A 43,408-nucleotide genomic window follows, 5' to 3' on the forward strand; every position below is an offset into this window, starting at 1 on the left:
GGTCGACGCGTCCCGGCTGACCGGGTTGTGGAAGGACAAGATCAGCGAGACGTACTACCGGTACGAGAACACGCATGCAGTCGACCGGTTCGGCAATCCGAAGTGCTGGATCGCGAACGACACGGATTGGAACGACGACTATTCGTGGGCCGTGCAGTTCGCGCTGGCGGCGTACGCGGTGACCGGCGACCGGCACCTGCTCGATCAGGCCAAGTGGCACACGGACTTCTTCTACAGCGACTTCTACGACGATGCGTACGGCGGCGGGTTCTGGCGCGAGCGGGGGACGAAGGACCAGAAGGACGTGCCATCGAACGGGTTCGCCGTCGCTGCGGCGGGGCTGGCGCGGTACTACCCGACCGAGAAGGTGCACAACAATCCGCTGAGTACCGACAAGACGTACCTGCAGATCGGCCAGGACACCTACGACTGGCTGAAGGCGAGCTTCCTTCGTCCCGACGGTGGGTTGGAGAACTCGTTCTCGGGGCGCGAGTGGGACGGCAACCTCTACACGTACAACGCCGGGGTGTTCCTCGAGTTGGCGGCGAATCTGTACGACCTGACGAAGGACAGTTCGTACCTCGTCGACGGTGTGCGGGTGGCGGACTTCGCGAAGGCGCACTTCACGACCGGGCCGACGCAGGTCATCGTGTACGAGGACGACGTCACTCGGTCCGGCAGGTACCGGCCGGACCCGGTGGAGAGCTACGAGATTGTCTTCAAGGGGATCTTCCTGCGGGGGCTGTCGCGGTTCATCACGATCGGCGGACGGACGCAGTACGTCGATTGGCTCTACGACAACGCGCAGGCGAGCTACGACCATCGGACCAACGACCTGCCATCAGCTGCCTTCGACGAGACCCTGACCAACGCCCGCGGAACCGGCGTCGCGACAGGGCTAGCGGCGATGACCTACGCGCTCTCGACCCGACCGCCCGACTGAACACGCACTGCCGCCGTTCGGTCCGGGATGTCGACGCCCTTATGTAGCGGCCGTGTACCCCAGCGCAGGTGCGTCACCGGAACTCTGCTCCTACGGATCCTCCACGGCAGTCGGAAAGCCCTCGCACGCCTGACGCGCGAGAAACTCCACTGCTGATGACGAGATCCCGACACCCGCTCCCTCGATCGGTCGGGGGAGCGGGTGTGGTGTTCACGGGTTCAGACGGTGGAGAGCTCGCCGCCGTCGACAACGAGGGTCGTTCCCGTGACCCACTGGGCGCGGTCGGAGGCGAGGTAGGCGACCGCTTCGGCGACGTCGCGCGGGTCTCCCGGCCGGCCGAGAGGGATGGCTGACGTCGTGGCCTCCAGGGGGACGCCCAGAGCGTCGGCGAAGGTCTGACGGATGGCATCGGCGCCCGGCGTGAGAACGTTGCCAGGTGTGACGGTGGCAACGCGGATGCCGGCCGGGGCGAGCTCGGAGGCGAGTGCCTTGCTGTAGGCGTTGAGGGCCGCCTTCGCGGCGCCGTAGTGGGCCAGCGGTGCCGCGAGCTCGACGGCTGCCCCGGAGGAGATGTTGACGACGACGCTGCCGGCACCGGATTCGCGCAGAGCGGGCAGGAACGTGCCCGTGACCCGCACGGCAGACAGGTAGTTGAGGGCAAGGGCGTCGACCCACTCCTCGTCGGGGATCGAGCCGATACCGCCGAGGTGGGTACGCGCGGCGCCGGCGTTGTTGACGACGATGTCGACACCGCCGAGTACCTCGAGGGCGGCAGCGGCCAAGGTCCGCACGCCTTCCGGCGTACTGACGTCGCCCGGAATGAAGACCGCGGCCTGCGGCGTCTCGTCAGTCGCCTTCCGCGCGGAGGCGACAACGGTCGCACCGCCGTCGAGGAACCGCTGGACGATCGCCGCTCCGATGCCACGGGAGCCGCCGGTGACGACGACCCGCTTGCCGGCGAACTCAGCGGGGTCGGAAGCTGGAAGAGTTTTGAACATGCGGTCCAGAATACAAGTTCTGGACCGATTGTCCAGAACGACGTAGGCTGGATGCATGGCCAGGCCGCGGAAGTTCGATGAAGCCGAAGTACTGGATGCTGCGCGGCAACAGTTCACCGAGACCGGCTATCACGGCACCTCCGTCGACGACCTGTCGCGCGCGACCGGACTGAGCAAGGGCAGCCTGTACGGAGCGTTCGGTGACAAGGAGACGCTCTTCCAGCGAGTGTTCGACGACTACTGCGCCGGATCGGACGCGATGGCTGCCGCCTTGATCGACGGACCTGAGGATGAAGCGCTCATCCGGCTCCAGGCATGGCTGCACGCACCGGAGACGACCGACCGGTTCGGCTGTCTGCTTGCGAGGGGCACCGCGGAGCTCGCGTCCGAGAACGACGCAGTCGCCGCGCGCTCGCTGGCGGCGTACGAGACGCTGCTGGACACCTGTCGCCAGCTCGTCGAGCTGGCCCAGCGCGCCGGCCTCGTCGACGCAGACGCGGACGCCGAGGCGCTCGGCGGCGTGGTCGTCGCCACCCATCGCGGCCTGGAGGCACTCGCAAAGGCCGGCGTCGACCCGACGACCCGCAACCGCATCGCCGACGCGGCGATCGCCAGCATCTCCCAGAAGACCGCGTCGGTGTGAACACTCCAAGGGGAGTTGACACAGCTGCTGACCTCCAGCAAATGCACGACCACCGGACTCCGCGGATCGTGGGTCGGGCCAACGACCAGTAGGTCAAGATCGCGAAGCTTCTTGGTCAGCTGCCCGCCTGCGCTCTCGAATCATGACTGATGGGGTCAGGGTTCGGGGCTGAGGCCGTTGATGGCGAGTTGGAGGAGTCTGTTGGCCTGGGCGGAGGGTGCTGGGTAGTGCTCGGTGGCCAGGGCCAACCCGACTGCGAGTGTGATGAGGTCTTCGACGGTGACATCGGCGGAGACAGCGCCGTCTTGCGCTGCGCGCAGCAAGAGGGGAGCGGCTGCGTGTTCGAGGGCTCTGGAGCAGCTGTTGTTGTGGGTGTCGCCGTCGTACGAGAGCGCCTCGGCGAGGCCGCGGGCGGAGACGCAGTAGTCGACGACATCGCTCAGCCAGTCCAGGAGTGCGGTACGGCTGTCGTCGCTCGTGGACAGATCCCCGGCCCTTGTGCAGAGGGCTGCGATGCGCTGATGTGACACCGCCTCCAGGAGTGCCCGGCGGGTGGGGAAGTGGCGGCGCACGGTGGCTGAGCCGACGCCGGCGATCCGGGCGATCTGTTCCAGGGAGGCGTTCGGGCCGTGGGCGGCGACTTCCTGCTCGGCCACGCTGAGGACCCGTGCGTAGTTGCGGCGCGCGTCCGCACGCTGCTCGACCATGCGGTCACCTCCGGGTTGCTAAGTGGCGGGGTCCGCCATATCGTAGCCGATCATAAGTGGCGGCCCCCGCCATTTATGTCCGATCGAGGGAGTGAGCGATGTCGAACGACTCCGCGCCGGTACTCGTGACCGGTGCCACCGGGAGGCAAGGCGGTGCGACTGCCCGGGCCTTGCTGGCTGCAGGTGTTCCGGTACGGGCGCTGGTCCGCGATACCGGGTCCGAGCGCGCCGAGGCGGTCGAGGCGCTGGGCGCCGAACTGGTGCGGGGCGATCTGCATGATCGCGATTCGGTGGTGAAGGCGGCGGCCGGTGCCCGGGCCGTCTTCTCGGTGCAGATGCCGGCTTTCGAGGCCGACGGGATCGACTTCGCCGGTGAGGTTGCCCAGGGCATCAATCTCGTCGAGGGTGCGCTGGCTGCCGGTGTGCAGCAGTTCGTGCACACGTCGGTGTCGGGCGCCGGCCAGCACGTCGATGCGTCAGGCTGGGCCGAGGGTCGTTGGACCACGATGGAGCCGACCCTGGGAGCGAAGGCCGCCATCCAGGATCACGTCCGTACCGCGGGATTCCCGGCCTGGACGCTGCTGAAGCCGGCATTCTTCATGGAGAACTTCCTGCCATCCATGGCGTTTCTGTTCCCGCGGGGGATCGAGGGCGGCCTGGTCAGCGTCGTGAAACCCACAACCCGGCTGTCACTCGTCGCGGTGAACGACGTCGGCGCTGCGGCTGCCGCGGCGATCGCCGATCCGGAGCGATTCGACCGGGTGGAACTCGAGATGGCCGGAGACTTCCTGTCGATGGCCGAAGTCGCCGCCGCGCTGTCGAAGGCTGTCGGGGTCGAGCTCGCTCCTCCTGAGATGACCGAAGCCGAGGCGCTCGCCGCTGGGATGCCGCCCATGGGCGCCTCGCACGAGTGGCTGAACGCAGTCGGCCAGCCGGCGCGCCCGCAGTACGCGAGAGAACTCGGACTCCCGCTGACAACCTTCGACACCTGGCTCCACGACAACCTGAGTCCGTAACCGGCCGAAGCGAGCAGCGGAAGCGCGCTTGCAGGCTCCGAGCGAGGAAGGCCTGAGTCGGGAAGAGCTGGAGAGGCACATCGCTCGGCTGGGCAATGTCGCGAAGGCGCTCGATACCGCGGAGCCAGAAGAACTTGCTGAGCTCTACGAGGCGTTGCGCCTGTCGCTGACGTACCACCACCACGATCAGATTGTGGAGGTGGAGGTCGACCCGTTGGCCGACCGTGTGGATAAGTCGCGTGTCCGAGGAGGAACACGCACCTTAACCACACGCCTTGACCTCGACCCCGATGTCGTCGACAGAACCCCTTGATCACCGTGTGAGGCGTATGCTGAGGGTAGTCGAGCTGGGACCAGCAGTGACGCACTGGGGGCGAGTATGGGATGGGTGCATTGCGACGCTTGCTGCTTGCGTGTGACGGTGACCAAAGCAGGTGCGCTGCCGAAGCACTACATCGAGGTGACTGAGGGCTTCATACGTCATGGGGCACAGCGGGAGTGCAAGGCGTCGGGAACCAGTCGGTACACCGCGCAGGACGAGTTTCGCTGGACTTGCCGGCGACCGCGCAGCGGACGGGTTTGCCCATGCTGTGGACGGACGCGAATGACGCTGAACAAGAACGGCAAGTTCCCTAAGCACGTGGCCCCGGGCGGCGGTCGGTGTGCGATGTCTGAAGCCAACTAGCCGATGCCAGCCGTTCAGCCGGCGCCGGTCGGCGATCTGGGGTCGGTCGATGGCGGCTATTCCGGGAGTACGCTGTTCGGATCCTGGCGCGGAATGGAGCAGTCCATCCCTCTAACGCCGTGCTGTTCGGGCGCTCGTTCGGCAGTGAGTCATCGATGCGTTCGGCTCGGCGGGCGGGTTGACATCTGGCCCGGGCCAGGCGGAGTTCGGCATGGCGTGGACCGTCAGTCGCGTATGAAGTCGAGGTGTAACGGAGAGCCACCAGTTGCGATAAGTCAGCGGGGGACGCCGAGCGTCCGTGGCACCGAGAGTGCTGTTGTTGGGGTTGCATCCGGGGGAGGCACGCGTGTCGGATATCGCTACCCAAGGCATTGGGAAGAACGAACTCTGGTGGCTCAGCAGTGGACCAGGTGCGTGGGAATCGCAGCCGATCCTCGCGGAGACGGCTGAACTGAGCCTTCGTGGGAACTTCGTCTTCGCGGAGGAGACGGACACGGAGCCTGGGCTGCGCACGCCGCAACTGGGAGCCCTGCACGCCATTCTCGCTCACAGGTCCACTGAAGACACTGAGCCGATCACGATCGTCATGCCGACTGGGACCGGAAAGACTGAGACGATGCTGGCGGCGTACTGCCACACCCCGGCTCGCACGCTCGTCATGGTTCCGTCCGACGCGCTGAGAACCCAGACAGCGACCAAATTCGCGTCTCTCGGTGTCCTGCCAAAGGTCGGTGCGGTCGTGGGTGACTTCAAGTGTCCGGCGGTCCTCGTCCTGTCGAGCGCGCCGATGACCGAGGGCGAGGTTGATGAACTCATCGCACCTGCGAACGTCGTCGTTGCCACCGCTCAGGTATTGGCTACGTGCTCTGCGGCCGTGCGGCAGCGTCTCGTGGCCGCTTGTTCGAGATTCTTTGTCGATGAAGCGCACCACGTGGCGGCTCGCACATGGCGGGTCGTGGTTGACGAGTTCGCCGGCAAAGAAGTCGTGCAGTTCACGGCGACGCCGTACAGAGAAGATGGCAGGCACCTGAGCGGCAGGATTGCCTACGCCTACCCGTTGAGGCTTGCGCAAAAGAACGGATACTTCGCACGCATCGCGTACCAGTCTGTCGTCGAGTTCGGCGATGCCGACAGGGCAGTTGCTGTCGCTGCAGTTCAGCGGCTGCGCGACGACCTGCAGGTTGGGCTAGATCACCTGCTGATGGCCCGGGTCAGCTCGATCGCCCGAGCAAAGGACGTGCACAAGATCTATCAGGAGATCGCTGGAGATCTGTCGCCGATCCGGCTCGACACCGCTGTCGGACCGTCGACCAGAGCTAGGCGACGGAGTGCCCTGCTTGAGCGTTCTAGCCGCATCGTTGTCTGCGTCAACATGCTCGGCGAGGGATTCGATCTTCCGGAGCTAAAGATCGCCGCGATCCATGACCCCCAGAAGAGTCTGGCGGTAACACTGCAGTTCATTGGCCGATTCACTCGCACCGGCAAGGAGACCTTGGGCGAGGCATCGGCCTTCGTGCCCCTCCAGATAGCCGGCATCGATGAGCGACTGCGCAGACTCTATGGTGAGGACGCCGACTGGAATGAGATCATCCAAGACCTCACCGAGCACGGTGTCGGCAGAGAAAAGGAGCGGTCGGAGTTCGAGCAGGGCTTCGGCTCGCTGCCGCGTGAGATCGCTATGCGTAGCATCCACCCAAAGATGAGTACGGTGGCCTACGACTCACCGACACCACTCAACTGGACGCCAGAGCGCATCTACGACCTGTTCGAAGACCGCCTGCTGACCTCACGTCTGGGAATCAACAACGCCCGCTCGGTCGTCTGGTGGGTGTCCCGGGAGGCGATGCCAGTGCGCTGGGGTGACTTCTCCAGCTTCAACGAGTTGGTGCATCACCTCTACGTCGTACACCTGGACGAAGAGAATGGATTCCTCTACATCAACAGCACCAACAACGGCTCGCTCCATGAGGAAATCGCTCAAGCGGTCGGCGGCGCGAATGTCTCGCTCATCAAGGGCGAAACGCTCTACCGTATCCTCGCCAAGGTACAACGTCGTATCCCAACGAATGTCGGGCTGCTCGACTCCGTGAGCCGCAACCGACGCTTCTCGATGTATGTCGGGCAGGACGTCTTGGCCGCTTGGCAGGGCGAGGGCGCGACCAAGATGAAGACGAACATCTTTGCCCACGGGTTCCACGAGGGCCAGGCGGTCAGCTTCGGTGCGTCGCGCAAAGGGAAGGTGTGGAGCCATGAGCAGGCCCGGGATATCCATGACTGGGTGAAGTGGGTCCGCCAAGTAGGGCCAGCCATCACCGACGAGTCTGTGTCCCTCGAATCTGTCATGGCAGGATTCCTCCTCCCTCACCCAGCGATCAAGCGTCCCGCGCATGTGCCACTGGCTGTCGAGTGGCCATACCAAATCACTGCGACGATGAGCGAGACGCGCGCAGTCAGCTATCTTTCGCAGAGATTCTCGCTGCTCGAAACCGAGCTGCGGCTCACCGATCACACGGAGACAGGACCGCTGCGGTTTCAGGTGGTCACGGCTGCTTGGCAGCTTGAGTTTGAGTTCGTCTTCCAGCAGGACAGCCCGCCGCTCATCGTTCCGCTCGCCGACGATGGGGAGATCACGACACCGGCTGGAACCGTCAGTCTGTCCGCATTCCTGACCCAGCATGGGCTGCTCGTCACGTTCGCCGACGAGGTGGTCCTGGTGGAACAGGGATTCCTGCTCAAGCCGGAGCGAGAGAGATACCTCTATCCTCGGGATGAGATCGAGACACCGACTTGGCCAAACATCAACCTCAAGCACGAGTCACAGGGTGACGAAAAGGATCCGACCAGCATCCAGTTCCGGGCTGTGGAGTTGCTCTCCGCTGAGGCTGATTGGGACGTCATCGTGGACGACGACGGGAACGGGGAGTTGGCCGACATCGTGTGCCTCCGGAGCTACAGCGACAAACTGTACGTAATGCTTGCTCATTGCAAGTACTCGTCGGAGGAGGTGCCAGGCGCTCGAATCAACGATCTCTACGACGTTTGTGGCCAAGCGATGAAGATGAACCGGGCCAAGTCAATTCCCGAGCAGCTCGTGAAACGTCTCCTCCGACGCGAACGCAAGCGGCAGGCCCAAGGCAGAAACCGAATGCTCAAGGGCGACCTCACCGCTCTCGCATCGATCGTTAACGAGGCTAGGTTCCGTGATCTGGACGTCACGGTAGCGATCGTCCAGCCAGGAATGTCCGCGGCCAAGGCTAGCGAGGACATGCTGGCTCTCCTCGGCGCAACCGACCGATTCCTGACTGAGACCTACCAGATGAAGTTTCGTGTCGTTGCGAGTTCCTGAGCGCGACGGGAAGACCAACCCGGCGTGCAGGCGCCTGGCCGTCCTCGCGCCGAGTCTATGTTTCACGTCGGGCACACCGCCGGCCGGTGGCTCGGGCCCACGTCGCGACCATGGCCTCACGGACAACCAATTGTGGTGCCTCCGCGGACTCGTGGGATCAACGCGTGGAGGTTCCCAGCAACGGGGGGAAGTAGCATCGGGTCGGTTCTGGCCGGTTTGGGGATAGGGCGACCACAATGACCTCGTTCGATGTTGGCGGTGTCGGCCTTCGGGAGCTCATGGCAGCTACGGTGCGTGCGGCCATGGACAGCCTCGCTGCCCGGCATACTGAGCCGGTATTTGATGTGCAGTTCGACCCGACTTCGTGGAAGCGGCACGGGGAGGAGAGCTTCGCCGTGGGGCGGCACTCGGTCTGGCGTCAGCCGCCCGAAACCTATTCGAGCGACTGGATCGAGAGTTTCGATGCGATGCAATCGCTTCGAAAGGCCGTGCTTGCTGACGACGAGTTGTCGCAGCGCCTCGACGTCATGGTCGGCACTGAGTTCTGGCGGACGAGGCGCGTGCTCGCGGACGTGGTGATGTACCGTCTGTTGGCGCCGATGGTCCTCAGCACTCGGACGTACAGGTTCGACTGTGACAGGTTCGACGAGTTGTATTGCGTGCTCGAGCCCGCATTGCTTTCGTCCCGGGTTCGCTGGCTCGATTTCGTACCTATCAACGGTCTCGTGCTCGCTGCGGGCCTGGCGGTTCAGCTATCGGGTGGTTTGGTGCTGCGGGAAATGAGCGACGCGGAGATCGCCGCTGCCCTGCGCGTGATGGCGGTCCCTGTGGAACGTCATGACAGCCCAACGAGCATCACGATCTCACGCCTCAATCAAGTTGCACTGGTCCTTGAGCACGCCCATCCGTTCGTTGCCGAGCGCGACATGCCCGAACGTCCGGCAACCCCAGCGGTTACCGAGGTCGATCAAGCCGCGTCGCTGTTGATCACCGCCCTGCGTATTGTGTGTGGCGGTTCAACAGCTGCCAGTCGACTTCTCCGCCTGCTTCATCCCGACGAGCTGGAGTCGAATGGCTCCGCTCAAGCCCAGCTGACCCAGCTCGGCACGGTTGACCCCAATCGGCGAGTAGTCCTGTTCGCTGAGCAGACGGTCGACTTGGTCCAGGTGTTCCATCTTCTGACTGCACCGGTCGGAGGAGCGCTCGGCGTCGCGATCCGGCGACTTGGCTTGACGAGCGGACGCACGCACGCCGCCGACCGTCTCGTCGATCTGATCATCTGCGCTGAGGCGCTGTTCATCCATCACATCGGTATCCGCGGCAGATCGCAATCTGACGCTATCGCGCGTGGCGCGGCAGGGCTTCTGGGTTCCGATCCAGTGCTCGGCGCATCAGCGGATGCGATCGACAGCTTCATGCGAGCCGCGTACCGCCGCCGCAACGGCGAGGTACATGGGGATCCTTCACCAGGAGCGCTACTGCTTGGCCTGGATGGCGGGCGTGTGACTGACCTGGGTTTCATGGTCGAAGATCTGGACCGCATCATGCGGCGTGCATGTTGGCTAGCTCTGGATCAGGTCAGGGACGATTCGTAAGGGATGGTGATACCGCAGCTCGGGCAGATCTGGTCGGAGAATACGACCCCCGAGGACGCGCCTCGAGATCCACACCAGATCGTGTCGGCCGGACGGCTGATTTGCATCCGTCGTGCCAGAGATGACGAGCGTGGGCACCAGGGCATCGACAGTCGGTCGCTGGAGTGCTGCCGTGACGATGTAGGTTCGTCAGTTGGCCGGTGAGCAATCAATAGATACTGACGGCGTCAACGATGATGGCGGGGCCGCTGATGTATGCGTGGACGTCGTCGACCGGTAGGTCGAGGTCCAGGTCGTCGACCAATTGCTTGACGACATCGACTACGGTCGGCATGAGCTTGCGGCGGATCAGGTGCTCGTAGCCGTCGAGCAGCCACTCCTCGGCGCTGAGATAGCCGTCCTTGGTGCCGTCGATCAGGTTTCGTACCGAGCCGAGTACTCGGATTTCGCGCTCCACGCGGTCCGCCGACGCTGCGTCGACGAATTGGCTCGGGCGCACGGTCACGTAGACCTTCTGCGGAAGAGTTGTGCCGGTCAGCTCGAGCAGGACAGGGATCGGTAGGAGTTCGTTCTGGAGGTACACCTGCTTGAGTTGTTCCATCACCTCCGGGCCTTCGGCGCTGATCGACGAGATGTCGGAGGTGTCGCCGACGCCGTCCAGAATGCGGCGGATGATGTGGAACATCTTGCCCGCGAGGCTCGCGGCGGTGATTCTGGCCATCCCCTCGAGTTGGACGAGATCGTCCTTGCTGAGCGCGATGTCCTGCCCAGGGTCGACACGCACGACGTCAGTCTCGATAAGGGCGTCGATCACTTTGTTGACGGTAGCCTTCAGGCTGGGGGTCAGGGTGTACGTCGACTGGTACTCGACATCGCGGCCGAGTGCCCCGCCGGCTGCTCCGATGCCCGGAATCGACGCGTTGCCGCTCGCGGATCGCTTTCGTGTCGTCTTCTCAACGATCTCGGCTTGCTGGGGCACGTTGACGTCGTTGTACTCTGCTTGGGCCAGCAGCGTCTCGGTGTCCAGGTAGATCGGGGTGCGAAGTGCCATAGCTCCATTCTCGCTGGCTACACCGACAGTTCCGAGCGGGCGTTCGTTCCGCCTGGCCGACGGCACGGAATGTCGGCTCGACGGCGGTTCTGCTTGTCGGGGTTGAGCAGGTGGAGCATGCGGACGATCAACCCGGGCAGGGTCGAGGACGAGGTCGGGAGACCTGTCGGACGATCGGATGGGTTGGCGCGGTCGGCGTGGTGTGAGCCCACGCGGGTCACCAGTGTTTCGTCGGCGTATACCTCCGCCCACGGGTGATCCGGCTGCGGTGTGCGGAGTCCCCAGGCGAACGGATAGCTGTCGGGGATCGGCTCCCACCACCTCGGCACCAGTTGGTGCCGAGGTGTGGAGCTGACCGAGTCGTGCCACTCCGGTGCGGCCGCGGTTATCTCGTCGGCGAGCGTGCGAGCGGCGTCGGTCCAGTCAGTCACGGAGTCAATCGTTCTTTCCTTGGAGAGCGTCGGCCATTGCCTCGATCATCGGTACGCCGGCCTTGACCGCGAGCCAGTGCCATTGGCCGTTCGGGTTCACTTCGAAGAACACCCATCGGCCGTCCGGGGTAACGGCGAAGTCGAGCGCACCGAAGTGCAGGCCCAGTTCGTCCATGAGCAACCGGACGCCCTTCTGCACTTGATCCGGAAGCTCGATCGGACCGTAGGTGAGGGACGGATAGTCCGTTCTCCAGTCCAGTCTGGCAGCCGCGCTCCCGGGATGGATCGCGACGGGGAACATCCGCTGCCCGATCACGGTGAGGCGTACTTCGCATTGCTTGGGCACTCGCTCTTGAACAGATGCGCAGTGCCAGCAACGCTCGCACCGATCTCATCCGCGCGGAGCACAGTGGTCGGCAGGTATCGATGACGCCGCTCCGCGGTGAGCACGCCGCCGCTGAGACCTTTGTAGATGACCTCGTCGGCGCCGATGAACTCACGGGCATGATCCGGATCCGAGGTGATGATCGTCCGCGGTACGTCGAGACCTGCGCGGGCTGCTACAGCAAGCTGAACCGGCTTGTAGTTCGCGGCCGAGTCCTTCGCCGGATGATTGATCCATCGCACCGGAAGCGACCCCAGTACGCCGAGGACTCCGACGCGTGCCTCCGACAGTGCGAACGCCCGCGCCTCGTCCGGCCAGGCGCTCGGCACACTGAACTCAGCGGGCCGACGCCACCACACGGCGCTGACCGCTGTGAGGTCGACTGACCGCTCACCGGTCAGGTGCCCCTCCCAGCCCTGCGCCCCGAGGGTGGCAGCTACACGGGACGATTGCGGGAAGTCGGAGGTGTCGTACCGGACGACTGATGCGTTCCGCCGGGTCAGTTCGTCGATGACGGCGTCGGCCGTCAGGTCGTCGCGACCGGTCAGCACCAGAACGGTGCCCATGGTCAGTAGTTGTCGGTCGAAGTGTCAGATCCTGGCCGCTGGCCGTCGGGGATGGGGGTCTCGGTGTTCGTTTCCGGCAGCGCCGCGGCGATGGCGTGGTAGGGGTTGCCGGTCGCGGACACGTTCAACTGGAGGTTGGCGCTGTAGGTCATCGGCAGCTCCATCGGCGCCTTGTCCGGCCCGGAAGCCAGGTGACGGACGCCGAACGGCACTGCACTCGTCTCGTTGCTCATGGTGAATCTCCTATGTCGGTGAGGGTTTGGAACGGCCGGCCCAGGACGGACTCGCTATCTCGTCCCGCGCCGGCCGGCTTCTGGGCTGCGACGTCGGTGATTCGCTGACAGCGCAGGTATCGGCCCGGTAGGCCGTGGATCCGAAGGGTGATGACGTGCGCCCACTGCTCTGCGAGGGCAGTCGGGGCGATGTGCTCCTCGATCAAGTACTCGCCGAGCCACAGCTGCACGCTCCACAGTTCCTGCTCGGGCATCGAACTGACTGGTCGCTCAGGCCGGGCGGTGGGGGTCAAGCCACCGAACGACGGTGGATCCGTTGTGGCCATGTACTGCGAGGAGGGCCTCGAGGCCGTAATCCCAGACGACGGTGGTGGCCCACTTTCCGCGCCATCGCAGCGCCACGGTTCCATCCGACCACTCGACTCCTTCCGCCACGTCGCCGGTGCCGCTGACTCCGCTGACATCGACAGCGCGACGGAGTACGAACCGGCGTGGATCCGCGACGCTTCTGGCCGGGTGTTCGAGCTGTGCATCGAGGTCCATTGGAGTTCCCCTTCGAGGTCCTTGATCTCCATCCAAGGACCTCCGACTGCGGAACGTAAGGAAGAAGTTGCTGCCTGTCGCTCAACGCGAACCGGAAATTTCCGGGCAGAACGCTGTCGGCCGGTGACTCGCCGTACATATCGTTGGGGCGTGGAGGGAAACCTGGCCCTGAAGACGCGCATGGCCGAGTTCGGCCTGACCCAGGCCGAACTGGCCGAGGCGGTCAACGCCGATCTCCGGCGCGCGGGCTACGGGGGCACGGTCAGCGATCGAACGGTGCGGAACTGGCTGACCGGGAAGACTCGCTGGCCACACCACCGCCAGCGCGATGCGCTCTCCGCCGTCTTCGGCTGTCCGATCACGGATCTCGGATTCGTCGCTCCGGCCGAGCCGGAGCCCGTCCCGCGGCGCCGGTTCATCGGCACGTCCGCGGCGACCGTCATTGTCGCCGCTGGGGCAGCGACGCAGCGCGCTGCCCAATCTCGGGTCGGTGCTGGTGACGTCGAGCGGCTGCTCTCCAAATTCGCGCTGATCGTCGCGAGCGATCATCAGTACGGCGGAAAGCTCACCATCGAAACGCAAGCATCCGCGCTCGCCGGTGAAGCTCTCGCTCTGCAGGCACGGGGGAGCGCGAGTCAGCGCATTCGGAGCGCGCTCTACGGGTGTGCGGCGTCGTTCACGTCGAGTGCGATGTGGGCCGCCATCGACGGCCGCCGGTTCGATACCGCGCAACGACACTTCGATCGCGCAGCAGGCCTGGCCACCATGTCCGGCGATCCGGCGATCCAATTCAGGATCTGGTCCCACGCCGGCAGCCTTTACCGCCACATGGCCAGGCCCGTCGACGCGTTGGCCGCCAACGACGTCGCACGCAGGTTGCCGATTGCGAGACGAGACCCGATGTTCGCGTCCCTCGGCCACGCGAGACATGCCGCGATCCTCGGGCAGACCGGCGATCACCGCGCCGTACGTCAGGCCGTTGCCCATGCCGAAGACGCCCTCGTCAGATCTGAACCCAGCGACGAGCGGCCACTATGGCTGAACGCGTTCTACGACCAGGCAGAGTTGGAGAATCTCGCTCTGGCCGGGTACCTGGCGCTCGGCGACTACGAAGTGGCCGAGGGCCACGCTCATCGAAGCCTCGCCCTTCTGCGGCCCGGCATGCGGCGCACCCGATCGATCACCACCGCGCGACTGGCCAAAGCACAACTCGGCCAAGGCGATCTGGAGGAAGCGGTTGCAACCGCGATGTCGATCCCGCTCGAACCGACCGGTCTTCATCCACGCATCAACTCGATGCTCCAAGACTTCGGCAGCACACTGCAGATCGCCGCACCATCGAGCGACCCGGCAACCGCCTGGGATCAATACGCCCACGACTCACTGAGGAAGCTTCTGTGACCCCTGACGGTATTGCGCTGCGCCACTCCACGATGATCGACGACGTGTGGAGCAGGATGATCGAGGTGTACGCCGACGTGCGCGCGGACCAGCTTCACCTGCCGAACTACTCGGTCGAGCGATTCGGCGAACAGCTTGCGCGGCATGCGGCGGATCCGGGGTGGGAAGTTGTCATCGGCTACGACGCGGAGGAGCCTGTGGGGTTTGCGTACGCGAACACCCTCATGCCCGACGACCGCTGGTGGCGCCGGATGACCACCCCGCTTCCCGACGGCTGCACCGACCTGCCGACCGTGGCGGTCAAAGAGATCATGCTGCGCAAGCCGTGGCGGGGTCAGGGCATTGCCCTGCTGATCCATGACGAGCTCCTCCGCAATCGTCCTGAGGAGCAGGTGTCGTTGCTGGTCAACGCATTGAACGGCGACGGGAAGGTCAAGGCGCTCTACGAGTCCTGGGGCTACGAGCCGATCAGTACACAGCAGCCGTCCGTCGACGGCCCGGTCCTCACCGCCATGCTCCGGTCAACGCGGCCAGCATCACGATCTGCAGGTTGAGGTCAGATCAGGCAGATCTCAGCTGACGCCGAACGCAGAGAACGGTCCCTGCATTCCTCGCCCGTTCCGCCCTCCATCACGGCCTCGCCGTCAGGTCTCGTCACGGATCACAGTCGAGGATCTTCGCCGGCTCGGTTGGTGCTGACGCCTCGGAGCGCTAACCGACATGGTGCGCAAACACTCGCGACGTTTCGCAGCGCTTCCCGATTGCCAGTTCTTTGGTTGCCGCGCGCGTTGAACGTGCATGGCGGATCGTCGAGAGGTTCAGCGGGAACGGCGTGAGTCGTGGGTCGGAGTAGAAACGCCGGATCGGGCGCCGACGCTCTACCCACAGGCTGCTCGTGTGCTTCGGCGGATCATCATTCGGCTGGCACGATCGCGGCGAAAGTCCGATGACGGGCCTCGGGTAGAGGAGGACGCATCTTGAGTGGGACGGACGAGTGGGCGACCTTGGATGACCTGTTTGGGATGGAGGCGTTGGCGGATCGACCCGCGGGCGGCAGTGGGATCGGGCGGCTCGCGTTTTATGGCAGGTGTTCGACGGAGGACAACCAGGATCCGAAGTCGTCGCTCGCTTGGCAGTTGGGGGAGGCCGCGCGGTTCGTCGAGCCGCTCGGGGGTGAGATCGTCGAGGAGTTCTTCGATATCGGGCAGTCGCGGTCGTTGCCGTGGGAGCGGCGCGACGAGGCCAGCCGGGTACTCCAGGAGTTGAAGAATCCTCGGCGCGGCTGGGACGGCCTCGTGGTGGGGGAGGCGACGAGGTGCTGGTACGGCAATCAGTTCAGCTTGACCTGGCCGAAGTTTCATCGGTACGGCGTCTCGCTGTGGATACCGAGCCTCGGCGGGCAGTTCGATCCTGAGAACACCGTGCACGACATGGCGATGACCATCACGGGTGGGCTGTCGAAGTCGGAACGTCAGCATGTGCAACGGCGCGTACGCGCGGCGATGGCGGCCCAGGTGATCACCGATGGCCGGTACCAAGGCGGCAGGGCGCCGTACGGGTATGTGGTCGTCGACGCCGGTCCACACCCGAATCCGCGGAAGGCGCAAGAGGGCTACCGGCTCCGGGTACTTGCCGTCGACAACGAGGCGGCAGTAGTGGTCGAACGCATCTTTCAGCTCTACCTCGATGGTCTGGGGTTGAAGTCGATCGCCGAGACGCTCAACCTCGAAGGCGTGCCGTGCCCGTCGGCTCACACGCCTCAGCAGAATCGGCACCGTAGAGGTGACGGCTGGCAGCACACCACGGTGAAGGCGATCCTTGAGAATCCGCGGTACACGGGCTTCGCGATTTACGGGCGGTGGCAGAAGGTCGAGGAGCTGCTGGATCCGGAGGACGTCGCTGCCGGGCATGTGGTGCGCTTCCGACGGTCACCGCAGTCCAAGATCGTGCGCTCGAGAGAGCCTGCACATCCCGCGATCATCTCGGTGGACACCTTTACGCGGGTTCAATTGGAGCTGCGCGTACGGCGGGGGACCGGGCCGGCGGATCAGGCAAAGCGGGAGCGGACGCGGGTGACCACGCCGCGCGTGTACCGGCTCCGTGCTCGCGTGAGGTGTGAGTTGTGCGGGCGGAAGATGCAGGGCGCGGCGAGGAAGCACGCCATCTTCTACCGGTGCAGCGCGCGGACCTTGGTACCAGGTACGGCGGTCGCGGACCTCCATCCCGCCAACGTGTACCTCCGCGAGGACGTCCTGACCCGGAAGCTGAACGCCTGGATTGCGACGCTGTTCAGCCCGGAGCACCTCGATGAGACCGCGCACGCGCTGGCGGCTGTCGACGATGATCACGAGTCGGCATCAATCGCGCTCAGGTTGGCGCAGAGGATCCAGGCAGCGAAGACCGCGATGGCGCGGCTGCGGCGGGCGCTCGAGGCCGGCTGGGATCCGGCGGCGTTGACGGAGCAGTACAACGCGGCGGTGGCGGAGAAGCGGTCCGCGGAGGCCGAGCTCAGCGCGTTGAAGGTGCCGGAGCGGGTATCGGCACAGGACATCCGCACGATGGTCCAGGAGTTGGGGGACATGACGGCGGCGCTCGACCAGGCTGACGCGAGCGACATGAGAGCGCTGTACGAAGCGCTGGGTCTGCAAGTGAGTTACAACCACGAGACCCGATCGGCTGAGGTCGCCGTAAGCCCCGCTCTGCGTGGCTTTAGCGTTGGTGTCCGAGGGGGGACTTGAACCCCCACGCCCTAAAACGGGCACTAGCACCTCAAGCTAGCGCGTCTGCCTATTCCGCCACCCGGACGAGTGGTCTGACCGCCTGCGCGGTGCCGACCGGAGAACAGTAGCAAACTCCAGGGGTGGAATTCACATCGGGGCGTTGGGGTGGTGACGGTGGCGTGTCGGCGGCGTAGTTTGACATTGAAGGATCGGCCTCGCGGGTGGAGGTGAGGGCGCCGTGGACGTGTGGAACGGGATGACGTTCGAGGGTAAGGACACGATGCTCCGGGTCGTACGGGACGAGGCGGAGTTGTTCTTCGGGATGGTGGACGGGGCGGACGTGTGGGACGCGCCGACCGGGGCCGGGCACTGGGAAGTGCGGGACGTGGTGGCGCATCTCACGGACACGACCGAGGCGTACTTCGTGGCGTTCGACGCGGCGCGGTCGCACACGGAGGTGCCGGCGGCGTACGGGCTTCCGGGGATGGCCGAGCGGGTGGACAAGCAGGCGCTGGCGCTCCGCGGGGTGCCGCAGGACGAGCTCGTCGAGCGGTTGCGGACCGACTTCGACAAGATGCTGGGCATGTTCGATGCGCTCGGGCCGGACGACTGGGCCGGGTTCACCGTGCCGCACTTCTACATGGGTCCGTTGCCCGCGTTCTTCTACCCGGCGTTCCAGTTGATGGATTACGGCGTGCACTCGTGGGACATCCGCCAGGGCACCGGCCGGGCGCACGGGCTGTCGGGCGAGGCGGCCGACCTGCTCGTGCCGTTCATGTTCGTGCTGTGGAAGTACACGACCGGGGCGAAGGACCCGTGCGAGCTCGGGATCCGGATCACCAGCGGACCGAACGCGGGCGACACCCGGGTCGCCGTCGGCCCGGACGGCATGGACTACGCCGCCGGCGATGTCAGTGACCTTCCGACGGTGATCGAGTTCGACCCGGGCAGCTTCGTGCTGACCGCGTTCGGTCGCAGCAACGCCGGTACGATCCGCGGAGACCGGGCTGTCGCGGACCGGTACCTGAACCTGTTCTTCCGGATCTGAGGGGGACTCGGCATGACCGACATCGACCTGCCTGCCATCGAGGCCGAGCGGGACCGGATCCGTACGGCGTACCTGACAGCAGGCGCGCCGTCGTCGGCGCGTGGGCTTCATCACACAGCGTTACTGTGTGCGGATGTCGAGCGGACGGTGCGGTTCTACCAGGAGGTGCTCGGGTTTCCGTTGACCGAGATGGTGGGGAATCGGGACTACGAGGGGTCGACGCACTTCTTCTTCGACATCGGGAACGGGAACCTGCTGGCGTTCTTCGACTTCCCGGGGCTGGAGCTCGGGCCGTACGCCGAGGTGCTCGGTGGGCTGCATCATCTGGCGATCTCGGTGGAGCCGGGGCGGTGGGAAGAGCTGAAGAAGCGGCTGGCCGCGAACGGGGTCGAGTTCCAGGAGGAGAGCGGTACGTCGATCTACTTCCGGGACCCGGACGGTGCGCGGATCGAGTTGATCGCCGATCCGCTGGGGGAGATGTACGGGCTCAAGGTGTTGTGACGTCAGGCCTTGTTCTCTTGGACCAGGCGGCGGTGTAGTTCGCTGGTGAGGGCGTGGATCTCGCGGGTCAGCTCGGTGTTGGTCTTGAGTTCGACCTCGGACTCGTTGAAGTCGTGGTCGGCCTTCGCCTGCTGGAAGGCCGCCTGGCGGTTCTGCCCGATCATCACGAACGTCGACAGGAAGATCGCCTCGAGCGACACGACCAGCGTGAGGGTGGGCCAGGGGTTCTTCTCGATCAGCAGCATCCAGACCGCGAACAGCACGATGTGGACGTAGACGAAGCGCATCGAGCCGGCGAAGGCGGTGATCCAGTCGGCGATCCGCAGTTGCAGGTTCGCCGCACGCTGCGCCTCGATCGCGAGGACGGCTGGGTGGTGCGGGCGTGTGTTCGTGGGGTGTGACGTCACTGGGGCTCCCGACCGGTCAGGCGGGCCTCGGGCCCGACGACCAGAGATCACCGCTGCAGCCGACGGTAGCGCCGTACGTCCGTCAACTCGCTGAGAACTCGCTCACCCGGTGCGGCGATCGGCCGCAGGATCGGGACGTGGATTGCATTCTTGTGACCGGTATGCCGGGAGCCGGCAAGTCGACTGTTACGCGGTTGGTCGCCGAGCGGCTGCCACGGTCGGCGCGGCTGGGCGGCGACGAAGTGAACGCGATGATTGTGAACGGGTTCGTCTGGGCGCTCGGCGGGCCGGCGGACGAGGCGGCGCGGCAGGTCGAGCTGCTGCACCGGAACCTGTGCGCGCTCGCGAACAACTTCGCCGACGCCGGCTTCACGCCGCTGATCGACGCGATGATCGCGTCGCGCGCCAAGCTCGACTTCTTCGAGGAGAACCTGCGGCGCCGGCGGATGCTGTTCGTCGTACTGGCGCCGGGGATCGAGGTGTGCCGGCATCGCAACACAATCCGCGACCCGGCGGATCGGTTCGACTTCGACGGGTACGAGCGGCTCGAGGCGGAGATGCAACGGGAGTTCGGTGACACCGGCTGGTGGATCGACACGGCCGGCCTGACCGCCGCGGAAACCGCCGACCGCATCGTCGACGAGGCGACCCGCGGACCTAGGATGGGCGCATGACGACCTCGACCGACAGTCCGTCGTACGCCGCCGACGCCGAGGTGGTGGAGCTCTGTAGTGAGCTGATCCGCATCGACACCACGAACTACGGGAACGGCAGGAGCAACGGCGAGCGGGGTGCCGCGGAGTACGTCGCGGCGAAGCTGGACGAGGTCGGGATCGAGTCGACGATCTACGAGTCGGAGCCGGGCCGGGCGACGCTGGTCGCCCATTGGGACGGCGAGGACCAGAGTGCGGACCCGTTGCTCGTGCACGGGCACCTGGACGTGGTCCCGGCGGACCCGAAGGACTGGAAGGTGGACCCGTTCGCGGGGGAGATCTTCGACGGGTGCGTGTGGGGGCGCGGCGCGGTCGACATGAAGGACTTCGACGCGATGGTGCTGTCCGTCGTCCGGGCGCGCCAGCGGGCCGGGGTGAAGCCGCGGCGGCCGGTGCGGCTGGTGTTCACCGCGGACGAAGAGGCCGGCGGCGTGTACGGCGCGCAGTGGCTGATCGACAACCACCCGGACACGATCGCGGACTGCACCGAGGGCATCGGTGAGGTCGGCGGGTTCTCGGTGACGGTCAAGGACGACCTGCGGCTGTACCTGATCGAGACCGCCGAGAAGGGCATGAACTGGATGCGCCTGAAGGCCCGCGGTACGGCGGGTCACGGGTCGATGGTGAACACCGACAACGCGGTCACCAACCTGGTCGAGGCGGTCACCCGGATCGGGTCGCACGAGTGGCCGCTGCGGGTCACGCCGACCGTCCGCGAGTTCCTGAAGACGCTCGAGGACCTGCTCGGCACCGAGCTCGACCCGGACGACATGAGCACCACGCTGGCCAAGCTCGGCAGCTTCAGCCGGATGTTCGGCGCCACCCTCCGGAACACCGCGAACCCGACGATGCTGAACGCCGGCTACAAGGTGAACGTGATTCCCGGCGACGCCGAGGCGCACATCGACGGGCGGTTCCTGCCCGGGTACGAGGACGAGTTCTACGCGACCATCGACGAGCTGCTCGGCGACAAGGTGCAGCGCGAGACCGTGGTCACCGACATCGCGCTGGAGACCGAGTTCAGCGGCGGGCTGGTGGACGCGATGAAGGCGTGCGTCCAGGCCGAGGACGCCCAGGCCCGGTTTGCGCCGCTGCTGATGTCGGGCGGCACGGACGCGAAGTCCTGGAGCCGGCTGGGCGTGCGGTGCTTCGGGTTCGTCCCGCTGCAGCTGCCGCCGGATCTGGACTTCATGGGTATGTTCCACGGCATCGACGAGCGGGTGCCGACGTCGGCGCTCGAGTTCGGCTCGCGGGTGCTTGACCGGTTCCTGACTCAGGCCTGACGGAGGATCCGCGGTACGGCGAGCAGCCCGGAGTTCAGGTACTCCGTCGCGTGCTCGACGTGCTGCAGGTCGAACCGAAGGCCGTAGCGGGTGATGGAATCGGCTGCCGCGTCGAGCAGATGCTGGTCGGCGGAGAGCGCGTTGGCCGCGGTGTTGTGGACGACGATGCGAAGGTCGTTCGCGCCTGGGCGGGCGGCGTCGGTGAGGTCGACCTGGAAGGGTGGGGCCCAGAGCGTGCCGCAGTGGACGTCGTTGAGGTAGACGTCGGCGGCCACGCCTACCGGTGGGGTGATGAGGGCCCGGTAGGAGTTGTGCGGGACGTACGGCTCGCTGTCGGGAGCGACCGGGGTGCCGGGGCCCAGGTCGAGGAGTAGACGGTCGGCGGTGTCCGGTAGGTCTACCTGGGTTTGGTAGGTGGCGGAGCCGGAGTACGTCGTGCGGGCCGGGTCGTCTTCCCAACGGTGGGGGAGGGCGACGGGGTGGGTGTCGTTGTCGAAGGCAACCGTCCAGGGGCCTTCAAGGGCGCCGACGAGTTGGGTGGAGCCGGCAACAGCTTCCGCTCCGGTGGGAGGGAGGAGGACGGCTGACTCGTAGGCGTGGAGAGTGATCGTGCTGGTGGTTCGGGGCTCGGCGCTGAGGGGATTCCAGTGTTCGAGTGGGGTGGCGAGGGTGAGGGTGCGCGGCTCGGCGGACGTGTTCGCGACGAAGTACAGGTCGGCGTCGTCGAGGCGGCGGTGGACCACGCCGACGTCGGGTGCCGGGGTGAGCGGGGCGGAGGGGAGCTGGTCGGCGAGGGTGGTGATGTCGGTGACAACCGTTCCGCCGGCGGCGACGACCGCGTCGAGCCAGGTGCGGGTCGCCGGGGGCACGGTGGTTCCGGCGGGTACGACGACGACCGGCACGTCGGCCGGGTCCACCGCCGCGGTGGCGTCGTCGTCGATCAGGTCGAAGTCGAGGCCGGCGTCGCGGATCGTCCGTGGGACGGCCTCGGGGATCAGGCGGCGGGCCACCCGGTAGAGGTTGTAGGGCTCAGGGCCGCCGGCGACGTACGCGTCCGACGCCGGGATGTAGATCTTCACCGGCCGGACCGGCGTACCCTGCCGCAGCACCCACGACAGCCGGTGCAACGAGCCGAACAGGGCCGTTGCCGTCGGCCACCAAGGGTTCCGGTCGTCGAGGGCGCCCGCGGCGTAGAAGATCCAGCCGAGGCCGGGCCCGTCGGACGGGGAGTACGGCCAGCCGTGCCCGATCAGGTGGTTGACGCCGGACAGGAAGTGCTCGTGCGCCTCACCCTGCAGGTCGAGCGGCGTCGCGCGGAACGCCGGCGAGTGCACCCACGTCCACACCTCGGCCGACACCACCGACTGGCCGTAGATGTTCGCCGCCGACGACGCCCACCGGGTCTCCGGGATCCCGCGCCACGCCCACCCCTCGCCCTCGGAGATGTCCGCGAAGCGGTAGCTGCTCATCGTCGCAGGCGGCTCGCCGTAGCTCTGGATCCGGAACGGTACGCCGTGCCCGGCCGCCCAGCTCCGGAACACCTTGAGGAAGTTGTCCTCGTACAGCTCCGACAACGTCCGCCCGAAGTCGATCCGCAACTCCCGCGCGCCGGCGGTGTCCACCAGCAGCTCGTACAGCCGCAGCCGTAGGTCGTACCCGCGCCGCTCGGCGAACTCGGTCAGCATGTCCCGCGTCCAGTCCCCGCCGTACACCTCGAGGCTGTCGCAGAACACCGACCCGACCGGCATCGCTGCCTTGAGCAACGGCTCCGCGACGGCCCGGATGTGCTCCTGCGCCGCGGCCGCCGAGTAGTGGTCGAGCGTGTGCCCTTCGGCGCCGGCGGCCGCCCGCTTCACGTTCTGCCCGGTGACCCGCGACGTCGCGATCAGCACCTCGCGGGGCTGCCCGCCTGCCGGGACCTGGATGATCCCGTCCCGCACCGGCACCTCGACGTACGACGAGGGCGTACCGGCCGACCCGTCCCCGACGTACGCGGCGACGAACTCGTCACCGGGCCACGCGGCCACGATCGGCACGTCGTAGGCGTCCGCGCCGATCTCGCGCCGGTCCCAGTGCAGCTGCCGCGCGGCGTACGTGGTCCCGACGTGCGGGCCGCCGTACGACCAGCCGCTCCCGAGCGTCACGTCGAACCGCAGCCCGAGCGACTGCGCGGTCCGCGACGCGTGCCCGATCAGCTCGAGGAACTCCGGCGACCCGAACGGCGCGGTCACCGGCGCCATCGGGTACACGAACGCGACCTCGGCCCCGCCGAGCCCGGCCGCGGCCATCGCGTTCAGCTCGCGGTCGATCTCGTCTCGGTCGATGGACGGCCCGAACCACCACCAGCGCATCATCGGCCGCGCCTCGGGCGGCGGGTTCCGGAACTGTCGTCGTACGTCGTCGACGGTCGCCATACCGTCCACCCCATCGTGGCGGCGGCCGTGGGTCAACGCGGATGACCAGTTGTGGTCACACCCGAGACCAGCAGATACTGCCCGGCGGTGTACGTCGACATCACCAGCGCGTCCCGTCCGCGGAAGTCGCGGCCGGCCATCCGGAGCGCGATGAGCGCGTCCGAGAGCAGGAACAGCGCGCCGCCGGCACCGCTGCGCGGGTTGTGCCAGCGCGACGCCACCGCGGTTGCCGTCAGCAACAAGGCGTAGACGGCGATCGGCACCCGCTGGTTGCCGAGCGACGGGGCGAGTACGGCGATCAGCGCCGCCCAGAGTGCCGCGTACGCCGCGAGCACCCGCCACGACCGCTGCGCCGGATCGGCGAGGAACACCGCGAGGTAGCACGCATGCGCCGCCGCGAACGCCGCGATCCCCGCGAGCTGCAGATCCGTCTCCAGCAGCAGGTCACCGGCCGCCGACGCGAGCAACGCCGCCTGCAGCAGCGGCGGCGCGTCCTGCGTCCGCGACCACTGCCACAGCAACGGCATCAACGTCGCCTTGCTGGCCTGCTTCAGGATCCGTACGTCGACCGCGACTGCGGCCACATGCACCACCGTCGCACCCCAGAACCCCGCCAACACCCGCTGCCCACGCGCCAACCGCCCCAGGTTCATGCCATCGAGTCTGCAACACCCGCCGACCCGACACACCGCAGTTCACGACAAGTTCAACGTCGCCCGGAGCTCGGGGAGATGGGCGATCAGCGGTTTCGGCGGGGTCGGGGTGGTGACGACGGACAGGGTGAGGCGGTAGCGGAACGGGGCCGGCATCAGGTGCTCACCGGGGCGGAGCTCGGTGGCCAGGGCGGTGCGCGGTACGAGGGCGAGGTGGCACCGCCGGCGGGCCATCGCGACGGTGGTGCTGAGCGTGACGCCGCGGCGGGGGAGTGCGCCGAGGGCGGCGAGACGGTCGTGGATGTCCTCGCTGCCGCGGTCGTAGGTGGAGAACACCATCGGGCGGTCCTTCAGCGGCTGCCGGCCACGGCCGGGAGGGCGGGCGCCGGGCGGGACGAACAGGACCAGCTCGTCGTGGCCGACGCGGCGGGACACGGTGCCCTGTGGGAGCGACATCTGCTCGGCGATCGCGATGAAGGCGGCGTCCATCGTGCCCTCGGCGACGCGTTCGACCAGGAAGTGGCCGTGGTCGACCTGCTGCTGGATCTCGATGTCCGGCAGGTCGGCGTCCAGGATCGGGAACAAGATCGGCGCGATGCTGTTGAACGTACCGATCACCAGCCGCCGGCCGGCCGCGGCCGCGCGGGTAGCGGCGTACACCTCCTCGAGGTGGCCGAGGATGTGGTCCGCGCGGCGGCTGAGCTCGGCACCGGCCGCTGTCGGGCGGGCGCCGCGGGTGTCGCGCTCGAAGAGCTTGGTGCCGCAGAGCCGTTCGAGGCGGGACAGCCGCTGCGACGCGGACGGCTGCGAGATGCGCAGCTCGCGGGCCGCCGGGCCGACCGCGCCGGTCCGGGCGACGGCCTGGACCAGCCGCAGGTCCTCGACCGAGGGTAATGAGGCCATAGGTTCAGCCTATGGCAAGCAGGCAAGCCGAACCAGCTACCCGGATCCCGCCGGAACACCAAGAATTCAAGGCATGCGAGCACGGACCGAGGCACTGGCACTGCTGGCAGGCAGCGGCACGGCGGACTTCGCGTTCCGGCTCGCACAGGTCGCGTTGCCGTTGGTGATCCTCCGCGAAACAGGGTCGGTCGCGGCGACGGGGCTCGTCGGCGGCGCGGCCGGCGTACCGGTGCTGCTGTCGCCGTGGTGGGCCCGCAAGGCCCGGCAATGGATCGACTCCGGCCCGCGACTGGCTGTGGTCGCACTGGTGTCGGCGATCGCGCTGGCCTCCGTTCCGACGGCTGCTGCTCTCGGTGTGCTGTCACCGGTGCTGCTCGTGCTGAGCGGCCTGCTGCTCGGCTGCGGCGATGCGTTGGCACAGCCGGGCCGGGCGGCGTTGCTCGCGGACACCGGCGACCGGTGGGGCGAGGGCCGGGCGGTGATGCTGCTGACCTGGCAGGACGGCCTGCGCCGCGTCGGCATGCTGGTCGGCCCGTCCGTCGGCGCGCTCGCGGTCGGGTTCGGCTTCACGAACGAGTTGCTGTGGACGGAGGCGGCCGCCGTCCTCGCGGCCGGTCTGCTGGCCTGCACCGTCCAGCCGGAGCGGACCGTCGGGGTCACGGTCGCGCCGCCGTCCATCCGCGGGAGTCTGCAAGGACGGCGTGAGGTGCTGTACGGCTGGATCGTCCGGGGGACCGGCTGCGTCACCTGGTTCGCGTTCACCCTCGGCCTGTCCGTCCTCGGCGAGGAACGCGGACGTCCCGGCGTCTACCTCGCCGCCGGCATGACCGGGTACGGCGTCGGCTCCCTGATCGGCACCGCGATCTCGCTGCACGTCGTACGCCGTACCAACCCCGTCCTCACGGCCGTCGCCGCGTGGGGCTGGTCCGGGCTGTGCTGGATCGGCATGGGCCTGTGGACCACCCCGACCGTGGTCGCGCTGACGGGCGCGCTGTCCGGCGTCGCGGTGGTGATCGGCATCGCCGCGATCTCGGTGCTGATCACCCGGTCCTCGGCCGGTGCCGAACGCCGGACCCTGCTCGCCGGGCAGAGCGTCGTCGTCAACGCGGGCAGCGCCGCCGGACTACTCGCAGGCGGTCCGATCATCGCCACGGTCGGCGCCGCGCCGTCGCTGGTCGGCGCGGGGGTCGTCACCTCGACGGTCGCCGTACTGATCCTGGTCAGGTGCCGGCTAGCGAGCGAGCCGCCCGAGCAGCGCGGAGGCGGCGCAGATGCCGGCGAAGGCGGCAACGATCAGGACCGTGAAGTCGAGCCAGTACGTCGTGGGTTGTCCGATCAGCAGGCCTCGTAGCGCGCTGACCTCGTAGGTCAACGGGTTGACGTGGGAGACCACGCGCAGCCAGCCCGGCATCAGCGAGACCGGGTACAGCGCGTTCGAGGCGAAGAACAGCGGCATCGTGATCGCCTGGCCGATGCCCATCAGGCGGTCGCGACGCAGGACGAGCCCGGCGATCGTCATCGAGAGGCACGAGAAGAACGCGGCGCCGAGCACGACCACGACCAGGACCGCGAGGAGCTTCAGTGGATTCCAGGTCAGGCTGACGCCGAGCAGCGCGGCGACGATCAGGACGACGATCGCCTGCGAGATCGTCCGGACGCCGGCCGCGAACGCCTTGCCCGCGACCAGTGCCGACCGCGGCGACGGCGTCACCAGCAGCTTCGTGAGGATGCCGGCGTCGCGTTCCCAGATGATCTGGATGCCGTAGAAGATCGACACGAACAGCGCCGACTGGGCGATGATCCCGGGCGCCAGGTAGTCGAGGTACGGGACGTTGCCGGTCGGGATCGCCCGGATCCGGCTGAACGTCTGGCCGAAGATCACCAGCCAGAGCACCGGCTGGATCGCCCGGGTGACCAGCTCGGTCCGGTCGTGCCGGAGCTTCTGCAGCTCGACCAGGCAGAACGTGCCGATCCTCGACAGCAGCCGGAGCGGGGGAGACTCAACCCAGACGCTGGGCCGTACGACGGGTGCCACGGACATCGCGTAGACCTCCCTTGTCCGAACCATGACGGCCTTCCAGGCTCTCGCCGGTGAAGTGCCGGAACACGTCCTCGAGGCTCGCGTCCGGTCCGAGCTCGGCCTTCAGCGATGCCGGCGTACCCACCGCGCGCAGCTGCCCCAGGTGCATCAGGGCGACCCGGTCGCAGAGGAGATCGGCCTCTTCCATGTAGTGCGTGGTCAGCAGCACGGTCATCCCGTACCGCTCCTGCATCTCCTGCACGCGGGCCCACACCGAGTCGCGCGCGACCGGGTCGAGCCCGACCGTCGGCTCGTCCAGCACCAGCAGCGCGGGCCGGTTGACGAGCGCCTGCGCCAGCTCGAGCCGGCGCACCATCCCGCCGGAGTACGTCGACGCGAGCCGGTCGGCGGCGTCGGTCAGGTCGACGATCTCGAGTACTTCGGCCACCCGGGCGGCCCGCTCCCGCCGCGGCACGTCGAACAGCCGCGCGAACCACGAGACGTTCTCGCGGCCGGACAGCGCACCCTCGATCGACAACTGCTGCGGTACGTACCCGAGCATCCGGCGGACCGCCATCGCGTCGGTGTGCACGTCCCGCCCGAAGATCCGGACGCTCCCGGTCTGCGGCGGGTAGAGCGTGTTCAGCACCCGCAACGTGGTCGTCTTGCCCGCGCCGTTCGGACCGAGCAGCCCGAAGCACTCACCGGCGGAGACGGTCAGGTCGAGGTTGTCGACCGCAAGGTGATCGCCGAACCGGTGACTCAGCCCGGTGACCTCGACCGCAGGTTCCGCACTCATACGCGCTCCTTCTGCTCTTCGGGATGGAGACGTTCGGCCAGTACGGCGAGGACCGGCAGGGCGGACTGCAACGCGGCCCGATCTGCCGGGGCCAGGTCGTCGAGGGTGCGGGTGACCAGCGCGGTCCGGCGGTCGCGCCAGGCCTCGACCTGTTCGCGGGCCGGATCGGTCAGGGTCAGCCGGGCGACCCGGCGGTCGGCCTCGTCGGGAGTGCGCTGCAACAGGCCGCGCTCGGTGAGCTGGCCGACCAGGGTCGAGACCGTGTTCGCGACCAGGCCGAGCTCGGCGGCGGCCTCCGCGACCGAGATGCCCGGGTTCCGCCGGACGGTGCGGATCAGCTCGGACTGCGAGTCGGACAGCGCGGACAGCGGGAACGGGCGGCCGACGGACCGGCGCAGGTGCCGGCGCACCAGTCCGAGCGCGGCCAGCAGTTCTTCGGCGAGGACCTCGGTCATGATCCAAGAATACCTCTGTAGCAGAGATATTGTGCCAGCAGAGAGGCCCGGATTTCACCCGGGCCTTGCTCAGTACCTCAGAGGGTCCGCATCACCCGGATGATCCGGCGGCGCAACCACACCCGCCGGGAACCGTCCGGATAACGCCGGAGCCTTGCCAGCTCCCAACCGCCGTACTCCGCGTGCTCGGTGAGCAGCTTGCGCACCGCCCCGCGGGACTCCGTCCTGGACACCTCGAACTGCTGCAGTTCGTACTCGGCCATCCACACCTCCACCTGCAGACTTCAGGAAACATCCTCCAGTGCCGCGACGATGGCGGGCGGCAATGTGAGCTCCTCCACTCCCAGCACGGACTTCAGTTGCAGTGCCGTCCGGGCCCCGACGATCGCCGCCGACACCCCCGGCCGGTCCCGCACCCAGGTGAGCGCCACCTCGAGCGGGGTCCAGCCGAGCCCGTCGGCGGCTCGCGCGACCGCTTCCACGATGCCCGATGACCGGGCGTCGAGGTAGGGGTCGACGAATCTGGACAGATGCTGAGACGCCGCCCGGGAGTCCGCCGGGATGCCGGTCCGGTACTTCCCGGTCAGCACGCCACGGCCCAGCGGCGACCAGGCGATGATGCCGATCCCGAGCCCGGCGGCCGCCCGGATCGCGTCCACCTCGGCGTCCCGGGCGAGCAGCGAGTACTCCACCTGGTTGGCGACCGGCACCGCGCGGCCCGGCCACGCCTGCTGCCAGGTGACCGCCCGCGCGGACTTCCAGCCGGCGTAGTTCGAGACGCCGACGTACCGCACCTTGCCGGCGCTGACGGCGTGGTCCAGAGCCGAGAGTGTCTCCTCCAGCGGCACGTCGTCGGACCAGGTGTGCAGCTGCCAGAGGTCGATGTAGTCGGTGTTCAGCCGCCGCAGTGAGCCGTCCAGGTCGCGCAGCAGCGCGCCGCGCGAGGTGTCGGTGATCCGCTCGCCGCGGCGCACGCTGAATCCGGCCTTGGTCGCGATCACCACGTCGTCACGGTCGACCACGTCGCCGAGCAGCGACCCGATCAGCTGCTCGCTGTCACCGTCGCCGTACGCCGCGGCCGTGTCGATCAGCGTGCCGCCGGCGGACACGAAGGCGGCCAGCTGCTCGCGGGCCTCGTGCTCGTCGGTGTCCCGGCCCCACGACATCGTGCCCAGGCCGAGCCTGCTCACCGCGAGTCCACTGTGACCGAGATAGCGCTGTTGCATACCCCGAGCCTATTGCGGGCCACCGACAACCTCTCGCTAGGCTCGCCAGTCATGCGACTCGGACTCAACATCGGCTTCGTCTTCGGCGGCGAGGACCATCTGGACCATCTGAGGCTGGTGAAGGAGGCCGAGGCGCTCGGCTTCGCGGTCACCTGGGCCGCGGAGGCGTACGGCTCGGACGCCGCCACGCTGCTCAGCTGGATCGCCGCCCAGACCACGACCATCGACGTCGGCGCCGCGGTCTTCCAGATCCCGGCCCGGACGCCGGCCATGACCGCGATGACCGCCGCAACCCTGGACCGGCTCTCGAACGGCCGGTTCCGGCTCGGTCTGGGCGTGTCCGGACCGCAGGTGTCGGAGGGCTGGCACGGGGTCCGGTTCTCTCAGCCGCTGCTCAGGACCCGTGAGTACGTTGACATCGTGAACGCCGCCCTGCGCCGGGAAACCGTCGCGTACCAGGGCAAGTACTTCACGTTGCCGCTGCCCGACGGACCGGGCAAGGCGCTGAAACTGACCGTGCGGCCGATCCGCGACCACGTGCCGGTGTACCTGGCGGCGGTCGGCCCGAAGAACCTCGAGCTGGCCGGCGAGATCGCCGACGGCTGGCTCGGGATCCTCAACGACCCAGGCTTCCTTGGAGAGCAGTTGACGCACATCACGACGGGCCGGCAAGTCCGTCAGAAGGACCTCGACGGCTTCGACGTCGTCGTCACCACGCCGCTGATGACGGGCGACGACGTCCACACCGCGGCGGACCCGGTCCGTGGGTACGCCGCCCTGTACATCGGCGGCATGGGCAGCCGGGAGAAGAACTTCTACAACGACCTCGCGGTCCGGATGGGCTACGCCGACGAGGCGAAGCAGATCCAGGACCTGTACCTGGACAAGAAGCACCGCGAGGCGATGGCCGCCGTACCGTTCGGGCTGCTGGACGGGATCTCGCTGCTCGGCGGCAAGGAGCGGATGGCCGAGAAGCTCACCGCGTACGCCGAGGCGGGGGCGACCACCGTCGCGCTGACGCCGTTCGCGTCGACCGTCGAGCAGCGGATCGCGGACCTGCGGACCGCCGCCGAGGCGCTGGAGCTGTCCGGGGTCGGCCACTGATGACGATCTGGGACTCCATCATCCTCGGCATCGTCGAGGGCCTGACCGAATTCCTGCCGGTCTCCAGCACCGGCCACCTGACGATCGTGTCGAAGATGCTCGGCCTGAAGATCGACGACCCGTCGATCACCGGGTTCACCGCGGTGATCCAGGTCGGCGCGATCATCGCGGTCGTCCTGTACTTCTGGAAGGACATCGTCCGGATCATCGGCGCCTGGGTCGGCGGCCTGGCCAAGCCCGAGCGGCGCGGCGAGTTCGACTACAAGATGGGCTGGTACGTGATCACCGGCTCGCTGCCGATCGGGATCGTCGGCTTCCTCGCCAAGGACCTGATCTCCGGGCCGCTGCGCAGCCTGTGGTGGGTGGCCGGCGCGCTGATCGTCTGGTCGGCCGTGATGGTCGCCGCCGAACGGCTGAGCAGCAAGGAACGGCCGCTGACCCGGATCACGTTCCTGGACGCGCTGGTGATGGGTCTGGTCCAGTGCCTGGCGCTGATCCCGGGTGTGTCCCGCTCCGGCGCGACGATCTCGGCCGGCCTGTTCCGCGGCCTGGACCGGGTCGCGGCGACCCGGGTGTCGTTCCTGTTCGGCATCCCGGCGCTGGCCGGCGCGGGCGTCTACGAGTTGAAGGACGCGCTCGGCGGGTCGGTCGGCGCCGTACCGCTGCTGGTCGGCACGGTGGTCAGCTTCGTGGTCGCGTACGCGTCGATCGCCTGGTTGCTGCGGTTCGTCGCCAAGCACTCGATCGAGCTGTTCGCGTTCTACCGGGTGCTGCTCGGCGTCGTTCTGCTGATGCTGCTGTCGACGAGCACCATCAGCGCCACCTGACCCGTTTCTAGAGCCAGCCGACCTTGCGGAAGAAGCGGTACATGGTGAGGCAGACGACCGCCATCACCAGCAGGATCCCGTAGTACCCGAAGTGCCAGCGGAGTTCGGGCATGTTGTCGAAGTTCATGCCGTAGATCCCGGCCAGCATGGTCGGTACGACGGCCATCGCGGCCCAGGCGGAGATCTTCCGCATGTCGTCGTTCTGCTGCACCGAGACGCGCGCCAGATGCGCGTTCAGCGCGGACGTGAGAAGTGTGTCGATCGCCTCGGCCTGGTCGGAGACCCGGCTGAGGTGGTCGGCCACGTCGCGGAAGAACGGGCTCGCCTTCGGGCCGAGCCCGGCGACGCCGTGCGCGAAGTGTTCCATCGGCTCCCGCAGCGGGTCGATCGCGCGGCGCATCTCCAGCACCTCGCGCTTCAGCCGGTAGATCCGCTCCGCGTCGCTGGTCCGCTCCGGCGAGAACACCGACGACTCGATCTCGTCGACGTCGATCTCGACCTGCTCCGCGACGGTCTCGTAATCGTCGACGATCGCGTCGCAGATCGCCCACAGCACGGCGGCCGGCCCGTGCCCGAGCATCGACGCGCGGGCCTCGAGTTCGTGCCGGGTGGTGGCCAGCTCGCCGCCTTCGCCGTGCCGGACGGTCACGACGTACCGCGGGCCGATGAACGCGGTCACCTGCCCGGTCTCGACCGCGTCGCCCTCGTCGACGTACCAGAGGGTCCGCAGTACGACGAGGATCGTGTCGCCGAACCGCTCGACCTTCGGGCGCTGGTGGATCTGCAGCGCGTCCTCGACGGCCAGGTCGTGCAGGCCGAACAGTCCCTGGACGCGCTGCATCTCGGCGTCCGACGGGTCGTGCAGGCCGATCCAGCCGAAGCTCTCGCCGTCGTCGTCGAGGGCCTGGGCAACGGTCTCGGGGTCCTTGGGCAGCTGCTGGCGCTCCCCAGCGGCGTACACCCCGCAGTCCACGATCACCAGCCCATCATTGCACCCGGCCGTTGCACGGCACTTGGTACGACCCGCTAACGTGCAGTCCATGCCCACGGTGATCCTGGTCCGCCACGGCCGCAGTTCCGCGAACACTTCCGGCACCCTGGCCGGCCGGACGCCCGGCGTGAAACTCGACGAGACCGGTGTCCAGCAGGCCGCCGCGGTCGCGGAGCGGCTGGCCGAGCTGCCGCTGGCCGCGCTCGTCACCTCGCCGCTCGAGCGCTGCAAGCAGACCGCGGCCGCGATCGCGAAGTACCACCAAGGGTTGCGTCCGGCAACGGATCGGCGGCTGACCGAGTGCGGGTACGGCGACTGGACCGGGCAGAAGATCTCCGCGCTGGCCAAGGACCCGTTGTGGGCCGTGGTCCAGCAGCACCCGTCGGCGGTCACGTTCCCCGGCGGCGAGTCGATGCGGGGTATGCAGCAACGAGCCGTGGACGCGGTCCGCGCACACGACGCGGAGCTGGCGAAAAGCCATGGCGACAACGCGATCTGGGTCGCGGTCTCGCACGGCGACGTGATCAAGGCGATCGTCGCGGACGCGCTCGGTCAGCACCTGGACACGTTCCAGCGGATCGTCGTGGACACCGCGTCGACGACGATCATCACCTACACCGCGACCCGCCCGTTCCTGGTCCGGCTGAACGACTCCGGCAGCGAGCTCGCCTCGCTGGTCCCTAAGCCGTCAGCGAAAGCGAAGCCGAAGAAGCGGTCCTCGGACGCAGTCGTCGGTGGACGGTAATAGGGTCAGGGGTATGGCGCGAGTTGTGCACTCCTACGACGACCCCGAGCGGTTCGTCGCCGGCACCGTGGGCGAGCCCGGTGCGAGGACCTTCTTCCTGCAGGCCCGGGCCGGGCACCGGCTGACCTCGGTCGCCTGCGAAAAGGAACAGGTGATGGCGCTCGCGGAGCGGCTGGATGTGATGCTGGACGAGGTCGCCCGGCGGTTCGACCGGGACCCGGTCACGCAGACCGGCTCGGACGACAACGCGCCGCTCGAGCAGCCGATCGAGGAGGAGTTCCGGGCCGGCACCATGACGCTGGCCTGGGAGGCCGACGCCGAGCGGGTGGTGATCGAGGTGTTCGCGGTGGTCGCGGTCGACCCGAGCGAGCTCGAGGACGAGGAGCCCGACCCGGTCACCGCGGCGATGGAGTCCGACGACGCCGAGGTGTTCGTGGTCCGGATCACCGAGGAGCAGGCCCGGGCGTTCGCCCGCCGGGCGGTCGCGCTGGTCGCGTCCGGCCGGCCGAGCTGCCCGTTCTGCGGCCGGCCGATCGACGCCGACGGTCACATCTGCCCACGGGCCAACGGCTACCGCAGGCACCTGCCGGAATGACGATCGACCCGGAGCTGCTCGCGCTCGGAGAGCTCTCGTTGCACGGCCGCCTGGTCGCCGCCTCGAACGGTACCTACCAGGGCTCGGTGAGCCTGTCCGGCGCCTCCGCGACGGTCGTCTACAAGCCGGTCGAGGGGGAGCGCCCGCTGTGGGACTTCCCGGACGGCACGCTCGCCCAGCGCGAGTTCGCGGCGTACGTCGTGTCCGAGGCGCTCGGGTGGCACGTCGTACCGCCGACGCTGCTGCGCGACGGGCCGCTCGGTGTCGGCATGGTGCAGCTGTGGATCGACGAGGCCGAGCCGGCGGCGGGGGAGACCGAGCTGGTCGACATCGTCCCGCAGGGCCGGGTGCCGAAGGGCTGGGTCGGCGTACTGGATGCGCTGGACGGGCGGCACAACCCGGTGACGCTGGTGCACGCGGACAACGACGCGTTGCGCCGGATGGCCGTGTTCGATGCCGTGGTCAACAATGCGGACCGCAAGGGCGGCCACGTGCTGAACCCGGGGGACGGGCGCGTCTACGGCGTGGATCACGGGGTCACGTTCAACGCCGACGACAAGCTTCGGACCGTGCTGTGGGGCTGGGCCGGTGACCCGATCCCGGACGAGCTGCTGGAGGACGTACGGCGGCTCGCGGGCGAGCTGGCCGGGGCGCTCGGGCAGCAGCTGTCGGAGCTGATCACCACGGTCGAGCTGACAGCGACGCGGGAGCGTTGTGCGGCGCTGCTGAAGACCGGGAGCTTCCCGTACCCGAGCGACGAATGGCCCGCGATTCCCTGGCCGGCCTTCTAGGGCTGGACGGAGACGTTGCCGATCCGGCCGTGCTCGTCGAAGTCGACGGTGATCGTGCTGCCGGACGGCGCCGTACCGTGGATCACCGCCGGGCCCTCGTCGGTCGTCAGGCCGAAGTGCTGGAAGTAGCCGCGGACGACCTGCCGGTGATCGCCCGGGAACACGCTGACCGCGGTCATCAGCAGCCGCGGCGTGGCGATCGCGTCGAAACCCGCCTGCGGCAGCTGCTCGTCCGCGACGTGCAGGTACACGTGCCCGCGGCCCTCGTTGATCGCGGTCGACCAGACGCCGCGGCCGCCGAGGACCGTGCCGGCCGTGATCGCGAGCATGATCGCGGCCTGCGCCGGCTGCTCGAACCCGCCCAGCTCCAGGCTCTCGGCGGTGAACTCCGCGATCGCGTGCCGCTCCCCGAACTCCCGGATCACACCGGTCGGCGCGACCGCCGGCGCGTCCGGCCCGAAGCCCGGGTTCGCCCAGCCCCACAGCCAGGTCCGGTCGACCTCGGAGAAGCTGCCGAGCAGCGTGATGCCGCCCAGCACGCCGCGTTCGCTGCTGAGCGTCCGCTCGGTCAGGTCGGCCTGGAGCGAGTCCGGCCCCACGACGTCGTTGAACAGGTCCTGCTGCTGGATCGCGGCGGCGGCGACCCAGCCGCCGTACGCCCGGAACTCGGCACTGAAGTCGGCAGTCATCGCCCGTGAGGGTAGCCGCCGCCGGGGTGCACCCCGGCACCCGGACCACGGAATGGAACCGTGTCGCGTCATTGAAAATCGGACTGGCATAAGCTCCGACACATGCAGGCGTGGACGAAACCAGACATCCCGGACGTACCCGGGCCGGCCCGGCGGCTACGCCTCTACGACACCGCCTCCGGCGGGCTGGTCGAGGTGGAGGCCGGCGACCGGAAGACGGCGCGGATGTACGTGTGCGGCATCACGCCGTACGACGCGACGCACATGGGGCACGCGGCGACGTACGTCACGTTCGACCTGATCAACCGGCTCTGGCGGGACTCGGGGTACGACGTGGTCTACACGCAGAACATCACCGACGTCGACGACCCGCTGCTGGAGCGCGCGACCGCGACCGGTGTCGAGTGGACCGACCTCGCGGCCCGGGAGATCCAGCTGTTCCGCGACGACATGACCGCGCTCCGGGTGATCCCGCCGCAGCACTACATCGGCGTGGTCGAGTCGATCGACCTGGTCTCGGACGCTGTCGAGGACCTGCGGCGCGCGGGCGCGGTGTACTCCGTGGACGGCGACCTGTACTTCGCGGTGAAGACGGATCCGGCGTTCGGCAGGGTCTCGGGGTACGACCGGGAGACGATGACGGAGCTGTTCGCCGAGCGCGGCGGGGATCCGGAGCGGGAGGGCAAGCAGGACCCGCTGGACAGCCTGCTGTGGCGGCACGAGCGGCCGGGGGAGCCGGCGTGGGACTCGGCGCTCGGCCGCGGCCGGCCCGGGTGGCACGTGGAGTGCTCGGCGATCGCGCTGAAGTACCTCGGGATGACGTTCGACGTGCAGGGCGGCGGATCGGACCTGATCTTCCCGCACCACGAGATGTCGGCCAGCGGCGCGCAGGTCGCGACGGGGGAGCACCCGTTCGCGCGGGCGTACGTCCACCAGGCGATGGTCGGGCTGGACGGCGAGAAGATGTCGAAGTCCAAGGGGAACCTGGTGCTGGTCTCGAAGGAACGCCAGGCCGGGGCCGACCCGATGGCGATCCGGCTGGCGCTGCTCATGCATCACTACCGCACGGACTGGTTCTGGACCGACTCCGACCTGCCCGAGGCGACGGCCCGCCTCGCCCGGTGGCGCGCAGCCGTGGCCCGGCCGTCGGGACCCGACGGCGCGGCCGTCGTGGACGCCGTACGCGCGGCCCTCACCAATGACCTCGACGGAGCTGCGGCCCTCGCGGCAATCGACGCGTGGTCGGACGCCGAAGGTGACGACGCAGAAGCTCCCGCGCTGATCGCCCAAGCCAGTGACGCGTTGCTTGGTGTGAAGCTTTAACCAGAGAGCCCCTCGACCGGGTTGGTCGAGGGGCGCATTTGTCAGCCGGTGACGGCCTGGTGGGTCTTCACGGGGGTGGGGACCGGAGCCGCGGGCGGGGTGTTCACCTGGGGCGGGGCCGGGTGGTCGACCGGGGGCTTGGGGGTGGGCTTCGGCTTGGCGGCCGGTTTGGCGCAGGTGGCGGAGGCCAGGTTGATGGTTTCGGCGCCGGCCAGGTTGATGCTCAGGCCGGTGACGGTGAACGCGCCGTCGGAGTGCTTCGCCTGGCTGTTGACCTTGATCGAGGCCAGCGGGTTCGACGGGAGGCTCGCGCCCTGCTTCGTGGTCGGCAGCTTGACGGTCTGGCCGAGCAGCGTCAGCGAGCCGATGTCGATGCCGCCGGTGTCACCCGAGCACCACACGTTCAGCGAGTCGATCGCGAGCAGCGACTTCGGCGGGTTGAGCAGCAGGTTGCACAGGTCCGGCAGGTTTTTCACCGGCAGGTCGGCGGTGCTCAGCTTCGGCAGCGGCAGCCCGAGGTCCGGCAGCGGCAGGTTCGGCACCGGCAGGTCCTGCGCGCCGGTCGACGGCAGGCTCGCGCACTGCTGCTTCAGCTCCGGCGGGATCTTCACCTGGCTGAGGATGTCCGGCCCGATCACGATGTCGAACAGCTCCACCGACGCCGAGTCGTTGCCCGCGGTCGCCGTACCGGCCCGGACCGAGATCAGCGGGTTCTTCGGCAGGTCGAGCGCGGAGGTCGTCTGCCGCTTGCCGTCCAGGGACTCGGCGTACGGCGTCTTCGCGACCGGCACCTGCCCTTCGGCGCTCACGGCGTACGCCGAGGACGGGCGGGCCGCCGCGTTGCCGACGGGGGCGCTCGCGACCAGGCTGAACGTCACGACGCCGGCCACGGCCGCAGCCGTCAGCGCCGTCGGAGCCAACTGTCGTCGCATCGGAATCTCCTTATTTGCTGTCGATCAGGACGAGCGTCCCGAGCGGAACCTTCTGCAGTTCGGCGAGCGCGGTCTTCGGCACCCGGACGCAGCCCGCGCTGATCGCCGCACCGAACACGTGCGGATTCGGCCAGCCGTGGATCGCGACGGTACCAGGTCCGCCACCGAACGTGTCCAAGGTGGGACTGTGCGCACCCAACGGGAGCACGATCGGCGACGCCGAGCGTTTGTGGTCGATGATCGAGCCGAGCAGGAACGTCCGGCCGGGCGGCGTCGGCGTCTTCTTCGCGCCGACCCCGGCCTTCCAGCTGCCCAGGCTCTTGTTGTCCAGGAACAGCTCCAGCGTCCGCGAGCTTGTGTGTACGCGGATCAGGTACGACGAACTGGCCCGGTCGAGGTCCGTGTCCTGGAGCCACCCGGTGGACCGGTTCGGCTTGGAGGGCAGCAGCACGCGCACCCAGCCGTCGGCCTGGTCGACCACCGGCAGCCAGGTCGGCCCGAACTGGGTCGGCGCGATCTTCCCGAACGCGTCGTTCGCGTCCGGCGACGCGAACAGCGCGACCTCGTGCCGCGGGTGCACGACGACGCCGCCGGTCCCGGAGTACGGCGACGCGTCGAGCGGCGCGGTGGGGATCGTGGTGGCTGTGGTCGACGCGGTCAGCGTGCTGAGGTCGACCGTCTTCGCCTGGCTCGCCTTGTTGCCGAAGATCCCGATCGCGGCGACCACCCCGAGCAGAACGAGCACGGCCAGCGCAGGGACCGAGCTACCGCCCCGCTCGTTGCGCATGCCCCGCATGTCGTAGCTCCCAGTGATCCCGGCGACGGCAGCCCGTCACCCCCCAGCTGTCCGGTCGAATATAAACCCACTGGTAACAACGGTCCACACCCAACCCAAGTTACGCCCGCGCGAACCCACCACCTGAGGCGCCAACCCTTCAGATGGCGGGTTGGGCTGGCGGTGTGCCGGCGGGGAACCCACCAGCGGAGAGGCGAACCCTCCAGGTGAGGGGCGAACCCTCCAGCGGAGAGGCGAACCTCGGAGGTGGTGGGTTGGGGTGGTGGTATGCGGGCGGGGAACCCGCCAGCTGAGGGGTCAACCCCGCGGGTGGCGGGTTCGGGTTACTCGCCTGGGTGGTTCTTGTTGCGGCGCTTCAGGTAGCGCTCGAACTCGGCCGCGATCGCCTCGCCGGTGGCCTCCGGCAGGTCGGCGGTGTCGCGCTGCTCCTCGAGCGAGTGCACGTACTCCGCGACCTCCGGGTCCTCCTCGCTGAGCTCGTCGGCGCCACGCTGCCAGGCCCGCGCGAGCTCGGGCAGCTCGCCCTCGGGGATGGTCAGGTCGAGCAACTCCTCGACCTTGCCGAGCAGCGCCAGCGACGCCTTCGGGCACGGCGTACCGGCGATGTAGTGCGGGATCGCGGACCAGATCGACACCGCCGGCACGCCGAGCGTGCTGCACAGGTCGGCGAACACACCGGTGATCCCGGTCGGTCCTTCGTACGTCGACGGCTCGAGGCTCCAGGCCGCGGTCAGCTCCTCGTCCGACGAGGACGCCGACACCGGGATCGGCCGGGTGTGCGGGGCGTCCGCCAGCAGTGCGCCGAGGACCACGACGACCTGCGCGTTCGAGTCGTCGACCAGCTCCAGCAGCTCCCGGGAGAACGCCCGCCAGCGCATGTTCGGCTCGACGCCGCGGATCAGCAGCACGTCCCGGCCGGTGTCGTCCGGGTGGGCCAGGTAGATCCGGGTGGTCGGCCAGGTCAGCTGCCGGACGCCGTCGTCGTCGATCGAGACCCGCGGCCGGTTCACCTGGTAGTCGTAGTAGTCCTCGGGGTCGATGGCTGTGACGAGCTCCGCGTCCCACTCGTCGATCAGGTGGTCGACCGCTCCGGTGGCCGCCTCGGCCGCGTCGTTCCAGCCCTCGAACGCGGCGATCACGACCGGGTCCCTCAGGTTCGCGAGGTCAACCACTCGCAGGCCCCCTGTCGTCTCTGTAGCCCACACCGGGACTGTCTGGTCAGCCGCCGGAATCCGGACTGCAAGCCTACGTGCTGAGACGGGGTCATGCGGTCCGTTTCACCCCAGGCGGAACGTGTCGCGGCCGACCAGGGAGAATGGAGCGGACGTGATCTCGGGAGACGACGAAGAGGAGCTGTAGTTGCCGGCCCTGCAAGCGGTGCTGTGGGACATGGACGGGACGCTGGTCGACTCCGAGAAGGTCTGGGCGGAGGTGCAGATCGAGTTGCTCGCGAAACTCGGTACGACCTGGACGCTCGAGGACTGCATGACCTTGATCGGCAGCGACCTGCGGGACGCGGTCAAGGTCTGGATGGCGCGCATCCCGGACGGCGTGATCACCGGCGAGGAGCTCGCGGAGCGGATGTTCTCCGAGGTGGTCGAGGCGCTCCGCCGGGAGGTCACGTTCCAGCCCGGCGCGCTCGAACTGCTGCAGGCGCTGCGCAAGGAGGAGATTCCGTGCGGCCTGGTGTCGGCGTCGTACCGGACGATGATCGACGCGGTGCTCGGGCATCTGCCGCCGGATCCGTTCGACGTGATCGTGGCCGGTGACGAGGTGACGCTGGGCAAGCCGCACCCGGAGCCGTACCTGACGGCGGCCGAGCGGCTCGGCGTGGATCCGGCGTACTGCGTGGTGATCGAGGACTCGATGACCGGGACCCAGGCCGGGACGGCGGCCGGCATGTACGTCGTCGCCGTACCGCAGTGGATCAGCATCCCGGACGCCCCGAGGCGGCTCGTGGTGAAGTCGCTGGAGCCGTTGACACCGGAGTCCTTGCGCGCGCTGCTCCGTTGACGGGCTACCGTCACTTGTGGCCCTCGGGGGCGTTGTTGCGGTTGTGGGCTGGGGAAAGGTGAGACGGTGAGCGAGTGGGTGCGCCGAGTGTCGGCGGCCGTGGCTGTGGGCGCGCTGGGGATGGTCCTGGCTGCCTGTGGTGAACCGGACGACAACGCCCCGCACTCGGGGGAGCAGACGCCGAAGCCGGTGCTGCTGCGGCTCGCGACCACGGACTCGGTCACCTCGCTGGACCCGGCCGGGGCGTACGACGTGTCCTCGCGGACCGTCCAGGCGAACCTGTACCAGACGCTGCTGACGATCCTGCCGGACAAGCCCACGCCGGTGCCGGACGCGGCGGACTGCCAGTTCGACTCGCCGACGACGTACACCTGCAGCCTGAAGGAAGGCCTGACCTTCGCGAACGGGCACGAGCTGACGTCGTCGGACGTGAAGTTCAGCTTCGACCGGCTCGTGAAGCTGAGGACGCCCGGTGGACTGGCCCCGCTGTTCGCGTCGGTGAAGTCGGTGAGTACTCCGGACCCGCTCACGGCGGTGTACAACCTGACCAGCCCGGACGCCCGGCTGCCGTACCTGTTGACCACGACAGCCGCGGCAATCGTCGACGAGCAGTCGTACCCGGCGGACGCCTTGCTGCAGGACAAGGCAGTCGGCAGCGGCCCGTACCAGCTGGCCGACTTCAAGCCCGGCTCCGAGGTCACGCTGACCAAGTTCGCGAACTACCACGGCCCGCGCGCCGCGCAGAACGACGGTGTCGCGATCACCACGGTCCCGAACGCCCAGGACCTCTACCAGCAGATCTCCACCGGCAAGGCCGACCTCGCGTTCCACGGTCTCGGGCCGGTGCTGCTCGACAAGCTCCGGACCGCGAGCAGCGTGCAGGTCGTCGACGCGGGCAGCGCGGAGATCCGGCTGTACGCGTTCCAGATGAAGTCGCTGCTGTCCCGCAACCCGGCGATCCGGCGCGCCGTCGCGCAGGTGATCGACCGGTCCGCGATCGCGAAGACGGCGTACGCCGACCACGTGACGCCGCTGTACTCCGTCGTACCGCCGGGCTTCGGCGGGCAGGTGGACGCGTTCCGGTCCGAGTACAAGCAGCCGAACAAGACCGCCGCGGCCGCGATCCTGAAGAACGCGAACATCGCCGTCCCGGTGCCGCTGACGGTCGGCTGGACGCCCTCGCAGTACGGCGTCGGCGCGAAGGCCGAAGTGCTGGAGCTGAAGCGGCAGCTGGAGGCGTCCGGGCTGTTCCGGGTGACGCTGCGGAGCGCGGAGTGGCCGCAGTACCAGGTGGCCGCCGCGGCCGGGGCGTACGACATGTTCATGACCGGCTGGACGCCGGACTACCCGGACGCGGACGACTACCTGCGGCCGTTCGTCGCGACCGACGGCGCGTTCGCGACGAACGGGTACCGGTCCGCGCAGGCGACCAAGCTGCTGCAGCAGCAACGGGGTGAGCAGAACAGCCTGCAGCGCGACCTCCTGATCGGCCAGCTACAGGGAGTGATCGCGCGGGACGCGCCGGTGATTCCGACCTGGCAGGGACAGGTCACGGTGGTTGCCGGCAAGGAACTGGAGAACGTGAAAAGCGCTCTCGACCCGCTGTCTTTCCTGTATCTGTCCGGATTACGGCACTGACACAAAAATGCCATGGCAGTAACGGTTCGCGAGGTCCCGGCGACCGTCGGTGCGACACCGTGGTTTACTGCGGATTGTCCACGATACGGGACGATTTCCTGACGATCACGATCGGGCAACGCAGCACTTTCCGCGTTTGACTCCGGGCTGTAATGGCGGCAGGTTAAGGCGGCAGTCATACCGGATTTCGTTCCGGTTCATCCGACGAACGAGGCAGGGGTACAGATCGCGTGAGCGCGCCACTCGAGGTCGATCCCGGATCAGCGTCAGCCCAGCCTGAGGCGCTGCTGGAAGGTGCCGGCAAGATCGAGGGCCGGTCGCTGTGGCAGATCTCCTGGATGCGGCTGAAGCGCGACAAGGTCGCGATCGCCGGCGGCTGTGTGGTGGTGTTCCTGATCCTGGTCGCGATCTTCGCGCCGCTGATCACCAAACTGGTCGGCGTCACCCCGAACGACTTCCACCAGGAACTGGTCGACGCCTCGCTGCAGACACCGATCGGCAAGTTCGGCGGGATCAGCTGGGACCACCCGCTCGGCGTCGAGCCGGTGAACGGCCGCGACATCTTCGCCCGGATCGTGTACGGCGCCCGGATCTCGCTGCTGATCGCGTTCCTGGCCACGCTGCTGTCGGTGGTGATCGGCGTCGTGATGGGCATCGTCGCCGGGTACTTCGGCGGCTGGGTCGACACCCTGATCAGCCGGCTGATGGACATCTTCCTGGCATTCCCACTGGTGCTCTTCGCGCTGGCGCTGGTCGGCGCCGTCCCGGACTCGATCCTCGGGCTCAGCGGCGACGCGCTGCGGGTCGCGCTGATCGTGTTCATCATCGGCTTCTTCAGCTGGCCGTACATCGGCCGGATCATCCGCGGCCAGACGCTGTCGCTGCGCGAACGGGAGTTCGTCGACGCGGCCCGCAGCCTCGGTGCGCGGCGGCCGTACATCCTGTTCTCCGAGCTGCTGCCGAACCTGATCGCGCCGATCCTGGTCTACTCGACGCTGCTGATCCCGACCAACGTGCTCTTCGAGGCCGGTCTGTCGTACCTGGGTGTCGGTGTCCGCCCCCCGACCGCCAGCTGGGGCGACATGCTCTCGATCGCGGCCAAGTGGTACGCGGTCGACCCGTGGTACATGATCTCGCCCGGCCTCGCGATCTTCGTCACGGTGCTGGCCTTCAACCTGTTCGGCGACGGGCTGCGCGACGCGCTCGACCCGCGGTCGCGGTAGGACTTCTCTCCAACCAGGGAGCCTGGGCTCTCACGAATAAAGGGGTGCAAGAAGAG

The 43,408-nt window shown here is 67.9% G+C and carries 45 protein-coding genes and 1 tRNA gene (1 of these 46 only partly in view); 23 read left to right on the forward strand and 23 right to left on the reverse strand.

Annotated features, from left to right (window positions below; translation table 11 throughout):
- A protein-coding gene (locus ACXJJ3_RS41735) for a glycoside hydrolase family 76 protein (protein WP_458167625.1) crosses the window boundary here: on the forward strand, nucleotides 1-943 show its 3' portion. The gene continues 140 nt to the left of window position 1, outside the view; the window shows 943 of its 1,083 coding nt (coding positions 141-1,083); the start codon falls outside the window, past its left edge; it ends in the stop codon at nucleotides 941-943.
- Between the two features lie 218 nt (nucleotides 944-1,161).
- Here ACXJJ3_RS41735 and ACXJJ3_RS41740 read toward each other — a convergent pair whose 3' ends face one another.
- Complete coding sequence (locus tag ACXJJ3_RS41740; protein ID WP_458167626.1) at nucleotides 1,162-1,941, reverse strand: SDR family oxidoreductase; 780 nt, start codon at nucleotides 1,939-1,941, stop codon at nucleotides 1,162-1,164.
- A 55-nt stretch (nucleotides 1,942-1,996) separates the two neighbouring features.
- Here ACXJJ3_RS41740 and ACXJJ3_RS41745 point away from each other — a divergent pair, with 55 nt between their 5' ends.
- Entirely contained in the window at nucleotides 1,997-2,584 is a 588-nt protein-coding gene (locus ACXJJ3_RS41745; RefSeq protein WP_458167627.1) for a TetR/AcrR family transcriptional regulator, read from the forward strand.
- Between the two features lie 155 nt (nucleotides 2,585-2,739).
- Here the strand turns inward: ACXJJ3_RS41745 and ACXJJ3_RS41750 are convergent, their stop codons facing one another.
- Nucleotides 2,740-3,291 (reverse strand): TetR/AcrR family transcriptional regulator, encoded by a 552-nt coding sequence (locus tag ACXJJ3_RS41750; protein ID WP_458167628.1) that lies wholly within the window; start codon nucleotides 3,289-3,291, stop codon nucleotides 2,740-2,742.
- A 98-nt stretch (nucleotides 3,292-3,389) separates the two neighbouring features.
- Here ACXJJ3_RS41750 and ACXJJ3_RS41755 point away from each other — a divergent pair, with 98 nt between their 5' ends.
- The 4 genes from ACXJJ3_RS41755 to ACXJJ3_RS41770 all read left to right on the forward strand — a co-directional run bounded on the left by ACXJJ3_RS41755 (nucleotide 3,390) and on the right by ACXJJ3_RS41770 (nucleotide 9,933).
- The gene (locus ACXJJ3_RS41755) at nucleotides 3,390-4,307 is read left to right on the forward strand and encodes an NmrA/HSCARG family protein (RefSeq protein WP_458167629.1); all 918 of its coding nucleotides are present in this window, start codon (nucleotides 3,390-3,392) and stop codon (nucleotides 4,305-4,307) included.
- A gap of 28 nt (nucleotides 4,308-4,335) precedes the next feature.
- A complete protein-coding gene (locus ACXJJ3_RS41760; RefSeq protein WP_458167630.1) occupies nucleotides 4,336-4,620 on the forward strand; it encodes a hypothetical protein in 285 nt (94 codons plus the stop codon).
- Nucleotides 4,621-5,338: 718 nt separating this feature from the next.
- The gene (locus ACXJJ3_RS41765) at nucleotides 5,339-8,338 is read left to right on the forward strand and encodes a DEAD/DEAH box helicase (RefSeq protein WP_458167631.1); all 3,000 of its coding nucleotides are present in this window, start codon (nucleotides 5,339-5,341) and stop codon (nucleotides 8,336-8,338) included.
- 236 nt (nucleotides 8,339-8,574) lie between these two features.
- A complete protein-coding gene (locus ACXJJ3_RS41770; RefSeq protein WP_458167633.1) occupies nucleotides 8,575-9,933 on the forward strand; it encodes a hypothetical protein in 1,359 nt (452 codons plus the stop codon).
- 208 nt (nucleotides 9,934-10,141) lie between these two features.
- On the opposite strand, the gene ACXJJ3_RS41775 is transcribed toward ACXJJ3_RS41770, so the two are convergent.
- The 6 genes from ACXJJ3_RS41775 to ACXJJ3_RS41800 form a co-directional block, all read right to left on the reverse strand.
- The gene (locus ACXJJ3_RS41775; RefSeq protein WP_458167634.1) at nucleotides 10,142-10,984 is read right to left on the reverse strand and encodes a DUF6414 family protein; all 843 of its coding nucleotides are present in this window, start codon (nucleotides 10,982-10,984) and stop codon (nucleotides 10,142-10,144) included.
- A 435-nt stretch (nucleotides 10,985-11,419) separates the two neighbouring features.
- Complete coding sequence (locus ACXJJ3_RS41780; RefSeq protein WP_458167635.1) at nucleotides 11,420-11,731, reverse strand: hypothetical protein; 312 nt, start codon at nucleotides 11,729-11,731, stop codon at nucleotides 11,420-11,422.
- Complete coding sequence (locus ACXJJ3_RS41785) at nucleotides 11,728-12,366, reverse strand: MvdC/MvdD family ATP grasp protein (protein ID WP_458167636.1); 639 nt, start codon at nucleotides 12,364-12,366, stop codon at nucleotides 11,728-11,730. Before ACXJJ3_RS41785 ends, ACXJJ3_RS41780 begins: the two co-directional genes overlap by 4 nt.
- A gap of 2 nt (nucleotides 12,367-12,368) precedes the next feature.
- A complete protein-coding gene (gene tgmA, locus ACXJJ3_RS41790) occupies nucleotides 12,369-12,599 on the reverse strand; it encodes a putative ATP-grasp-modified RiPP (protein ID WP_458167637.1) in 231 nt (76 codons plus the stop codon).
- Nucleotides 12,596-12,853 carry a hypothetical protein gene (locus ACXJJ3_RS41795; protein WP_458167638.1) on the reverse strand — a complete coding sequence of 86 codons (258 nt, stop codon included), beginning with the start codon at nucleotides 12,851-12,853 and terminating at the stop codon, nucleotides 12,596-12,598. Before ACXJJ3_RS41795 ends, tgmA begins: the two co-directional genes overlap by 4 nt.
- Before the next feature lie 16 nt (nucleotides 12,854-12,869).
- A complete protein-coding gene (locus ACXJJ3_RS41800) occupies nucleotides 12,870-13,142 on the reverse strand; it encodes a hypothetical protein (RefSeq protein ID WP_458167639.1) in 273 nt (90 codons plus the stop codon).
- 150 nt (nucleotides 13,143-13,292) lie between these two features.
- Here ACXJJ3_RS41800 and ACXJJ3_RS41805 point away from each other — a divergent pair, with 150 nt between their 5' ends.
- From ACXJJ3_RS41805 to ACXJJ3_RS41815, 3 genes are all read left to right on the forward strand, one after another.
- Nucleotides 13,293-14,543 carry a helix-turn-helix transcriptional regulator gene (locus ACXJJ3_RS41805; RefSeq protein WP_458167640.1) on the forward strand — a complete coding sequence of 417 codons (1,251 nt, stop codon included), beginning with the start codon at nucleotides 13,293-13,295 and terminating at the stop codon, nucleotides 14,541-14,543.
- Nucleotides 14,540-15,097, forward strand: a complete 558-nt coding sequence (locus ACXJJ3_RS41810) for a hypothetical protein (protein WP_458167641.1) — start codon at nucleotides 14,540-14,542, stop codon at nucleotides 15,095-15,097. Before ACXJJ3_RS41805 ends, ACXJJ3_RS41810 begins: the two co-directional genes overlap by 4 nt.
- 423 nt (nucleotides 15,098-15,520) lie before the next feature.
- On the forward strand, nucleotides 15,521-17,281 hold the full coding sequence (locus ACXJJ3_RS41815) for a recombinase family protein (RefSeq protein ID WP_458167642.1): 1,761 nt from the start codon (nucleotides 15,521-15,523) through the stop codon (nucleotides 17,279-17,281).
- Here the strand turns inward: ACXJJ3_RS41815 and ACXJJ3_RS41820 are convergent.
- A tRNA-Leu gene (locus tag ACXJJ3_RS41820) sits at nucleotides 17,260-17,348 on the reverse strand. The genes ACXJJ3_RS41815 and ACXJJ3_RS41820 overlap by 22 nt on opposite strands.
- 153 nt (nucleotides 17,349-17,501) lie before the next feature.
- Between ACXJJ3_RS41820 and ACXJJ3_RS41825 the strand changes: the two genes are divergently transcribed.
- Nucleotides 17,502-18,311: a maleylpyruvate isomerase family mycothiol-dependent enzyme gene (locus ACXJJ3_RS41825; protein WP_458167643.1), complete on the forward strand. Its 810-nt coding sequence runs from the start codon at nucleotides 17,502-17,504 to the stop codon at nucleotides 18,309-18,311.
- Nucleotides 18,312-18,323: 12 nt separating this feature from the next.
- Complete coding sequence (locus tag ACXJJ3_RS41830) at nucleotides 18,324-18,812, forward strand: VOC family protein (RefSeq protein WP_458167644.1); 489 nt, start codon at nucleotides 18,324-18,326, stop codon at nucleotides 18,810-18,812.
- A gap of 2 nt (nucleotides 18,813-18,814) precedes the next feature.
- On the opposite strand, the gene ACXJJ3_RS41835 is transcribed toward ACXJJ3_RS41830, so the two are convergent.
- Nucleotides 18,815-19,219 (reverse strand): DUF1003 domain-containing protein, encoded by a 405-nt coding sequence (locus ACXJJ3_RS41835; RefSeq protein ID WP_458167645.1) that lies wholly within the window; start codon nucleotides 19,217-19,219, stop codon nucleotides 18,815-18,817.
- A 137-nt stretch (nucleotides 19,220-19,356) separates the two neighbouring features.
- Between ACXJJ3_RS41835 and ACXJJ3_RS41840 the strand changes: the two genes are divergently transcribed.
- Both ACXJJ3_RS41840 and ACXJJ3_RS41845 read left to right on the forward strand, forming a co-directional pair.
- Nucleotides 19,357-19,893, forward strand: coding sequence for an AAA family ATPase (locus ACXJJ3_RS41840; RefSeq protein WP_458167646.1), 537 nt, complete (start codon nucleotides 19,357-19,359; stop codon nucleotides 19,891-19,893).
- Complete coding sequence (locus ACXJJ3_RS41845; RefSeq protein ID WP_458167648.1) at nucleotides 19,890-21,215, forward strand: M20/M25/M40 family metallo-hydrolase; 1,326 nt, start codon at nucleotides 19,890-19,892, stop codon at nucleotides 21,213-21,215. Before ACXJJ3_RS41840 ends, ACXJJ3_RS41845 begins: the two co-directional genes overlap by 4 nt.
- On the opposite strand, the gene ACXJJ3_RS41850 is transcribed toward ACXJJ3_RS41845, so the two are convergent.
- From ACXJJ3_RS41850 to ACXJJ3_RS41860, 3 genes are read right to left on the reverse strand one after another with little or no spacing between them, the layout of a single operon-like run.
- Complete coding sequence (locus ACXJJ3_RS41850; protein WP_458167649.1) at nucleotides 21,206-23,629, reverse strand: glycosyl hydrolase; 2,424 nt, start codon at nucleotides 23,627-23,629, stop codon at nucleotides 21,206-21,208. The genes ACXJJ3_RS41845 and ACXJJ3_RS41850 overlap by 10 nt on opposite strands.
- Nucleotides 23,630-23,661: 32 nt before the next feature.
- The gene (locus tag ACXJJ3_RS41855) at nucleotides 23,662-24,282 is read right to left on the reverse strand and encodes a lysoplasmalogenase (RefSeq protein ID WP_458167650.1); all 621 of its coding nucleotides are present in this window, start codon (nucleotides 24,280-24,282) and stop codon (nucleotides 23,662-23,664) included.
- A 42-nt stretch (nucleotides 24,283-24,324) separates the two neighbouring features.
- Nucleotides 24,325-25,185: a LysR family transcriptional regulator gene (locus tag ACXJJ3_RS41860; RefSeq protein ID WP_458167651.1), complete on the reverse strand. Its 861-nt coding sequence runs from the start codon at nucleotides 25,183-25,185 to the stop codon at nucleotides 24,325-24,327.
- 73 nt (nucleotides 25,186-25,258) lie between these two features.
- On the opposite strand from ACXJJ3_RS41860, the gene ACXJJ3_RS41865 reads away from it, so the two are divergent.
- Nucleotides 25,259-26,536: an MFS transporter gene (locus tag ACXJJ3_RS41865; protein WP_458167652.1), complete on the forward strand. Its 1,278-nt coding sequence runs from the start codon at nucleotides 25,259-25,261 to the stop codon at nucleotides 26,534-26,536.
- Here ACXJJ3_RS41865 and ACXJJ3_RS41870 read toward each other — a convergent pair.
- From ACXJJ3_RS41870 to ACXJJ3_RS41890, 5 genes are all read right to left on the reverse strand, one after another.
- Complete coding sequence (locus tag ACXJJ3_RS41870) at nucleotides 26,417-27,226, reverse strand: ABC transporter permease (protein WP_458167653.1); 810 nt, start codon at nucleotides 27,224-27,226, stop codon at nucleotides 26,417-26,419. The two genes, ACXJJ3_RS41865 and ACXJJ3_RS41870, sit on opposite strands and share 120 nt — an antisense overlap.
- Nucleotides 27,186-28,004 (reverse strand): ABC transporter ATP-binding protein, encoded by an 819-nt coding sequence (locus ACXJJ3_RS41875; RefSeq protein WP_458167655.1) that lies wholly within the window; start codon nucleotides 28,002-28,004, stop codon nucleotides 27,186-27,188. Before ACXJJ3_RS41875 ends, ACXJJ3_RS41870 begins: the two co-directional genes overlap by 41 nt.
- Nucleotides 28,001-28,459 (reverse strand): MarR family winged helix-turn-helix transcriptional regulator, encoded by a 459-nt coding sequence (locus ACXJJ3_RS41880; protein ID WP_458167656.1) that lies wholly within the window; start codon nucleotides 28,457-28,459, stop codon nucleotides 28,001-28,003. Before ACXJJ3_RS41880 ends, ACXJJ3_RS41875 begins: the two co-directional genes overlap by 4 nt.
- A gap of 77 nt (nucleotides 28,460-28,536) precedes the next feature.
- Nucleotides 28,537-28,722 carry a DUF5703 family protein gene (locus ACXJJ3_RS41885; protein WP_130385444.1) on the reverse strand — a complete coding sequence of 62 codons (186 nt, stop codon included), beginning with the start codon at nucleotides 28,720-28,722 and terminating at the stop codon, nucleotides 28,537-28,539.
- A gap of 21 nt (nucleotides 28,723-28,743) precedes the next feature.
- Nucleotides 28,744-29,685 (reverse strand): aldo/keto reductase, encoded by a 942-nt coding sequence (locus ACXJJ3_RS41890; protein WP_458167658.1) that lies wholly within the window; start codon nucleotides 29,683-29,685, stop codon nucleotides 28,744-28,746.
- A gap of 51 nt (nucleotides 29,686-29,736) precedes the next feature.
- Here ACXJJ3_RS41890 and ACXJJ3_RS41895 point away from each other — a divergent pair, with 51 nt between their 5' ends.
- Together ACXJJ3_RS41895 and ACXJJ3_RS41900 are read left to right on the forward strand one after the other, a co-directional pair.
- Nucleotides 29,737-30,789: an LLM class F420-dependent oxidoreductase gene (locus tag ACXJJ3_RS41895; RefSeq protein WP_458167659.1), complete on the forward strand. Its 1,053-nt coding sequence runs from the start codon at nucleotides 29,737-29,739 to the stop codon at nucleotides 30,787-30,789.
- The gene (locus tag ACXJJ3_RS41900; RefSeq protein WP_458167661.1) at nucleotides 30,789-31,616 is read left to right on the forward strand and encodes an undecaprenyl-diphosphate phosphatase; all 828 of its coding nucleotides are present in this window, start codon (nucleotides 30,789-30,791) and stop codon (nucleotides 31,614-31,616) included. Before ACXJJ3_RS41895 ends, ACXJJ3_RS41900 begins: the two co-directional genes overlap by 1 nt.
- A gap of 7 nt (nucleotides 31,617-31,623) precedes the next feature.
- On the opposite strand, the gene corA is transcribed toward ACXJJ3_RS41900, so the two are convergent.
- On the reverse strand, nucleotides 31,624-32,595 hold the full coding sequence (gene corA, locus ACXJJ3_RS41905) for a magnesium/cobalt transporter CorA (protein WP_458167662.1): 972 nt from the start codon (nucleotides 32,593-32,595) through the stop codon (nucleotides 31,624-31,626).
- 61 nt (nucleotides 32,596-32,656) lie between these two features.
- On the opposite strand from corA, the gene ACXJJ3_RS41910 reads away from it, so the two are divergent.
- The 3 genes from ACXJJ3_RS41910 to ACXJJ3_RS41920 are packed head-to-tail and all read left to right on the forward strand — an operon-like array spanning nucleotide 32,657 to nucleotide 34,738.
- Nucleotides 32,657-33,352, forward strand: a complete 696-nt coding sequence (locus ACXJJ3_RS41910; protein WP_458167664.1) for a histidine phosphatase family protein — start codon at nucleotides 32,657-32,659, stop codon at nucleotides 33,350-33,352.
- 13 nt (nucleotides 33,353-33,365) lie between these two features.
- Nucleotides 33,366-33,947: a DUF3090 domain-containing protein gene (locus ACXJJ3_RS41915; RefSeq protein WP_458167665.1), complete on the forward strand. Its 582-nt coding sequence runs from the start codon at nucleotides 33,366-33,368 to the stop codon at nucleotides 33,945-33,947.
- Nucleotides 33,944-34,738, forward strand: coding sequence for an SCO1664 family protein (locus ACXJJ3_RS41920; protein ID WP_458167666.1), 795 nt, complete (start codon nucleotides 33,944-33,946; stop codon nucleotides 34,736-34,738). The genes ACXJJ3_RS41915 and ACXJJ3_RS41920 overlap by 4 nt, the downstream gene beginning before the upstream one ends.
- Here the strand turns inward: ACXJJ3_RS41920 and ACXJJ3_RS41925 are convergent.
- A complete protein-coding gene (locus ACXJJ3_RS41925) occupies nucleotides 34,735-35,427 on the reverse strand; it encodes a DUF6882 domain-containing protein (RefSeq protein ID WP_458167667.1) in 693 nt (230 codons plus the stop codon). The genes ACXJJ3_RS41920 and ACXJJ3_RS41925 overlap by 4 nt on opposite strands.
- A gap of 102 nt (nucleotides 35,428-35,529) precedes the next feature.
- Between ACXJJ3_RS41925 and mshC the strand changes: the two genes are divergently transcribed.
- Nucleotides 35,530-36,750 carry a cysteine--1-D-myo-inosityl 2-amino-2-deoxy-alpha-D-glucopyranoside ligase gene (mshC, locus tag ACXJJ3_RS41930; RefSeq protein WP_458167668.1) on the forward strand — a complete coding sequence of 407 codons (1,221 nt, stop codon included), beginning with the start codon at nucleotides 35,530-35,532 and terminating at the stop codon, nucleotides 36,748-36,750.
- A 41-nt stretch (nucleotides 36,751-36,791) separates the two neighbouring features.
- Here mshC and ACXJJ3_RS41935 read toward each other — a convergent pair whose 3' ends face one another.
- The 3 genes from ACXJJ3_RS41935 to ACXJJ3_RS41945 form a co-directional block, all read right to left on the reverse strand.
- Complete coding sequence (locus tag ACXJJ3_RS41935) at nucleotides 36,792-37,682, reverse strand: hypothetical protein (RefSeq protein ID WP_458167669.1); 891 nt, start codon at nucleotides 37,680-37,682, stop codon at nucleotides 36,792-36,794.
- Between the two features lie 10 nt (nucleotides 37,683-37,692).
- Complete coding sequence (locus tag ACXJJ3_RS41940; protein ID WP_458167671.1) at nucleotides 37,693-38,469, reverse strand: L,D-transpeptidase; 777 nt, start codon at nucleotides 38,467-38,469, stop codon at nucleotides 37,693-37,695.
- Between the two features lie 332 nt (nucleotides 38,470-38,801).
- Complete coding sequence (locus tag ACXJJ3_RS41945; protein WP_458167672.1) at nucleotides 38,802-39,650, reverse strand: PAC2 family protein; 849 nt, start codon at nucleotides 39,648-39,650, stop codon at nucleotides 38,802-38,804.
- A gap of 187 nt (nucleotides 39,651-39,837) precedes the next feature.
- Between ACXJJ3_RS41945 and ACXJJ3_RS41950 the strand changes: the two genes are divergently transcribed.
- From ACXJJ3_RS41950 to ACXJJ3_RS41960, 3 genes are all read left to right on the forward strand, one after another.
- Nucleotides 39,838-40,491, forward strand: coding sequence for an HAD family hydrolase (locus tag ACXJJ3_RS41950; protein WP_458167673.1), 654 nt, complete (start codon nucleotides 39,838-39,840; stop codon nucleotides 40,489-40,491).
- A 66-nt stretch (nucleotides 40,492-40,557) separates the two neighbouring features.
- Nucleotides 40,558-42,129 (forward strand): ABC transporter substrate-binding protein, encoded by a 1,572-nt coding sequence (locus tag ACXJJ3_RS41955; RefSeq protein ID WP_458167674.1) that lies wholly within the window; start codon nucleotides 40,558-40,560, stop codon nucleotides 42,127-42,129.
- Between the two features lie 230 nt (nucleotides 42,130-42,359).
- Complete coding sequence (locus ACXJJ3_RS41960) at nucleotides 42,360-43,352, forward strand: ABC transporter permease (RefSeq protein WP_458167675.1); 993 nt, start codon at nucleotides 42,360-42,362, stop codon at nucleotides 43,350-43,352.
- Nucleotides 43,353-43,408 lie beyond the last annotated feature (56 nt).

The organism is Kribbella sp. WER1, from assembly GCF_054189145.1.

What these genes read in the sequence shown, in the direction of transcription:
- ACXJJ3_RS41740 (WP_458167626.1), bottom strand. Translation starts at nt 1,941, where the DNA reads ATGTTCAAAACTCTTCCAGCTTCCGACCCCGCTGAGTTCGCCGGCAAG.
- ACXJJ3_RS41745 (WP_458167627.1), top strand. Translation starts at nt 1,997, where the DNA reads ATGGCCAGGCCGCGGAAGTTCGATGAAGCCGAAGTACTGGATGCTGCG.
- ACXJJ3_RS41750 (WP_458167628.1), bottom strand. Translation starts at nt 3,291, where the DNA reads ATGGTCGAGCAGCGTGCGGACGCGCGCCGCAACTACGCACGGGTCCTC.
- ACXJJ3_RS41755 (WP_458167629.1), top strand. Translation starts at nt 3,390, where the DNA reads ATGTCGAACGACTCCGCGCCGGTACTCGTGACCGGTGCCACCGGGAGG.
- ACXJJ3_RS41770 (WP_458167633.1), top strand. Translation starts at nt 8,575, where the DNA reads ATGACCTCGTTCGATGTTGGCGGTGTCGGCCTTCGGGAGCTCATGGCA.
- ACXJJ3_RS41775 (WP_458167634.1), bottom strand. Translation starts at nt 10,984, where the DNA reads ATGGCACTTCGCACCCCGATCTACCTGGACACCGAGACGCTGCTGGCC.
- ACXJJ3_RS41785 (WP_458167636.1), bottom strand. Translation starts at nt 12,366, where the DNA reads ATGGGCACCGTTCTGGTGCTGACCGGTCGCGACGACCTGACGGCCGAC.
- tgmA (WP_458167637.1), bottom strand. Translation starts at nt 12,599, where the DNA reads ATGAGCAACGAGACGAGTGCAGTGCCGTTCGGCGTCCGTCACCTGGCT.
- ACXJJ3_RS41795 (WP_458167638.1), bottom strand. Translation starts at nt 12,853, where the DNA reads ATGCCCGAGCAGGAACTGTGGAGCGTGCAGCTGTGGCTCGGCGAGTAC.
- ACXJJ3_RS41800 (WP_458167639.1), bottom strand. Translation starts at nt 13,142, where the DNA reads ATGGACCTCGATGCACAGCTCGAACACCCGGCCAGAAGCGTCGCGGAT.
- ACXJJ3_RS41830 (WP_458167644.1), top strand. Translation starts at nt 18,324, where the DNA reads ATGACCGACATCGACCTGCCTGCCATCGAGGCCGAGCGGGACCGGATC.
- ACXJJ3_RS41845 (WP_458167648.1), top strand. Translation starts at nt 19,890, where the DNA reads ATGACGACCTCGACCGACAGTCCGTCGTACGCCGCCGACGCCGAGGTG.
- ACXJJ3_RS41850 (WP_458167649.1), bottom strand. Translation starts at nt 23,629, where the DNA reads ATGGCGACCGTCGACGACGTACGACGACAGTTCCGGAACCCGCCGCCC.
- ACXJJ3_RS41855 (WP_458167650.1), bottom strand. Translation starts at nt 24,282, where the DNA reads ATGAACCTGGGGCGGTTGGCGCGTGGGCAGCGGGTGTTGGCGGGGTTC.
- ACXJJ3_RS41860 (WP_458167651.1), bottom strand. Translation starts at nt 25,185, where the DNA reads ATGGCCTCATTACCCTCGGTCGAGGACCTGCGGCTGGTCCAGGCCGTC.
- ACXJJ3_RS41865 (WP_458167652.1), top strand. Translation starts at nt 25,259, where the DNA reads ATGCGAGCACGGACCGAGGCACTGGCACTGCTGGCAGGCAGCGGCACG.
- ACXJJ3_RS41870 (WP_458167653.1), bottom strand. Translation starts at nt 27,226, where the DNA reads ATGTCCGTGGCACCCGTCGTACGGCCCAGCGTCTGGGTTGAGTCTCCC.
- ACXJJ3_RS41875 (WP_458167655.1), bottom strand. Translation starts at nt 28,004, where the DNA reads ATGAGTGCGGAACCTGCGGTCGAGGTCACCGGGCTGAGTCACCGGTTC.
- ACXJJ3_RS41880 (WP_458167656.1), bottom strand. Translation starts at nt 28,459, where the DNA reads ATGACCGAGGTCCTCGCCGAAGAACTGCTGGCCGCGCTCGGACTGGTG.
- ACXJJ3_RS41885 (WP_130385444.1), bottom strand. Translation starts at nt 28,722, where the DNA reads ATGGCCGAGTACGAACTGCAGCAGTTCGAGGTGTCCAGGACGGAGTCC.
- ACXJJ3_RS41890 (WP_458167658.1), bottom strand. Translation starts at nt 29,685, where the DNA reads ATGCAACAGCGCTATCTCGGTCACAGTGGACTCGCGGTGAGCAGGCTC.
- ACXJJ3_RS41895 (WP_458167659.1), top strand. Translation starts at nt 29,737, where the DNA reads ATGCGACTCGGACTCAACATCGGCTTCGTCTTCGGCGGCGAGGACCAT.
- ACXJJ3_RS41900 (WP_458167661.1), top strand. Translation starts at nt 30,789, where the DNA reads ATGACGATCTGGGACTCCATCATCCTCGGCATCGTCGAGGGCCTGACC.
- ACXJJ3_RS41910 (WP_458167664.1), top strand. Translation starts at nt 32,657, where the DNA reads ATGCCCACGGTGATCCTGGTCCGCCACGGCCGCAGTTCCGCGAACACT.
- ACXJJ3_RS41915 (WP_458167665.1), top strand. Translation starts at nt 33,366, where the DNA reads ATGGCGCGAGTTGTGCACTCCTACGACGACCCCGAGCGGTTCGTCGCC.
- ACXJJ3_RS41920 (WP_458167666.1), top strand. Translation starts at nt 33,944, where the DNA reads ATGACGATCGACCCGGAGCTGCTCGCGCTCGGAGAGCTCTCGTTGCAC.
- ACXJJ3_RS41925 (WP_458167667.1), bottom strand. Translation starts at nt 35,427, where the DNA reads ATGACTGCCGACTTCAGTGCCGAGTTCCGGGCGTACGGCGGCTGGGTC.
- mshC (WP_458167668.1), top strand. Translation starts at nt 35,530, where the DNA reads ATGCAGGCGTGGACGAAACCAGACATCCCGGACGTACCCGGGCCGGCC.
- ACXJJ3_RS41935 (WP_458167669.1), bottom strand. Translation starts at nt 37,682, where the DNA reads ATGCGACGACAGTTGGCTCCGACGGCGCTGACGGCTGCGGCCGTGGCC.
- ACXJJ3_RS41940 (WP_458167671.1), bottom strand. Translation starts at nt 38,469, where the DNA reads ATGCGCAACGAGCGGGGCGGTAGCTCGGTCCCTGCGCTGGCCGTGCTC.